The 55761-nt window shown below is 55.6% G+C and carries 58 protein-coding genes and 2 tRNA genes (1 of these 60 running past the window's edge); 40 read left to right on the forward strand and 20 right to left on the reverse strand.

Annotated elements, in window-relative coordinates; genetic code table 11:
• Both CLM71_RS01890 and CLM71_RS01895 read left to right on the forward strand, forming a co-directional pair.
• Window positions 1–718 carry the 3' end of a translocation/assembly module TamB domain-containing protein gene (locus CLM71_RS01890; RefSeq protein ID WP_105229504.1) on the forward strand. 3092 nt of this gene lie to the left of the window's left edge, so the window shows 718 of its 3810 coding nt (coding positions 3093–3810); its start codon lies off the left edge, out of view; it ends in the stop codon at window positions 716–718.
• Between the two features lie 2 nt (window positions 719–720).
• Window positions 721–1068, forward strand: coding sequence for a gamma-glutamylcyclotransferase (locus CLM71_RS01895; protein ID WP_105229505.1), 348 nt, complete (start codon window positions 721–723; stop codon window positions 1066–1068).
• 52 nt (window positions 1069–1120) lie between these two features.
• Here the strand turns inward: CLM71_RS01895 and ppa are convergent, their stop codons facing one another.
• Together ppa and CLM71_RS01905 are read right to left on the reverse strand one after the other, a co-directional pair.
• Entirely contained in the window at window positions 1121–1651 is a 531-nt protein-coding gene (ppa, locus tag CLM71_RS01900) for an inorganic diphosphatase (protein ID WP_105229506.1), read from the reverse strand.
• 160 nt (window positions 1652–1811) lie between these two features.
• Window positions 1812–2102, reverse strand: coding sequence for a hypothetical protein (locus CLM71_RS01905; RefSeq protein WP_105229507.1), 291 nt, complete (start codon window positions 2100–2102; stop codon window positions 1812–1814).
• A gap of 1005 nt (window positions 2103–3107) precedes the next feature.
• Here CLM71_RS01905 and CLM71_RS01910 point away from each other — a divergent pair.
• Window positions 3108–4661 carry a methyl-accepting chemotaxis protein gene (locus tag CLM71_RS01910; protein ID WP_105229508.1) on the forward strand — a complete coding sequence of 518 codons (1554 nt, stop codon included), beginning with the start codon at window positions 3108–3110 and terminating at the stop codon, window positions 4659–4661.
• 63 nt (window positions 4662–4724) lie between these two features.
• Here CLM71_RS01910 and fbp read toward each other — a convergent pair whose 3' ends face one another.
• The gene (gene fbp / locus CLM71_RS01915) at window positions 4725–5729 is read right to left on the reverse strand and encodes a class 1 fructose-bisphosphatase (RefSeq protein WP_105229509.1); all 1005 of its coding nucleotides are present in this window, start codon (window positions 5727–5729) and stop codon (window positions 4725–4727) included.
• Window positions 5730–5897: 168 nt separating this feature from the next.
• Here fbp and mpl point away from each other — a divergent pair, with 168 nt between their 5' ends.
• Complete coding sequence (gene mpl / locus CLM71_RS01920; RefSeq protein WP_105229510.1) at window positions 5898–7262, forward strand: UDP-N-acetylmuramate:L-alanyl-gamma-D-glutamyl-meso-diaminopimelate ligase; 1365 nt, start codon at window positions 5898–5900, stop codon at window positions 7260–7262.
• Between the two features lie 210 nt (window positions 7263–7472).
• Here the strand turns inward: mpl and yhcN (CLM71_RS01925) are convergent, their stop codons facing one another.
• The 3 genes from yhcN (CLM71_RS01925) to argR all read right to left on the reverse strand — a co-directional run bounded on the left by yhcN (CLM71_RS01925) (window position 7473) and on the right by argR (window position 9005).
• Window positions 7473–7736: a peroxide/acid stress response protein YhcN gene (gene yhcN / locus CLM71_RS01925; RefSeq protein ID WP_105229511.1), complete on the reverse strand. Its 264-nt coding sequence runs from the start codon at window positions 7734–7736 to the stop codon at window positions 7473–7475.
• Window positions 7737–7865: 129 nt separating this feature from the next.
• The gene (gene yhcN / locus CLM71_RS01930; protein ID WP_105229512.1) at window positions 7866–8129 is read right to left on the reverse strand and encodes a peroxide/acid stress response protein YhcN; all 264 of its coding nucleotides are present in this window, start codon (window positions 8127–8129) and stop codon (window positions 7866–7868) included.
• Between the two features lie 405 nt (window positions 8130–8534).
• Complete coding sequence (gene argR / locus CLM71_RS01935; protein WP_041411702.1) at window positions 8535–9005, reverse strand: transcriptional regulator ArgR; 471 nt, start codon at window positions 9003–9005, stop codon at window positions 8535–8537.
• A gap of 466 nt (window positions 9006–9471) precedes the next feature.
• Between argR and mdh the strand changes: the two genes are divergently transcribed.
• Window positions 9472–10410 (forward strand): malate dehydrogenase, encoded by a 939-nt coding sequence (gene mdh / locus CLM71_RS01940; RefSeq protein ID WP_105229513.1) that lies wholly within the window; start codon window positions 9472–9474, stop codon window positions 10408–10410.
• Window positions 10411–10473: 63 nt separating this feature from the next.
• Here the strand turns inward: mdh and CLM71_RS01945 are convergent, their stop codons facing one another.
• On the reverse strand, window positions 10474–10734 hold the full coding sequence (locus tag CLM71_RS01945; RefSeq protein WP_105229514.1) for a helix-turn-helix transcriptional regulator: 261 nt from the start codon (window positions 10732–10734) through the stop codon (window positions 10474–10476).
• A 178-nt stretch (window positions 10735–10912) separates the two neighbouring features.
• Here CLM71_RS01945 and CLM71_RS01950 point away from each other — a divergent pair, with 178 nt between their 5' ends.
• A complete protein-coding gene (locus tag CLM71_RS01950) occupies window positions 10913–11269 on the forward strand; it encodes a DNA-binding protein (protein WP_105233190.1) in 357 nt (118 codons plus the stop codon).
• Between the two features lie 268 nt (window positions 11270–11537).
• A complete protein-coding gene (locus tag CLM71_RS01955; RefSeq protein WP_105229515.1) occupies window positions 11538–11894 on the forward strand; it encodes a DNA-binding protein in 357 nt (118 codons plus the stop codon).
• Between the two features lie 39 nt (window positions 11895–11933).
• On the opposite strand, the gene ispB is transcribed toward CLM71_RS01955, so the two are convergent.
• A complete protein-coding gene (ispB, locus tag CLM71_RS01960; RefSeq protein ID WP_105229516.1) occupies window positions 11934–12905 on the reverse strand; it encodes an octaprenyl diphosphate synthase in 972 nt (323 codons plus the stop codon).
• A 268-nt stretch (window positions 12906–13173) separates the two neighbouring features.
• On the opposite strand from ispB, the gene rplU reads away from it, so the two are divergent.
• The 4 genes from rplU (at window position 13174) to cgtA (ending at window position 16042) form a co-directional block, all read left to right on the forward strand.
• Window positions 13174–13485 carry a 50S ribosomal protein L21 gene (rplU, locus tag CLM71_RS01965; RefSeq protein ID WP_004933561.1) on the forward strand — a complete coding sequence of 104 codons (312 nt, stop codon included), beginning with the start codon at window positions 13174–13176 and terminating at the stop codon, window positions 13483–13485.
• 17 nt (window positions 13486–13502) lie between these two features.
• Window positions 13503–13760 carry a 50S ribosomal protein L27 gene (gene rpmA, locus CLM71_RS01970; RefSeq protein WP_004933559.1) on the forward strand — a complete coding sequence of 86 codons (258 nt, stop codon included), beginning with the start codon at window positions 13503–13505 and terminating at the stop codon, window positions 13758–13760.
• Window positions 13761–13881: 121 nt separating this feature from the next.
• A complete protein-coding gene (locus CLM71_RS01975; protein ID WP_105229517.1) occupies window positions 13882–14853 on the forward strand; it encodes a DMT family transporter in 972 nt (323 codons plus the stop codon).
• Window positions 14854–14869: 16 nt separating this feature from the next.
• Complete coding sequence (gene cgtA / locus CLM71_RS01980) at window positions 14870–16042, forward strand: Obg family GTPase CgtA (protein WP_105229518.1); 1173 nt, start codon at window positions 14870–14872, stop codon at window positions 16040–16042.
• 40 nt (window positions 16043–16082) lie between these two features.
• Here the strand turns inward: cgtA and pmrB are convergent, their stop codons facing one another.
• The 3 genes from pmrB to dacB are packed head-to-tail and all read right to left on the reverse strand — an operon-like array spanning window position 16083 to window position 19265.
• Window positions 16083–17147, reverse strand: coding sequence for a two-component system sensor histidine kinase PmrB (pmrB, locus tag CLM71_RS01985; protein ID WP_105229519.1), 1065 nt, complete (start codon window positions 17145–17147; stop codon window positions 16083–16085).
• Window positions 17144–17806 carry a two-component system response regulator PmrA gene (gene pmrA / locus CLM71_RS01990; RefSeq protein ID WP_105229520.1) on the reverse strand — a complete coding sequence of 221 codons (663 nt, stop codon included), beginning with the start codon at window positions 17804–17806 and terminating at the stop codon, window positions 17144–17146. Before pmrA ends, pmrB begins: the two co-directional genes overlap by 4 nt.
• Before the next feature lie 25 nt (window positions 17807–17831).
• Window positions 17832–19265, reverse strand: coding sequence for a serine-type D-Ala-D-Ala carboxypeptidase (gene dacB / locus CLM71_RS01995; RefSeq protein WP_105229521.1), 1434 nt, complete (start codon window positions 19263–19265; stop codon window positions 17832–17834).
• Window positions 19266–19521: 256 nt separating this feature from the next.
• Here dacB and greA point away from each other — a divergent pair, with 256 nt between their 5' ends.
• On the forward strand, window positions 19522–19998 hold the full coding sequence (gene greA, locus CLM71_RS02000; RefSeq protein ID WP_061321556.1) for a transcription elongation factor GreA: 477 nt from the start codon (window positions 19522–19524) through the stop codon (window positions 19996–19998).
• Between the two features lie 114 nt (window positions 19999–20112).
• On the opposite strand, the gene yhbY is transcribed toward greA, so the two are convergent.
• A complete protein-coding gene (yhbY, locus tag CLM71_RS02005; RefSeq protein WP_105229522.1) occupies window positions 20113–20406 on the reverse strand; it encodes a ribosome assembly RNA-binding protein YhbY in 294 nt (97 codons plus the stop codon).
• A 141-nt stretch (window positions 20407–20547) separates the two neighbouring features.
• Here yhbY and rlmE point away from each other — a divergent pair, with 141 nt between their 5' ends.
• The 19 genes from rlmE to yedF all read left to right on the forward strand — a co-directional run bounded on the left by rlmE (window position 20548) and on the right by yedF (window position 40137).
• Window positions 20548–21177, forward strand: a complete 630-nt coding sequence (gene rlmE, locus CLM71_RS02010; protein ID WP_015670607.1) for a 23S rRNA (uridine(2552)-2'-O)-methyltransferase RlmE — start codon at window positions 20548–20550, stop codon at window positions 21175–21177.
• Window positions 21178–21233: 56 nt separating this feature from the next.
• Window positions 21234–23165, forward strand: a complete 1932-nt coding sequence (gene ftsH, locus CLM71_RS02015) for an ATP-dependent zinc metalloprotease FtsH (RefSeq protein ID WP_105229523.1) — start codon at window positions 21234–21236, stop codon at window positions 23163–23165.
• Between the two features lie 166 nt (window positions 23166–23331).
• Entirely contained in the window at window positions 23332–24168 is an 837-nt protein-coding gene (gene folP, locus CLM71_RS02020; RefSeq protein WP_105229524.1) for a dihydropteroate synthase, read from the forward strand.
• A gap of 4 nt (window positions 24169–24172) precedes the next feature.
• Window positions 24173–25510 (forward strand): phosphoglucosamine mutase, encoded by a 1338-nt coding sequence (gene glmM / locus CLM71_RS02025; RefSeq protein ID WP_105229525.1) that lies wholly within the window; start codon window positions 24173–24175, stop codon window positions 25508–25510.
• Between the two features lie 237 nt (window positions 25511–25747).
• Window positions 25748–26083, forward strand: coding sequence for a preprotein translocase subunit SecG (gene secG / locus CLM71_RS02030; RefSeq protein WP_015670611.1), 336 nt, complete (start codon window positions 25748–25750; stop codon window positions 26081–26083).
• Between the two features lie 68 nt (window positions 26084–26151).
• Window positions 26152–26238 (forward strand) — tRNA-Leu (locus tag CLM71_RS02035).
• Between the two features lie 60 nt (window positions 26239–26298).
• Window positions 26299–26375, forward strand: a tRNA-Met gene (locus CLM71_RS02040).
• A gap of 218 nt (window positions 26376–26593) precedes the next feature.
• Window positions 26594–27046: a ribosome maturation factor RimP gene (rimP, locus tag CLM71_RS02045; RefSeq protein WP_145961162.1), complete on the forward strand. Its 453-nt coding sequence runs from the start codon at window positions 26594–26596 to the stop codon at window positions 27044–27046.
• Between the two features lie 21 nt (window positions 27047–27067).
• The gene (gene nusA / locus CLM71_RS02050) at window positions 27068–28573 is read left to right on the forward strand and encodes a transcription termination factor NusA (protein WP_105229527.1); all 1506 of its coding nucleotides are present in this window, start codon (window positions 27068–27070) and stop codon (window positions 28571–28573) included.
• A gap of 23 nt (window positions 28574–28596) precedes the next feature.
• Window positions 28597–31284 carry a translation initiation factor IF-2 gene (infB, locus tag CLM71_RS02055; RefSeq protein WP_105229528.1) on the forward strand — a complete coding sequence of 896 codons (2688 nt, stop codon included), beginning with the start codon at window positions 28597–28599 and terminating at the stop codon, window positions 31282–31284.
• 68 nt (window positions 31285–31352) lie between these two features.
• Entirely contained in the window at window positions 31353–31763 is a 411-nt protein-coding gene (rbfA, locus tag CLM71_RS02060; protein WP_105229529.1) for a 30S ribosome-binding factor RbfA, read from the forward strand.
• Entirely contained in the window at window positions 31763–32707 is a 945-nt protein-coding gene (truB, locus tag CLM71_RS02065; protein ID WP_105229530.1) for a tRNA pseudouridine(55) synthase TruB, read from the forward strand. The genes rbfA and truB overlap by 1 nt, the downstream gene beginning before the upstream one ends.
• 157 nt (window positions 32708–32864) lie before the next feature.
• The gene (rpsO, locus tag CLM71_RS02070) at window positions 32865–33134 is read left to right on the forward strand and encodes a 30S ribosomal protein S15 (protein WP_010279698.1); all 270 of its coding nucleotides are present in this window, start codon (window positions 32865–32867) and stop codon (window positions 33132–33134) included.
• Between the two features lie 242 nt (window positions 33135–33376).
• Window positions 33377–35497 carry a polyribonucleotide nucleotidyltransferase gene (pnp, locus tag CLM71_RS02080; protein ID WP_105229531.1) on the forward strand — a complete coding sequence of 707 codons (2121 nt, stop codon included), beginning with the start codon at window positions 33377–33379 and terminating at the stop codon, window positions 35495–35497.
• A gap of 128 nt (window positions 35498–35625) precedes the next feature.
• A complete protein-coding gene (nlpI, locus tag CLM71_RS02085) occupies window positions 35626–36510 on the forward strand; it encodes a lipoprotein NlpI (RefSeq protein ID WP_105229532.1) in 885 nt (294 codons plus the stop codon).
• Between the two features lie 125 nt (window positions 36511–36635).
• The gene (yrbN, locus tag CLM71_RS24415) at window positions 36636–36710 is read left to right on the forward strand and encodes a protein YrbN (protein WP_370446995.1); all 75 of its coding nucleotides are present in this window, start codon (window positions 36636–36638) and stop codon (window positions 36708–36710) included.
• Window positions 36700–38556: a DEAD/DEAH family ATP-dependent RNA helicase gene (locus tag CLM71_RS02095; RefSeq protein WP_105229534.1), complete on the forward strand. Its 1857-nt coding sequence runs from the start codon at window positions 36700–36702 to the stop codon at window positions 38554–38556. Before yrbN ends, CLM71_RS02095 begins: the two co-directional genes overlap by 11 nt.
• Before the next feature lie 130 nt (window positions 38557–38686).
• Window positions 38687–39898 carry a selenium metabolism membrane protein YedE/FdhT gene (gene yedE, locus CLM71_RS02100; RefSeq protein WP_105229535.1) on the forward strand — a complete coding sequence of 404 codons (1212 nt, stop codon included), beginning with the start codon at window positions 38687–38689 and terminating at the stop codon, window positions 39896–39898.
• A complete protein-coding gene (yedF, locus tag CLM71_RS02105; RefSeq protein ID WP_105229536.1) occupies window positions 39898–40137 on the forward strand; it encodes a sulfurtransferase-like selenium metabolism protein YedF in 240 nt (79 codons plus the stop codon). Before yedE ends, yedF begins: the two co-directional genes overlap by 1 nt.
• Before the next feature lie 22 nt (window positions 40138–40159).
• On the opposite strand, the gene CLM71_RS02110 is transcribed toward yedF, so the two are convergent.
• The gene (locus CLM71_RS02110) at window positions 40160–41026 is read right to left on the reverse strand and encodes a helix-turn-helix transcriptional regulator (RefSeq protein WP_105229537.1); all 867 of its coding nucleotides are present in this window, start codon (window positions 41024–41026) and stop codon (window positions 40160–40162) included.
• Window positions 41027–41147: 121 nt separating this feature from the next.
• Between CLM71_RS02110 and CLM71_RS02115 the strand changes: the two genes are divergently transcribed.
• A complete protein-coding gene (locus CLM71_RS02115; protein ID WP_105229538.1) occupies window positions 41148–42587 on the forward strand; it encodes an MFS transporter in 1440 nt (479 codons plus the stop codon).
• 42 nt (window positions 42588–42629) lie between these two features.
• Here CLM71_RS02115 and CLM71_RS02120 read toward each other — a convergent pair whose 3' ends face one another.
• Entirely contained in the window at window positions 42630–43643 is a 1014-nt protein-coding gene (locus CLM71_RS02120) for a luciferase-like monooxygenase (RefSeq protein ID WP_105229539.1), read from the reverse strand.
• Between the two features lie 210 nt (window positions 43644–43853).
• On the opposite strand from CLM71_RS02120, the gene CLM71_RS02125 reads away from it, so the two are divergent.
• Genes CLM71_RS02125 through CLM71_RS02135 form a run of 3 tightly spaced genes read left to right on the forward strand, consistent with a single transcriptional unit; the run spans window position 43854 to window position 47097 of the window.
• Window positions 43854–44825 (forward strand): HlyD family secretion protein, encoded by a 972-nt coding sequence (locus CLM71_RS02125; protein ID WP_105229540.1) that lies wholly within the window; start codon window positions 43854–43856, stop codon window positions 44823–44825.
• Window positions 44807–45961: an ABC transporter permease gene (locus CLM71_RS02130; protein WP_105229541.1), complete on the forward strand. Its 1155-nt coding sequence runs from the start codon at window positions 44807–44809 to the stop codon at window positions 45959–45961. The genes CLM71_RS02125 and CLM71_RS02130 overlap by 19 nt, the downstream gene beginning before the upstream one ends.
• Window positions 45958–47097 (forward strand): ABC transporter permease, encoded by a 1140-nt coding sequence (locus CLM71_RS02135; RefSeq protein WP_105229542.1) that lies wholly within the window; start codon window positions 45958–45960, stop codon window positions 47095–47097. The genes CLM71_RS02130 and CLM71_RS02135 overlap by 4 nt, the downstream gene beginning before the upstream one ends.
• 314 nt (window positions 47098–47411) lie before the next feature.
• Here CLM71_RS02135 and CLM71_RS02140 read toward each other — a convergent pair whose 3' ends face one another.
• Window positions 47412–48290, reverse strand: coding sequence for a U32 family peptidase (locus CLM71_RS02140; protein WP_105229543.1), 879 nt, complete (start codon window positions 48288–48290; stop codon window positions 47412–47414).
• Window positions 48291–48301: 11 nt separating this feature from the next.
• A complete protein-coding gene (locus CLM71_RS02145; RefSeq protein WP_105229544.1) occupies window positions 48302–49297 on the reverse strand; it encodes a peptidase U32 family protein in 996 nt (331 codons plus the stop codon).
• Window positions 49298–49543: 246 nt separating this feature from the next.
• Between CLM71_RS02145 and CLM71_RS02150 the strand changes: the two genes are divergently transcribed.
• Both CLM71_RS02150 and CLM71_RS02155 read left to right on the forward strand, forming a co-directional pair.
• Window positions 49544–50071: an SCP2 domain-containing protein gene (locus CLM71_RS02150; protein ID WP_172606355.1), complete on the forward strand. Its 528-nt coding sequence runs from the start codon at window positions 49544–49546 to the stop codon at window positions 50069–50071.
• On the forward strand, window positions 50065–50568 hold the full coding sequence (locus CLM71_RS02155; RefSeq protein ID WP_105229545.1) for a GNAT family N-acetyltransferase: 504 nt from the start codon (window positions 50065–50067) through the stop codon (window positions 50566–50568). Before CLM71_RS02150 ends, CLM71_RS02155 begins: the two co-directional genes overlap by 7 nt.
• On the opposite strand, the gene CLM71_RS02160 is transcribed toward CLM71_RS02155, so the two are convergent.
• Complete coding sequence (locus CLM71_RS02160) at window positions 50555–50848, reverse strand: GIY-YIG nuclease family protein (RefSeq protein ID WP_145961161.1); 294 nt, start codon at window positions 50846–50848, stop codon at window positions 50555–50557. The two genes, CLM71_RS02155 and CLM71_RS02160, sit on opposite strands and share 14 nt — an antisense overlap.
• Before the next feature lie 490 nt (window positions 50849–51338).
• Here CLM71_RS02160 and CLM71_RS24080 point away from each other — a divergent pair, with 490 nt between their 5' ends.
• Together CLM71_RS24080 and CLM71_RS02170 are read left to right on the forward strand one after the other, a co-directional pair.
• The gene (locus CLM71_RS24080; protein WP_199776394.1) at window positions 51339–51623 is read left to right on the forward strand and encodes a T6SS effector amidase Tae4 family protein; all 285 of its coding nucleotides are present in this window, start codon (window positions 51339–51341) and stop codon (window positions 51621–51623) included.
• Window positions 51624–51678: 55 nt separating this feature from the next.
• Window positions 51679–51900 (forward strand): FtsX-like permease family protein, encoded by a 222-nt coding sequence (locus CLM71_RS02170; RefSeq protein WP_105229546.1) that lies wholly within the window; start codon window positions 51679–51681, stop codon window positions 51898–51900.
• Between the two features lie 118 nt (window positions 51901–52018).
• On the opposite strand, the gene CLM71_RS02175 is transcribed toward CLM71_RS02170, so the two are convergent.
• Window positions 52019–52507 (reverse strand): Lrp/AsnC family transcriptional regulator, encoded by a 489-nt coding sequence (locus tag CLM71_RS02175; protein WP_105229547.1) that lies wholly within the window; start codon window positions 52505–52507, stop codon window positions 52019–52021.
• 512 nt (window positions 52508–53019) lie between these two features.
• Between CLM71_RS02175 and CLM71_RS02180 the strand changes: the two genes are divergently transcribed.
• Window positions 53020–53646 (forward strand): LysE family translocator, encoded by a 627-nt coding sequence (locus tag CLM71_RS02180; protein WP_105229548.1) that lies wholly within the window; start codon window positions 53020–53022, stop codon window positions 53644–53646.
• 367 nt (window positions 53647–54013) lie between these two features.
• On the opposite strand, the gene CLM71_RS02185 is transcribed toward CLM71_RS02180, so the two are convergent.
• A complete protein-coding gene (locus CLM71_RS02185) occupies window positions 54014–54436 on the reverse strand; it encodes a hypothetical protein (protein ID WP_105229549.1) in 423 nt (140 codons plus the stop codon).
• Window positions 54429–55133 (reverse strand): hypothetical protein, encoded by a 705-nt coding sequence (locus tag CLM71_RS02190; RefSeq protein ID WP_105229550.1) that lies wholly within the window; start codon window positions 55131–55133, stop codon window positions 54429–54431. Before CLM71_RS02190 ends, CLM71_RS02185 begins: the two co-directional genes overlap by 8 nt.
• Window positions 55134–55761 lie beyond the last annotated feature (628 nt).

Raw genomic sequence — 55761 nt, forward strand, 5'->3', positions numbered from 1 at the left:
CACTGCGGTGGCGATTAACAGCAACCTGATGATTCACGTGGGCGACGATGTGCGGCTGGATGCGTTCGGTCTGAAGGCTCGGCTCAAGGGCGACCTGAAAGTGGTGCAGGATAAGCGTGGCCTGGGGCTGAACGGCCAGATTGATATCCCGGCCGGCCGTTTCCACGCCTATGGTCAGGATCTTATCGTACGTAAGGGACAATTATTGTTCTCAGGCCCGCCGGATCAGCCATACTTGAATATGGAGGCGATTCGTAACCCGGAGGCCACCGAGGATGATGTGACCGCCGGGGTGCGCGTCACCGGACTGGCGGACGCGCCGAAGCTGGAAGTGTTCTCCGATCCGGCCAAATCGCAGCAAGAGGCGCTGTCTTACCTGCTGCGCGGACAGGGCCTCAGCAACTCCGGCGCCGACGGCAACGCGATGACGTCGATGTTAATTGGCATGGGGGTTGCACAAAGTGGTCAACTTGTGGGTAAAATCGGCGAAGCATTTGGCGTTAGTAATCTGGCACTTGATACCGCCGGCGTTGGCGACAGCTCCCAGGTTGTCGTGAGTGGTTATGTTCTCCCCGGCTTACAAGTAAAATATGGGGTGGGTATTTTCGACTCGCTGGCTACGTTGACGTTGCGTTACCGCCTGATGCCTAAGTTGTATCTTGAAGCGGTGTCTGGTCTCGACCAGGCGCTAGATTTGCTCTATCAGTTTGAGTTTTAGCAATGCGAATAATTGTCTACGGCAGTTTACGACGCAAACAGGGAAACAGCCATTGGATGACCAACGCCCAATGGTTAGGCGAGCATGAGCTCGACGGCTATCAGATTTATAATCTGGGCCATTACCCGGCAGCGATCCCTGGAGAGGGCACGATACACTGTGAGGTGTACCGTATTAACTCATCGATTTTGGCCGAGCTTGACGAGCTTAAAAGCAACACCAAGGACTATAAGCGCGAACTGATCCAGACGCCTTATGGTAGTGCGTGGATCTACCTGTATCGACACAGCGTAGAGGGGTATCCGCTGATTGAAAGCGGTGACTGGCTGAAGCGTCACGACGAAGCATAATAAAAAACACCGCTCATTGAGCGGTGTTTTTTTTCATCGGCGGCGCAAAAAATTATTTTTTAGCGGCGCGCTCGAAGGAAGCCACGATCTCTGCTTTAGCGGCAGCGGCGTCATCCCAACCTTCAACTTTCACCCACTTGCCTTTTTCCAGATCTTTGTAGTGCTCGAAGAAGTGAGCGATCTGGGCTTTCAGCAGTTCTGGCAGGTCGTTCACGTCTTTGATGTGATCGTACTCTTTGCTCAGCTTGCTGTGCGGTACGGCCAGCAGTTTGGCGTCTTCACCGGCTTCGTCGGTCATTTTCAGTACGCCAACCGGACGGCAGCGAATCACTGAGCCTGGCTGCAGCGGGTACGGGGTTGGCACCAGCACGTCAACCGGGTCGCCATCCAGAGACAGGGTGTTGTTGATGTAGCCGTAGTTGCACGGATAGAACATCGCGGTGGACATGAAACGGTCAACGAACAGCGCTCCGGTTTCTTTGTCAACTTCATATTTGATCGGGTCAGCGTTGGCCGGGATTTCGATCACAACGTAGATGTCTTCTGGCAGGTCTTTACCCGCAGGTACCTGATTCAAGCTCATGTCGGTTTCCTTTTTTCAAACCAGAAATGGAGTGCCGGGTATTATAGCCAAAACGTGATCAAAGTAATGACCTTTTTGGCTTCAGGTATGGTATGTGCGAGCATTTAGGACAGACGGCAATCGCCGCGGGTCTTGTCCCGCAGCGATTGCCGGAAGGGGCTTAGAACATCGGTTTTTGCGCCTTGAGGCCGAGGCCGTTGCGGACGATGGAGACAATACCGGAGCCGATGCCGAGGATGGCGGTCAGTGGCGACAAGCCTACCGCTGCGCCGATGCCGGCGCCCAGCAGCGCGCCTGACCCTTTGAAGTTAGAGTCACGGCCGGAAAGACGGTTGCCGGCATCAACGATGGAGCCGATCGCGGCGCCGAGAATGCCGCCGATAGGCGCGGTGATAAGGCCAAACAGACCGCCGCTGACTTCCTGCTGTTCGCTTACAGACAGTTCTCTCATGATAAATCTCCTTGAGTGATAAAATTTCCTGTAATATTCAAACGTTAAATCATTTAAATCGATGGGTGTTTAAATAACGAGCCCGAAGATAAAACGCCAATATTATTCTTGGTGGTTGATTTTTTACAGAAACCATATTTGTTTTTTGATATATGGTTCTGCCTGATTGCAGAGAACGAGGGAATAATTCGTCTTTAAGATCTGCTGGGCTAATGGTAGTAAAGTATGCCTGTTATCGAAAGCCTTTATTCTTGTTGTGGATCAATGAATGTTGTCTTTGTTTAATTACTCATAAGGTATTAATTTATTATTATTCGATAGCATTTTTATTATATATAGATTTGCTTGATTTGACCGTTAAACGGGTATGATCTGCTCTCCTCGTTGGGGGGCAGCGGTTGATTGCCCATGTTTGGTACCTTGCGGAGAGGTATCAGACAGCATCTGAGAGGCGGGTGTCGACAAGTCAGATTCATCATGACGCTTGTATGTCTGTTTATTTTATTCGGTTTGGTTTTACGCCTGATAAAATAGCGGTAATATCTGAAGTGTAATCAATTTAGCCTGTGGTTTAATCTGGGGTTATATTTCTTCGATGACTTATACGGTAATTATCCATTTGCTTTTCCCTTTTCATTTTTCTGCTTTTAATTACTCATTGACTGATTGTGGTGAATGCTATAGTGCCTATTTGTTTTAAGTGTGATGATATTTCGATAGCGCGCCATGACCAATCGCAAGATAAGATTGCTTCACCGGAATCAGTATTGTCTGTTGGTTGGGACGCATATATTGCTCCCGCACTGACCATGATATATGCCGTGACGCTCACCATCGATGCCCTGTCTGCACGGGGAATTTTAGGGATTCATCCTTGTTCAGCATCAAGTTTCCTCCTCGGTTGTCGATAACCTAGCAAATAACAATGACGTGCTGCGGCGACGTCCTGCGTCTTACCACCCTACATCTCAGTAACCACTTATTGTCGATAGCCAGGAAGAATCCATGCTAAATAAAATTACGGTGAAGGCCGGGCTGCTTGCCCTGCTTAGCCTGCTGACGGTATTGCTGATTATGGTCAGCATTATCGGTGTCAATGCCATCAACCAGGGGTCGCGCTCGCTGCATACCCTGAACCAGATCCTGGGCGAGGAGCTGGGGTCGCTGGCGAACAGTTCCAACCTGACGCTGCGCGCGCGTACCGCCGCGTCTCTGGCGGTACGCCAGCGTGAAGTGGGCCAGATCGCAGTGTCTGACGCTACAGTCGGGCGTATTTACGGCTATCTGGCGCAGTCGCAGCGTGAAATGGCGAAGTTCGTCGGCGTGGGGACGGTCACCGAGCGTGGCAAAGAGTTATCCGAGCATTTGCAGGCCAGTTATCGCGCTTACCAGGAACAGGGCGTGCGTCCGATGGCCGATGCCATCAAAGCCGGCCAGATTGACGAGTACTACCATATTCAGGAAACGCGAATTTCTAAGCTGAGCATCGCATTTGAAAACGATCTGAGTGAATTCCGCCGTTTTGCCATGGAAACCGGGCAGCTGCAGGTGAATGACGCAGAGGGCAACGCCAGCACCAAGATTGCGTTAATCGCGGTGGCCGGGATAGTCAGCGTGCTGCTGGCGGTGCTGGCCTGGTTTGCCCTGCGGCTGATCATTCTACGCCCGCTGGATGCGTCGATCGCCGAGCTGGAGCATATCGCCAACGGCGATCTGACCCGCGAGATTCGCGGCGAAGGAGAGACGGAAATGGGCCGTCTGATCCGGGCGATGCAGCGCATGCAGCAGTCGCTGGTGATGTCGGTCAGCAAAGTGCGCGACGCCAGCAGCCAGATTGACGTTGGCTCTCGCGAGCTGGCGGCCGGCAACGTTCACCTGGCGCAGCGTACCGAGGAGTCGGCAGCTTCGCTGGAAGAGACCGCCGCCAGCATGGAACAGCTGACCTCAACGGTTAAAATGAATGCGGAAAATGCCGAGCAGGCCAATCAACTGGCGCTCAGCGTGTCTGATGTCGCCGATCGCGGCAGCGACGTGGTCAGTCAGGTCAAAGACAAAATGCTGGCGATCACCGACAGTTCCCGCCGCATTGCCGATATTATCAGCGTGATGGACGGCATCGCGTTTCAGACCAATATTCTGGCGTTGAATGCGGCCGTTGAGGCTGCGCGAGCCGGTGAGCAGGGGCGCGGCTTTGCCGTCGTCGCCGGCGAAGTACGCAGTCTGGCGCAGCGCAGCGCGCAGTCGGCCAAGGAGATTAAAGGGCTGATTGAAGCGTCGCAGGCGCGGGTGCAAGAGGGTGAACAGATGGCGGAGTCAGCGGCGCAAACCATGAACGGCATTGCCGATGAAGTCGGGCGCGTCACGGCGCTGATGCGTGAAATCTCGGCGGCGACCCGCGAGCAGAGCAGCGGAATCGAACAGGTGAATCTGGCGGTGGCGCAGATGGATCAGGTGGCACAGCAGAATGCGGCACTGGTGGAAGAATCCGCCGCCGCAACGCGCTCGCTGGAGGAACAGGCCCAGTCGCTGGCGCAGAGCATGGCGGCGTTCAAGCTATAATATAACGCGATGACGGCGCAGCGTGCTGCGCCGTGGGGCCTGACGGCCCCGGCATCGAAGGCGTTACTCGTCCGGATAGTCGGCGATAAAGCGTTCGGCGTCTTCTACCATCGATTTGGTGCCGACGAAGAATGGCGCACGCTGGTGCAGTTTCTGCGGCGTGATGTCCAGGATACGGGTTTTACCGTCGCTGGCTTTACCGCCGGCCTGTTCGGCCAGAAACGCCATCGGGTTGCATTCATACAGCAAACGCAGCTTGCCTTGCGGATGGCTGGCGGTGCTTGGGTAAATATAAATGCCGCCCTTCAGCAGGTTGCGGTGGAAATCGGCAACCAGAGATCCGATATAGCGTGAGGTGTAAGGGCGCTGCGTTGCTTCGTCCTGTTCCTGACAGTATTTGATGTATTTCTTCACGCCGAGAGGGAACTTGATGTAGTTGCCTTCGTTGATGGAATACATATTGCCGGATTCTGGGAAGCGCACTTTCTCATGGGAGAGACAGAACACGCCCAGTGAAGGGTCGTAGGTAAAGGCATGGACGCCATAACCGGTGGTGTACACCAGCATGGTGGAAGAGCCGTAAACCACGTAACCGGCCGCGACCTGGGCGCTGCCCGGCTGCAGGAAGTCTTCTTCGGTCACCGGAGTGCCGATAGGGGTGATACGGCGATAGATGGAGAAGATCGTCCCGACGGAGACGTTAACATCGATGTTGGACGAGCCGTCCAACGGATCCATCAGCACTACATACTTGCCGTTTTCAGCACGGTCGCCGTCAAAGATGACGATCTCGTCTTCTTCTTCAGAAGCGATGCCCGCCACTTCGCCGCGCGCTTTCAGCGCTGCTTTCAGCTTTTCGTTCGCGTACAGGTCCAGTTTCATCTGAACTTCGCCCTGTACGTTGGAAACGCCGCTGGTGCCCAGAATATCCACCAGACCCGCTTTGTTGATGTCGCGGTGGATGATTTTTGCGCCCAGTTTGATGGCCGACAGCAGTGCGGTCAATTCGCCGGTGGCGTGAGAGAAGTCGTGTTGTTTCTCGACGATAAATTCGCCTAACGTTTTCATGACACAATCCCTGAATCTACGGATGGATAGCAGTTTTTAACAAACCGCCAACGTTTGTGCCAGCAGTGTAGCCCAAAGCGTCGCGCTATTCATAGGCAAATCCATTTCTTCTGGACGATTCTGAGCGTTAGAATAAGCGTACATTCGACGTACTCAAATGAGAAACCTATGCGCATTCACATTCTTGGCATCTGTGGCACCTTTATGGGCGGACTGGCGGTACTGGCCCGCTCGCTTGGACATGAGGTCACGGGTTCTGACGCTAACGTCTATCCACCGATGAGCACGTTGCTGGAAAACCAGGGGATCGCGCTGATCCAGGGGTACGATCCGGCACAGCTGGATCCGGCGCCGGATCTGGTGATCATCGGCAACGCCATGACGCGCGGTAATCCGTGCGTTGAAGCGGTGCTGGAGCAGGGTATCCCCTATGTATCCGGCCCGCAGTGGCTGCACGACTATGTGCTGCGTGACCGTTGGGTGCTGGCGGTGGCCGGCACCCACGGTAAAACCACCACCGCCGGTATGGCGGCCTGGATCCTGGAAGCCTGTGGTTATCAGCCCGGTTTTGTGATCGGCGGCGTACCCGGCAACTTTGACGTTTCCGCGCGGCTGGGCGGCAGCCCGTTCTTTGTGATTGAGGCCGATGAGTACGACAGCGCCTTCTTTGACAAGCGCTCCAAGTTTGTGCATTACAGCCCGCGTACGCTGATCATGAATAATCTGGAGTTTGACCACGCGGATATTTTCGACGACCTGAAGGCCATCCAGAAACAGTTTCACCATCTGGTGCGTATTGTGCCGGGCCAGGGCAAAATCATTCTGCCGGACAATGACGCCAACCTGAAACAAGTGATGGCAATGGGCTGCTGGAGCGAGCAGGAACTGGTGGGCGAAGAGGGAACCTGGCGCGCTGAGAAGCTGACCACCGACGCCAGCCATTACGCCGTCTGGCTGAACGGCGAGAAAGTGGGCGAGGTCAACTGGTCGCTGGTGGGGGAACACAATATGCACAATGGCCTGATGGCGATTGCGGCAGCCCGCCATGTCGGCGTTGCGCCGGCCGATGCCTGCCGTGCGCTGGGCGATTTTATCAACGCCCGCCGCCGTCTGGAACTGCGCGGTGAAGCCAGCGGTGTGACGGTCTATGATGATTTTGCCCATCATCCGACGGCGATTTTGGCCACCCTGGCAGCGCTGCGCGGCAAAGTGGGCGGCACCGCGCGTATTTTGGCGGTGCTGGAGCCGCGCTCCAACACTATGAAGATGGGCATCAGCAAAAACGATTTGGCACCTGCCCTTGGCCGTGCCGATGAAGTGTTCCTGTATCAGCCGGACCATAACCCGTGGCAGGTGGCGGAAGTGGCGGAAGCCTGCGTGCAGCCGGCCCACTGGAGCGCCGACGTGGATACGCTGGCGGAGATGGTGGTGAAAACCGCTCAGCCGGGCGATCATATTCTGGTGATGAGCAACGGCGGTTTCGGCGGTATTCACGATAAGCTGCTGGCGGCGTTGGCGCAGCGGGCAAAGTAAACCGACGGGCCGATGCTGGCGTTACATGCTGATGATAAAAAGCCGCTTTGCGGCTTTTTTCTTGCCCATAAAAAAAGCCCCCGCAAGCGGGGGCAATGGGGTTTCGTCGGATAGGACGACGAGGGGTTCTTCAGGGAATGCGTGTCAACGTCAGAACTCGGCAGTGGCAGTGACGAGGATAATCAGCTCAGTAGACACGTCCCTGAATGGTTATTTATAGATTTCGGCCGTGGCGTGCCAGTTGCCGTTCTCACGGGCTTCAATAATACGGTAGGCTGTGGCGCCCTGTTGGTCGGCCTTATCAGACAGCGCCTGACGAATGTCCGACGGTGAACCGGCGACGCCGGCGGCGGTCACGGTGCCGACAGACTGCAGGGTGCTGGCCTGTTCATTGCTCACCAGCGTGGCGGCGGAAGCGCCAAAAGAGACGGCTGACAGCAGCGCCATCGCTGCAATCGAAAATTTCATGTTCATGATGGTAAGTCCTTGATGCTAATCGGTAACGGCCTGGAAGGACGGGTTGTTTTTTTATTCTTGAAGACCGTTATGGGTATAGCGTTGCCAGAGATTTATTCGTCCGTTACCGGAGCGTTCTTTGAGTACTTATTTGTAGATTTCTGCCGTGGCGTGGAAGTTGCCTTCATTACGCGCTTCAATCACGCGAAAAGCGGTGGCGCCTTTGGCATCGGCTTTATCAGACAGTGCCTGACGGATATCGGAAGGCGCTGCGGCAACGCCGCTGACGGTAATGGTGCCTGCCGGCTGCAATTTTGCTGCCTGCTCCGTGCTAACGGATTGTGCTGCAAAAGTGCCGAATGAAAGCATGGACAGTACGCCAAGAGTCACAACAGTAGTTTTAACTTTCATGATTTGACCTCGTAGAATTCTTTTATCAGTTCCTGTGAACTGTGATTCATGTCACGGAAAGGAGTATACAGCTAGTAACCCGAAAAATTAATAGTTTGCTAACAATTCCCTATGAAACTTTATCATTGTGCTTACCATTTTTTATAACCGCCAGGAATAAAAAGTGATTATAAAATGGTCTTTTGATGTTAAATTTCTGTAATATCAAGCAAGTGAGCGACTTTGTCGAAAAGTGCGGAATCAGGTATCAGCGGAAAAGCGCAGTGATGAAATGCTACAAATAATGATATCCACGGGGCGATCGTCGTTATTGGCGTGACAGCGAAAAACTATGCAATGGCGTGGGGAAGGTGAAGAGCGTGCTGGATACGCGGTCGTAGACCGCGTAGTGATAGGGATAGATGATTACAGTTCCTGTTCGAACAGCGCCAAAATGGCCTCATACAGCTGGCGGGCGGTGAAGGCGCTGGCCGGCGTAACGAAGATGGTGTCATCACCGGCAATGGTGCCGAGGATACCTTCTGACTTGCCCAGCGAGTCGAGCAGGCGGGCGATCAATTGTGCTGCGCCAGGGCTGGTATGAATCACCACCACGGCGTCATTGTGGTCAACGTCGAGCACCAGATTCTTCAGCGGACTGGTGGTGGTAGGCACCCCCAGCTCGGCGGGAAGGCAATATACCATCTCCATTTTTGCATTACGCGTACGTACCGCGCCGAACTTGGTCAGCATGCGTGATACTTTGGATTGGTTAATGTTTTCGAAGCCTTCTTCTTGCAGCGCCAAAACGATCTCGCCTTGCGAACTGAATTTCTCTTCCTTCAATAACGCCTTGAACGCTTTGATCAGATCTTCCTGCTTTGCGGGATTACGCATTTTGCACCGTGGAATGTTGCCAATAGATGTCATTATTATGCATATAGATGAATTTTTATGCAATAAAAGCGGAGGTCGACCAGCAAAAAAATGGCCGGAACGACAGGGAAAGGGCGTTATTTTAACAAAATACGATTGTCATGAATATGCCCTTTCTCACAGGATTCATCGCGGGGAAAGGGTAAATAAAATGTTATTAAAATGATGTTGTTCTGATGTTGCGTAAGGGTGTAATGTAACGGCCGGTTAACTTGCGCGTGAATAACCTCGCACAATTTTCGATTACTGTGCGCTATGCCCTTCATGCACACGTTATTTAATCTAAAATGTCCGCGATCACGGCTATTTTATTGCGTCAGCTCTCAGTCCAACTGTTAAGAGATTGTTTTTAAAGGCGTGATAACATAAGTTCCGTAACCCAGAATTCACGGCGCTTTTATATTTAAGATAATACAAGGAGTATAGGATGAAAGTTGCAGTTCTCGGTGCAGCTGGCGGTATTGGCCAGGCCCTTGCCCTTCTTCTCAAGACCCAGCTACCTGCAGGTTCTGAACTCTCCCTCTACGACATTGCCCCCGTTACGCCAGGCGTTGCCGTTGACTTAAGCCACATTCCAACCGCCGTTAGCATTAAAGGCTTCAGCGGTGAAGACGCCACGCCAGCGCTGCAGGGCGCCGATGTGGTGCTGATTTCCGCCGGCGTAGCGCGCAAGCCGGGTATGGATCGTTCCGACCTGTTCAACGTTAACGCCGGCATCGTGCGTAACCTGATTGAACAAGTGGCGAAAACCTGCCCGAAAGCGTGCATCGGTATTATCACCAACCCGGTGAACACCACCGTTGCCATTGCGGCGGAAGTGCTGAAGAAAGCAGGCGTGTACGACAAAAACAAACTGTTCGGCGTGACTTCGCTGGATATTATCCGTTCCAACACCTTCGTGGCTGAGCTGAAAGGCAAAAAGCCGGAAGAGCTGAACGTGCCGGTCATCGGCGGCCACTCTGGCGTAACCATTCTGCCTCTGCTGTCCCAGATTCCGGGCGTGAGCTTTACCGATCAGGAAGTGGCCGACCTGACCAAGCGTATTCAGAACGCAGGTACTGAAGTGGTTGAAGCCAAAGCCGGCGGCGGATCGGCTACGCTGTCCATGGGCCAGGCGGCGGCGCGCTTTGGTTTGTCTCTGGTGCGTGCGCTGCAGGGTGAGCAAGGCGTTGTCGAATGCGCCTATGTGGAAGGCGACGGCAAATATGCGCGCTTCTTCGCACAGCCGCTGCTGCTGGGTAAAAACGGCGTTGAAGAACGTAAAGATATCGGCACGCTGAGCGCCTTTGAGCAGAAAGCGCTGAATGATATGTTGGATGTTCTGCATAAAGATATCGAACTGGGTGAGACGTTTATCAATAACTGATTGACCCGTAGCGTCAGATAAAGGCCGCCGGAGTGATTCCGGCGGTTTTTTTATGCCCTGACGTCAGGATTTGATCCGACTCTTGCGGTCCAGCAAGCGCCGGGTCTTGGGATCGAAATAGCGGCTTGGCCAGATCTCTGAAGGGTGAACATTCAGCGCCTCGGCGATCAGCCACTCGCCTTTCGGCCAGGGGCGGGACAGGGCGTTAGCCAGCGTCGACGAACTGAGCCCGGCGCTGCGCGATACCGCTGCCAGAGTGGTGCCTTTCTTGCGTAATGCTGCGATGACATCGGCAGGATGCCAATCTTCACTCCTTGAATTCATGTTGATCTTCCTTTTTTGATTAGCCAAAGTGACGTTAGTGGTATAACTAACGCGTTCGTATTAATCGTTCGTACAACGTGAATCGGTTATACGGAAACAAGAACACCATTATTTTTCCAAAAACAACCCTTTGCTTTCCAAAAATAATGGTGACGCATAATCTTCAGAGACGATGGCTATGAAAAGTGAGTGGTTTTCTGCCAAGGAATTGACTGGCATCGCGGGGTTGCCTTCCTCGCCACAGGGAATTAATCAGATGGCGCGTCGGGAAAAATGGGTGAGTCAGCGTCGGAAAGGCGTACAGGGCAAAGCGGTGGAATATCATATCGACAGCCTGCCGCCAGGCGTGCGTAATACTTTGATGCTGAAAGAGGATTCTGCTGGTTACACTGCTGAAAGACAGGATCCGCTGACGGTGTGGATCGCCTATTTTCACCATATGTCGGATGATGAAAGGGAGCGGATACAGGCGTTTTTGTTGCGTGAGGGCATTGGCGGACTGCTGGCGCTTATCGCCGAGGGGCGTCAGCGATAAGCACCGCTAAAGCGCCTGGGGAGCATTAGGCGCTCATTTCTTAAAACTCGCGCAGCCCCGCCAGATGTGCCACTCCTCCCAACGCGGCGCATTCATGTTGATCTTCTTTTTGTGATTAGCCAAAGTGGCGTTAGTGGTATAACTAACGCGTTCGTATTAATCGTTCATAAAACGTGAGCCGGTGATACGAAAAAACAACGCCATTATTTCTAAAAAATAACTTTTTTCCAGAAATAATGGTGGCGCATAATCTTCAGAGACGATGGCTATGAAAAGTGAGTGGTTTTCTGCCAGGGAATTGACGGGCATCGCGGGGTTGCCTTCCTCGCCACAGGGAATTAATCAGATGGCGCGTCGGGAAAAATGGGTGAGTCAGCGTCGGAAAGGCGTACAGGGTAAAGCGGTGGAATATCATATCGACAGCCTGCCGCCGGGCGTGCGTAATGCTTTGATGCTGAAAGAGGATTCTGCAGATTACACTGCTGAAAGACAGGATCCGCTGACGGTGTGGATCGCCTATTTTCACCATATGTCGGATGATGAAAGGGAGCAGATGCTGTCATTTCTGGTACGTGAGGGCATTGGCGGGCTGTTGGCGCTTATCGCTGAACGTCGCCAGCGATAAGCGCCTTGATATGCGCGGAAGCTATTGAGAAATATTTTCTTAAAATTCGCGCTGTACTGCCAGATGCGCCAGTCCTTCCAGCGCGGTGCGGTATTCTGACGGCGGCAGCGCTTCCAGCGCGCTGATGGCTTTGTCGGCTTCCTCTTCCGCACGTTGGCGGGTGTAGACCAGCGAGCCGCACTGTTCCATCGCTGCCAGCACCGGTTCCAGCAGATGACGGCCGTTGCCCTGTTCGATGGCGCCGCGAATCATTGCCGCCTGCTCCGGACTGCCGTTATGCATGGCGTGCAGCAGCGGCAGCGTAGGTTTGCCTTCATTCAGATCGTCACCGGTGTTTTTGCCCAGTGTGCTGCCGTCGGCGCTGTAATCCAGCAGATCGTCAATCAGCTGGAAGGCGGTGCCAAGATAGCGGCCGTAATCCTGCAGCGCCTGCTCCTGCTCCGGCGTGGCGCCGGATAAAATGGCGGAGGATTGCGCGGCGGCTTCAAACAGACGCGCCGTCTTGCTGTAGATCACCCGCATATAGCTCTCTTCGCTGATATCCGGGTCGTTGACGTTCATCAACTGCAGCACCTCGCCTTCGGCAATCACGTTGACCGCTTCCGACATCAGCGCCAACACGCGTAATGATTCCAGGCTGGTCATCATTTGGAAAGCGCGGGTATAAATAAAGTCGCCGACCAGCACGCTGGCCGCGTTGCCGAATGCGGCGTTGGCGGTTGCTTTGCCGCGGCGCATGTCGGATTCGTCAACCACATCGTCATGCAGCAGGGTCGCGGTGTGGATAAACTCAATCAGCGCCGCGATGGTCACGTGCTTGTCACCTTCCGACTGCAGCGCCCGGGCTGCCAGGACGGCGATCATCGGCCGGATGCGTTTACCGCCACCGCTGATAATGTAATAGCCAAGCTGATTGATGAGCGTGACTTCGGAATTCAACTGTTCGAGAATTGTTGCATTCACTGCCGCCATATCTTGCGCGGTTAACTCAATAATTTGATCTAGGTTCATTGTATTGTTTTCAGCTGTGTTTCTCTTCACCGCGATGAGAACGCTGCTCACATCGGTACATGGCGGTAACTGTGCCTATGATTGTACTTGAAAAACGGCTTAGATAAACGCCACGAAAGAAACTGTGCTTTTTTTCTTCTTTTTTCTACTTCAGTCGAGATTCTGCTCTTGTCATGTGCTGTATTTTTGCGTAGAATTCGCGCCCTATTGTGAATATTTATAGCGCGCTCTGTACTAATCATCGAGCACGCGGAAAGCGGAGTTTTATATGTACGCGGTTTTCCAAAGTGGTGGTAAACAACACCGAGTAAGCGAAGGTCAGACCGTTCGCTTGGAAAAGCTGGACATCGCAACTGGTGAAGCGGTTGAGTTTGACCAGATTCTGATGATCGCTAATGGCGAAGATATCAAAATCGGCGTTCCTTTCGTCGATGGCGGCAAGATCAAAGCTGAAGTCGTTGCACACGGTCGTGGCGAGAAAATTAAAATCGTTAAGTTTCGTCGTCGTAAACACCACCGTAAGCAGCAGGGCCACCGTCAGTGGTTCACTGACGTTAAAATCACCGGCATCAGCGCTTAAGTTAGGAGAGCGGATTAATGGCACACAAAAAGGCTGGCGGCTCGACTCGTAACGGTCGCGATTCAGAAGCTAAACGTCTGGGCGTAAAACGCTTTGGCGGCGAAGCAGTACTGGCAGGCAGCATCATCGTTCGTCAGCGTGGCACCAAGTTCCACGCAGGCACCAACGTAGGTTGCGGCAAAGACCACACTCTGTTTGCTTTGAAAGACGGTAAAGTCAAATTCGAAGTTAAAGGCCCGAGCAATCGTAAATTCATCAGCATCGAAGCTGAATAATTTTTCGAGCCTTAATAAATAGATGTAAGCCCCGCAATTCGTTGCGGGGCTTTTTACATTTATAGCCAACCCATTTCAAACCTTGGCTATTCGGGATAGACAGCGCGCAGGCAGATGACGCATGGAAACAAAACAGCAGGTCGGGGTCGGTATTTCTCTGGCGTTAACCACGGCGGTGTGCTGGGGTGCGTTGCCGATAGCCATGAAAGAAGTTCTCCAGGTGATGACGCCGTTTACCATCGTCTGGTATCGCTTTAGCATTGCGGCGATTGGGTTGGGCATTATTCTGACGCTGCGCGGCCGCTTGCCGCCGGTGAAAATTTTTCGCCAGCCGCGTTGGCTGCTGCTGCTGGCGATCGCCACCGCCGGGCTGCTGGGGAACTTCGTATTTTTCAGCTCCTCGCTGCAGTACCTTAGCCCGACGGCCTCGCAGGTGATCGGTCAGCTGTCGCCGGTGGGCATGATGTTTGCCAGCGTGCTGATCCTGAAAGAGCGGATGCGTATTACCCAGGTGATTGGCGCGCTGATGCTGATTTGCGGGCTGATGCTGTTTTTCAACGTCAGTCTGGTTGAGATTTTTACCCGCCTGACGGATTACACCCTGGGGGTGCTGTTGGGTGTCTGTGCCGCGACGGTGTGGGTTACCTATGGCCTGGCGCAAAAGGTCTTGCTGCGCCGGCTGGCGTCGCCGCAGATCCTGGTAATGTTGTACACTTTATGTGCAGTTGCATTATTCCCGCTGGCACAGCCGGCGATGATTTTTCAGCTGAGCGGCTGGCAGCTGGCCTGCCTGCTGTTTTGCGGCGCGAATACGCTGATTGGCTATGGCGCGCTAGCGGAGGCGATGGCGCGTTGGCAGGCGGCGCAGGTGAGCGCGTTAGTAACGTTGACGCCGCTGTTTACCCTGTTGTTTTCAGATTTATTGGCGTTGGCATGGCCGCAGATGTTTGCCGCCCCGACGTTGAATGTCGTCGGTTACGTGGGCGCTTTTGTGGTGGTTGCGGGCGCAATGTTTTCCGCAATTGGTCACCGGTGGTGGCCGCGACGGGCAGAAAACCTCCTGGTTGCTCCTATCAAGCAGCCCGGTGAATGATTTACGGAGACGGAAAATGAAGTTTGTAGATGAAGCAGCGATATTGGTCGTTGCAGGTGACGGTGGTAATGGTTGCGTCAGCTTCCGTCGCGAAAAATATATCCCGAACGGCGGCCCGGATGGCGGCGACGGCGGCGACGGCGGCGATGTCTACCTGCTGGCGGACGAAAACCTGAACACGCTGATCGACTATCGCTTTGAGAAGTCCTTCCGTGCAGAACGCGGTCAGAACGGCCAGAGCCGTGACTGTACCGGCAAGCGCGGTAAAGATATCGTGATCAAAGTGCCGGTCGGCACCCGGGTGAAGGATCAGGGCACCGGCGAGATTCTCGGCGATATGACGCGCCATCAGCAGCGCCTGATGGTAGCGAAGGGCGGTTGGCATGGCCTGGGCAACACCCGTTTCAAATCCTCGGTCAACCGTGCCCCGCGCCAGAAAACCAACGGTACGCCGGGTGAAGCGCGCGATGTCCTGCTGGAGCTGATGCTGCTGGCGGATGTCGGCATGCTCGGCCTGCCGAACGCGGGCAAATCCACCTTTATCCGCGCGGTATCTGCCGCCAAGCCGAAAGTGGCGGACTACCCGTTCACCACGCTGGTGCCAAGCCTGGGCGTGGTGCGTATGGACAGCGAACAGAGCTTCGTGGTGGCGGATATTCCAGGGCTGATTGAAGGTGCGTCTGAAGGTGCCGGTCTGGGCATTCGTTTCCTGAAGCACCTGGAACGTTGCCGCGTGCTGCTGCACCTGGTGGATATCGATCCGATTGACCAGACCGATCCGGTAGAAAACGCCCGCGTGATCATCAACGAGCTGAATCAGTACAGTGACAATCTGGCGCAGAAACCGCGCTGGCTGGTGTTCAACAAAGTTGACCTGCTGGACGAAGAGGAAGCCGCAGAGCGCGCCAAGGCGATTGTCGACGCGCTGGGCTGGGAAGATAAGTACTACATGATCTCTGCGGCCAGCCATTTTGGCGTCAAAGAGCTGTGCTGGGACGTGATGAACTTTATCAACAGCCAGCCGAAAGCGATGGCGATCGAAGAGAGCGCACCGGAAAAGGTCGAGTTTATGTGGGACGATTACCACCGTAAACAGCTGGCGGAAGTAGAAGCCGAAGCCGACGACGACTGGGATGATGACTGGGATGAAGATGACGACGAAGGCGTCGAAATCATTTACCAGAAATAATCATCACGACAGCTATCAGGCCCCGCACTGCGGGGCTTTTTTATGGCTTCAGCGGGTTGGCGGGCAGCCAGCAGCGCGCGTTAAGGCCGCTGGCGTTATGGCGGTTTTTCAGCGCCAGTCGCCCTTGGTGCAGCTGGATGATGCGGATGACGATATTTAGCCCCAATCCGCTGCCGCCATAGCGCTGGTCCATTCTTCTGAAGGCCTGGGTTAGCTCTCCGGCCATCTCTTGCTTAATGCCCGGCCCTTCATCGATCACCTGCAGCTGATGGCCGCCGTTTTGCGCGTCGAGGCGGATTTGGATGGCGCTGTCCGGCGGGCTATAGCGATGGGCATTTTCCACCAGATTTCGCAGCAACAGGCGAAGTAATACCGGATCGCCATGAGTGACGGCCTCCACCGGCAGTTGCCACGTCAGCTGCTGATTGCGTTGTTGCGCCAGTTCTGTCAGTTCTTCGCGCAGTGGCGTCATCACGTCCGCGACCCAGTCGAAACGTTGATAGTGGCCGCCGGCAAACTTCTGCCCGGCGCGCGACAGCATCAGCAATTGTTCTACGGTATGCATCAGTTGGTCGATGCGCGCGATCAGCGGCGTACTTTCCCGCACCCCCTGCTGCTCCATCAGTTCCAGATGCAGCCGGATGCCGGCCAGCGGCGTACGCAGTTCGTGGGCCGCGTCGGCGGTAAACAACCGCTCCTGCTGAATGGTGTTATCGAGCCGCGAGAAGAGTTGATTGAGCGCGGTGGTGACCGCCATCACTTCCCGGCTGTCGTTATTGACCGGCAGCGGTGACAGGTTGTCGGCGGAACGCTTTTCCAGCCGGTTTTGCAACTGATTAAGCGGGCGGATAATCCAGCTGATGGCCCAGAACGAGGCGATCAACGTGACAATCATCATAATCAGCGACGGCGCCAATAATGAGGCGATCGCTTCGGCGATTTCACCGTCGACCTTTTCGGTGCGCACCTGGGCCGACAGGGTTTCATCGACCAGAAAACCGATCTGTTCCCGGCTTTCGTGCCATAGCCACAGCGCGCTGATCAATTGGGTGACCAGCAGAATAAGCGCCAGCATCAGCAACAGGCGACGCCGCATGCTGATCATGGCAACGGCTCCAGACGGTAGCCGATGCCGCGTACCGTGCGGATACGATCCTTGCCCAGCTTGCGGCGCAGGTTATGGACGTGCACTTCGAGCGTATTGGAGCCGAGATCGTCGTTCCAGGCGTATAAATCCTGTTGCAGCAGTTCACGGTTGACCGTCTGGCCAGCGCGCATAATCAGCCGCGACAGAAGGGCAAACTCTTTTGGCGTGATGTCGATAGGCTGCTGTTGCAGGTAAACCTGCTGGCTGGAGAGATTGAGCGTGAGATCGTCCTGCTGTAGCAGGTTGTCGCTGTGGCCCTGATAGCGGCGGATGAGCGCCCTGACGCGAGCCTGCAGCTCAATCAGCGCAAAGGGTTTGATCAGATAGTCATCGGCGCCGGCGTCCAGCCCGTCGACGCGGTCTTCCAGCGCATCGCGGGCGGTGAGAATCAACACCGGCAAGTCCAGTTGCCGGCGGCGCCATTGCCGCAGCAAGGCGCCGCCGTCCACGTCGGGCAGGCCGAGATCGAGGATGACCATGCTGTACTGACTGGTGTCGATCAGCGTATTGGCCTGCGCCGCCGTCAGGGCGCAATCGCAGGCGTAACCTTCGGCAGCCAGCGCCATGGCCAGCCCCTGTTGCAATAGCTCATCGTCTTCGACAATCAATAGCTTCACGTCGGGGCTCCCAGGGCGTGGTTACTCAGTTATTCTGATAAATATCCCGATATAGCCGGCTTTCGAAACGTACCAGCGGTATCCGGCGCTGGCGCTGATCTTCCGGTGGTACGGCGTAGCCTGACAGATACTGCACAAACGCCATACGCTGGCCGCTGGCGGTGGTGATAAAGCCGGCCAGATTGTAAACGCCCTGCAGCGCCCCGGTTTTCGCCGAGACTTTGCCGTCCACGCCGGCCTCATGCAGCCCGCCGCGGTAGCGCAGCGTGCCGTCGTAGCCGGCGAGCGGCAGCATCGAGATGAAATTCAGCTCGCTGTCATGCTGGGCGATATATTGCAGCGCCTGCATCATGGTCGCCGGCGCCAGCAGATTGTGGCGCGACAGGCCGGAACCATCCACCACGATGCTGTTGCCCAGATCGACTCCGGCTTTCTGACGTAGCACCTGACGCACCGCGTCGGCGCCGGCGCGCCAGGTGCCCGGCACGCCGAAGCGCTCGTGGCCGATGGTGCGGAAGACGGTATCGGCGATCATATTGTCGGATTTTTTCAGCATCACTTTCAGCAGATCATGCAGCGGCGCTGATTGGGTACGGGCGATCACCGTGCCGCTCATGCCCGGCTGTGTCTGGCGCTTCAGGTGGCCGTCAATCTGGATGCCGGCCTGGGTCAGTTCATCTTTCAGAATAGCGCCGGCGTAGCTGGCCCCGTCCTGAATGGCGAACGCCAGCGGCAGCGGCTCGCTGCGCTGCGTCAGGCAGCCGGTGAGGGTAAAGCGGTTCAACTCGCCCGGCACCACGTCCAGCTCGCAGTATTGGGCATCCGGCGAACCTTTGGCCAGCGTACGCACCTGGCTGAACATGTTAACCGGATAATAGGAGGCGACGCGGATAAAGGCGATATCGCCCGGCTTGGCCGCGCTGTACAGCGACACCGAGAAGCAGTTGCGATCGACAATCGCCGCCGCCGGTGGGGCGCTGAAGCACTGCGTCATATCGTTCCACGGCCAGCCGGGCGCCTTGTCGTGGCTGGCGAATACCGAAGTATCGACCAGCACGTCGCCGCTAATCTGTTTTACGCCCTGTTTCTTCAGTTCGGCGACCATATTGCGCAGGTTCTGGCGTTTAAAGGTCGGGTCGCCGCCGAAGCGTGCGATCAGATTGCCCTGCAGTACGCCATCGTTAATCTTACCCTGGCTTTCCAGCGTGGTGGTAAAGCGGTAGTCTGGGCCGAGCTGTAACAGGGCCGCCAGCGCGGTCAGCACCTTCTGGGTGCTGGCGGGCAACGCCATCTGCTGCGCGTGGTAATCAATCGTCGGCGTGCTGGCGCCGATTTTTTGCACCATCAGGGCAAGGTTGGCTCCATCAGGCAAATATTGTGTGTAATCTTCGACCGGGGCGGCATTTACATTCAAAACAAATGCGCACGCCAATGCACTGACAATTCGTGAAAAACGCATAATCTCTGGCTAACTGCTGGGTAACGTGCCGTCATACTACGGCGCATTCAGGGAAAAAGTAAACGATGACCCTCAAGGAACTCTACGCTAAAATGCGTATCAAAATGCAAAATCGATCCTGACTTGGAAGAATTTTCCGGGTTAGGGTTCTTTTGTTTGTCGCCTGGAGGCGGCTGGCGATAGCCATCCGTGTTTTCATACGAATACGTCAGGATGACGGCTATTTGAACAGGAAAGATTTAGAGGTATTGAAATTATGCAACAGATTCCGATGACCCTGTTTGGCGCTGAAAAATTGCGCGAAGAACTGGAATATTTGAAAAGCGTTCGCCGTCCGAAAATCATTGCGGACATCGCGGAAGCGCGTGAACACGGCGACTTGAAAGAAAACGCGGAGTACCATGCGGCGCGTGAGCAGCAGGGTTTCTGTGAAGGACGTATTCAGGAAATTGAAGCTAAGCTGTCGAACGCGCAGGTGATCGACGTAACCAAAATGCCGAACAACGGCCGGGTGATTTTCGGCGCGACGGTATCGGTGCTGAACCTGGATACCGAGGATGAGGTGACCTACCGCATCGTGGGTGACGACGAGGCCGATTTCAAGAAAAATCTGATTTCGGTGAATTCCCCGATGGCGCGTGGTTTAATCGGTAAAGAACAAGACGACGTGGTGGTGATTAAGACACCGGGCGGCGATGTGGAATATGAAATCCTGAAGGTGGAATACCTCTGATCGACAGCGTTTGCTCAGAAGTTAATCAGGTTTTTGTAAAGAAAGGAAAAAGGCCGCGTGGCGGCCTTTTATCAGGTGCAGGTGCATGGCACCTTTTCGTTAAAATGACGACACTTAACGCGGTAGACTGATCTTGCGCTCTTCTGAAGGGCGGTAAAGAATAAGGGTATTACCGATAATTTGTACGTTGCAGGCATTTGTTTCACGCACGATAGCGTCAGCGATCAAGGCTTTGGTTTCGCGATCTTCCGTTGCGATTTTCACTTTGATCAGCTCATGATGCGTCAGCGCCTGATCAATTTCAGCCAGCACCCCTTCGGTGAGACCGTTATTGCCCAGCATGACGACCGGTTTTAACGGATGCGCCAAGCCTTTCAGGTGCTGTTTTTGTTTATTATTCAGATTCATTGTCTTTTTTGCTTAAGTTGGGATTGAAAACGGTACATTCTACCGCCATCTCATGGGTATCACCAAATCGGTCTTGCACCGTGATGGCAATATGAGCAGCGAACTTGGCATAAGTCTCTTTTTAGGATAGTTGGAAACTCGATGACAGGTAAAAAGCGTTCGGCCAGTTCTAGCCGCTGGCTTCAGGAACACTTTAGCGACAAATATGTGCAGCAGGCGCAGAAAAAAGGGCTGCGCTCGCGCGCCTGGTTTAAACTGGATGAAATACAGCAGAGCGACAAGCTGTTTAAACCGGGTATGACGGTTGTTGATTTGGGGGCGGCGCCAGGCGGCTGGTCGCAGTATGTTGTTACCCAGATCGGCGGTTCTGGGCGAATTATCGCCTGTGATATTTTACCGATGGATCCTATCGTCGGCGTTGATTTCCTCCAGGGAGATTTTCGTGATGAACTGGTGCTGAAGGCGCTGCTGGATCGCGTAGGTGAAAAGAAGGTTCAGGTGGTCATGTCCGATATGGCCCCGAATATGAGTGGCAACCCGGCGGTCGATATTCCAAGATCGATGTATCTGGTGGAATTAGCACTGGAAATGTGTCGTGATGTCCTCGCACCAGGCGGAAGTTTCCTGGTGAAGGTGTTCCAGGGAGATGGCTTTGACGAGTACCTACGGGAAATTCGCTCCCTGTTTACGAAGGTTAAGATTCGTAAGCCAGACGCTTCGCGCGCTCGTTCGCGTGAAGTGTACATTGTAGCGACAGGGCGCAAACTGTAGTACCCTAACGCTGTTTGTTAACACAGTTGTAATATGAGGTTAATCCCTTGAGTGACATGGCGAAAAACCTAATTCTCTGGCTGGTCATCGCAGTTGTGCTGATGTCCGTATTCCAGAGCTTTGGGCCCAGCGAGTCGAATGGCCGTAGGGTGGATTACTCTACCTTCATGTCCGAACTGACCCAGGATCAGGTTCGCGAAGCGCGAATTAACGGACGTGAGATCAACGTTACCAAGAAAGATAGTAACCGATACACGACTTATATCCCCGTCAACGATCCTAAGCTGTTGGATACGTTATTGACGAAGAATGTGAAAGTTGTCGGTGAACCGCCGGAAGAGCCGAGTTTGCTGGCTTCTATCTTTATTTCATGGTTCCCGATGCTGTTGCTGATCGGGGTCTGGATCTTCTTTATGCGGCAAATGCAGGGCGGCGGCGGCAAGGGCGCGATGTCCTTTGGCAAGAGCAAAGCCCGTATGCTGACTGAAGATCAGATCAAAACCACCTTTGCCGACGTCGCCGGCTGCGACGAAGCAAAAGAAGAAGTGAGCGAACTGGTTGAATACCTGCGCGAACCGAGCCGTTTCCAGAAGCTGGGCGGCAAGATTCCGAAAGGCGTGCTGATGGTCGGCCCGCCGGGTACCGGTAAGACGCTGCTGGCGAAAGCCATTGCCGGCGAGGCGAAAGTGCCGTTCTTTACCATTTCCGGTTCCGACTTCGTGGAAATGTTTGTCGGCGTGGGTGCGTCCCGCGTACGTGATATGTTCGAACAGGCGAAAAAAGCCGCTCCGTGCATCATCTTTATCGATGAAATCGACGCCGTCGGCCGCCAGCGTGGCGCCGGTCTGGGTGGCGGTCACGATGAACGTGAGCAGACGCTGAACCAGATGCTGGTTGAGATGGACGGCTTTGAAGGCAACGAAGGCATCATCGTCATCGCTGCGACCAACCGTCCGGACGTGCTTGACCCGGCGCTGCTGCGTCCAGGCCGTTTCGACCGTCAGGTAGTGGTTGGCCTGCCGGATGTGCGTGGTCGTGAGCAGATTCTGAAGGTGCATATGCGCCGCGTGCCGCTGGCAGCCGATATCGACGCCTCCGTCATTGCACGTGGTACACCGGGCTTCTCCGGTGCGGATTTGGCTAACCTGGTCAACGAAGCTGCGCTGTTTGCCGCCCGTAGCAACAAACGTGTGGTGTCGATGGTTGAGTTCGAAAAGGCCAAAGACAAAATCATGATGGGTGCGGAACGTCGCTCCATGGTAATGACCGAAGCGCAGAAAGAGTCGACCGCATATCACGAAGCCGGCCACGCCATTATCGGCCGTCTGGTGCCGGAACACGATCCGGTTCACAAGGTGACGATTATTCCGCGCGGCCGTGCGCTTGGCGTAACTTTCTTCCTGCCTGAGGGCGATGCCATCAGCGCCAGCCGTCAGAAACTGGAGAGCCAAATCTCCACGCTGTACGGCGGCCGTCTGGCGGAAGAGATTATTTACGGTGCCGAGCATGTTTCTACCGGCGCATCGAACGACATTAAAGTGGCGACCTCTATCGCACGCAACATGGTGACCCAATGGGGCTTCTCCGAGAAGCTGGGGCCGCTGCTGTATGCGGAAGAAGAGGGCGAAGTGTTCCTGGGCCGCTCTGTGGCCAAGGCGAAACATATGTCTGACGAAACGGCGCGTATTATCGACCAGGAAGTGAAATCCCTGATTGAACGTAACTACACGCGCGCCCGTACGCTGTTGATGGAAAACATGGATATCCTTCATTCAATGAAGGATGCCCTGATGAAGTATGAAACCATCGACGCGCCGCAGATCGACGATCTGATGAACCGTAAGGACGTCCGTCCGCCGGCAGGCTGGGACGATCCGAACAAAGGCAGCAACTCCGACAACGGCGGCACTCCAAAGGCCCCGACGCCGGTTGATGAGCCGCGGACGCCAAATCCAGGCAATCCTCTGTCTGAACAGCTCGACAAGTAACATCGACTGTGTAATAACATCAAACCCCGGCATGCCGGGGTTTTTTTATGCCCGTCATCTGCGGTGCGGCCGTATACCGGCCACCGCCAGGCCGCCGTATCAGACGGTCAGGCCTTTTTGCCCGCCCGGCAGTGAAATCAGCAACAGACAGTAAGGTGGAATCTTCATGCAATTAACCGTGCGCGACATGGCTTTCGATCTCTCCCATCCTCGGGTGATGGGCATTCTCAATGTGACTCCGGACTCGTTTTCCGACGGAGGACGGCATAATTCGCTGAATGACGCCCTGCTGCATGCCCACGCGCTGATTTCCGCCGGCGCCACCATGATCGACGTTGGCGGTGAGTCGACCCGTCCCGGCGCGGCGGAGGTGAGCGAAGAGGAGGAGATCGAGCGGGTGGTGCCGGTGGTGGAAGCGATTGCCCGGCGTTTTGAGGTGTTTATTTCGGTCGATACCTCCAAGCCCGGAGTCATTCGCGAGTCGGCTAACGCCGGCGCGCATCTGATCAATGATGTACGCTCGCTGCAGGAGCCTGGCGCGCTGGAGGCGGCGGCGGCCAGCGGGTTGCCGGTATGCCTGATGCATATGCAGGGCGAGCCGCGTACCATGCAACAGGCGCCGCACTATGAGGATTTAATGGGCGAGGTCAACGCCTTTTTCCAGCAGCATATTGCACGCTGTACTGCGGCGGGCATAGCAAAACAGAAATTGTTGCTCGACCCGGGCTTCGGTTTCGGTAAGAATTTAGCGCATAATTATCAGCTTCTGGCCCGATTGTCGGAATTTCATCATTTCGGCCTGCCGCTGCTGGTTGGCATGTCGCGTAAATCGATGATTGGACAACTGCTGAACGTACCGCCGGAACAGCGGACGATCGGCAGCGTTGCCTGTGCGGTAATTGCCGCGATGCAGGGCGCACAGATCGTCAGAGTGCATGATGTTAAAGAAACCGTCGAGGCGATGCGCGTCGTCGAGGCAACACTTTCAGCTAAGGGACAGTAGAGACATGAGCGAGCGTAAATATTTTGGTACCGACGGCATTCGTGGGAAGGTCGGCGACAGCCCGATTACTCCGGATTTCGTCCTTAAGCTCGGCTGGGCTGCGGGTAAAGTGCTGGCGCGCCATGGATCACGCAAAATTATTATCGGCAAAGACACCCGCATTTCCGGCTATATGCTGGAGTCGGCGCTGGAGGCCGGTTTGGCAGCCGCAGGGCTTTCCGCTTCTTTTACCGGCCCGATGCCGACGCCGGCAGTCGCCTATCTGACGCGCACCTTCCGCGCCGAGGCCGGCATTGTGATCTCCGCATCGCATAACCCGTATTACGACAATGGCATCAAATTCTTCTCCATCGACGGCGCCAAACTGCCGGACAACGTGGAAGAAGCGATCGAAGCGGAGATGGAAAAGCCGCTGACCTGCGTAGAGTCCGCCGAACTGGGTAAAGCCAGCCGTATTATTGATGCCGCCGGGCGCTATATCGAATTTTGTAAGGGCACCTTCCCAAGCGAATTAAGCCTGAAGGGCCTGAAGATCGTCGTTGACTGCGCCAACGGGGCGACTTATCACATCGCGCCGAGCGTGTTGCGCGAGCTGGGTGCCAAGGTGATTGCCATCGGCTGCGAGCCGGACGGTATGAACATCAACGAGAAATGCGGGGCGACCGACGTTCGCCAGCTGCAAGAGCGTGTACTGGCGGAGAAAGCCCATGTGGGGCTGGCGTTTGACGGCGACGGTGACCGGGTGATGATGGTGGATCACTTGGGCAACAAGGTGGACGGCGATCAGATCCTGTACATCATCGCGCGTGAAGGGCTGCGCCAGGGGCAACTGCGCGGCGGGGCGGTCGGCACGCTGATGAGCAACATGGGGCTGGAGCTGGCGCTGAAGCAGTTGGGTATTCCATTTGCCCGCGCCAAAGTCGGCGACCGCTACGTGCTGGAAAAACTGCAGGAGCTGGGCTGGCGCATCGGCGCTGAAAACTCCGGCCATGTGATCCTGCTGGATAAAACCACCACTGGCGACGGCATTGTGGCCGGCTTACAGGTGCTGACCGCCATGGTGCGAAACAGCATGAGCCTGCACGATCTGTGCAGCGGCATGCAGCTGCTGCCGCAGGTGCTGGTCAATGTGCGCTTTGCCGGCGAACATAATCCGCTGGAATCGGAAGCCGTCGTCAGCGTTACCAAAAGCGTGGAGGCGGAACTGAACGGCCGCGGCCGCGTATTGCTGCGCAAATCCGGTACGGAACCGCTGATCCGCGTGATGGTGGAAGGCGAGGACGAAAAACAGGTGACCGAGCTGGCGAACCGCATCGCCGACGCGGTGAAATCTGCAGGTTAAAACAGGTGGTTAACGCCCAAACGTGCAGTTTGGGTGTGTAAATTGCGTCGGGTTGCTGTTTTTTTCCGCAATCGCGCCGGTGGCGGTAAATTGCCCTTGCGCGCTGTGGCGCCTTTGGTTAGTATTCACACCCGCTTCAGTAGGCGGTTTTACATAACGTCTGCGACTTCTGACTAGAAGCCTATGGGGCGAGAAGCATTTGGCACGCGGTGATGCCGCAAGGATACGGGTACGACTATGTACGAAGCTCTTCTGGTAATTTTCCTGCTGGTTTCGATCGGGCTTGTTGCTATGATCATGCTGCAGCAAGGTAAAGGCGCTGATATGGGAGCCTCATTCGGAGCAGGTGCGTCTGGCACATTGTTCGGTTCGAGTGGTTCCGGTAACTTCATGACCCGCATGACGGCTGTGCTGGCGACGCTGTTTTTCGTCATCAGTCTGATTCTGGGCAACCTGAGCAGCAACCAGAGCAAAAAAGGCAGCGAGTGGGAAAACCTCGGTCAGCCGGTGAAAACCGAGCAGACAACCGCGCCGGCGGCACCAGCCAAGCCGAGCAGCGATATCCCGCAGTAAGCAGCAGCAAAGTTTTAAACGGTGGTTGATGTCAGACATCAACGGCCGTAGCAGTAAAAAGAATCAGTACCGAGGTGGTGGAATTGGTAGACACGCTACCTTGAGGTGGTAGTGCCCTAACGGGCTTGTGGGTTCGAGTCCCATCCTCGGTACCAAATCCCAGAGATAACTTGCAATTTTGCGATTATCAGCGTAGTATTTGCCACGATTTCGGACGCGGGGTGGAGCAGCCTGGTAGCTCGTCGGGCTCATAACCCGAAGGTCGTCGGTTCAAATCCGGCCCCCGCAACCACTTTCCTTTGAAGTGTTTATTTTCAAATACACTATTTCGATTGAATCCGCTTTTCTCGAACAACATTTGAAAATGACACTTGTCAGAAAGTTGTACCGAAGCCGCAGTGCGGCAAACAGGGTCCAGTTGCATAAAGCCCCGATTTTTCGGGGTTTTTTGTTATTTGGCAACAGAATCACTGGGCTATTTAGCCCTTTTTTTATGTCTTGGGGGTGGGCTTGTCCACATTAGAGCAAAAATTAACAGAGATGCTTTCGGCACCGGTAGAGGCGTTGGGCTTTGAGCTTGTAGGCATTGAATTTATTCGTGCGCGCCAATCTACGCTCCGCATCTATATTGATAGTGAAGACGGCATCAATGTTGATGATTGTGCTGATGTCAGCCACCAGGTCAGCGCGGTGCTGGACGTTGAAGATCCGATCACCGTCGCTTACAACTTGGAAGTCTCCTCTCCTGGCCTTGATCGCCCGATGTTCACCGCAGAGCACTACACGCGTTTCCTCGGTGAAGAAGTCAGCATGGTGCTGCGCATGGCGGTACAGAACCGCCGCAAATGGCAGGGCATCATCAAGTCCGTCGATGGCGAGATGATCACGGTTACTGTGGATGGGAAAGATGAAGTGTTCGCGCTGAGCAATATTCAGAAAGCGAATCTGGTACCCCACTTTTAAAGTTTGGATGAGGCAACTAGGATGAATAAAGAGATTCTGGCTGTTGTTGAAGCAGTTTCCAATGAGAAATCCCTTCCGCGTGAGAAGATTTTTGAAGCGTTGGAAACCGCATTAGCCACCGCAACCAAGAAAAAATACGAGCAGGAAATCGACGTTCGCGTTAGCATCGATCGCAGAACTGGCGACTTCGACACCTTCCGCCGTTGGGTTGCCGTAGAAGAAGTGACCCAGCCTACGCGTGAAATCACGCTGGAAGCTGCGCAGTTTGAAGATCCGAGCATCGAGCTGGGCGGTTTTATCGAAGATCAGATCGAATCTGTCACCTTTGACCGCATCACCACCCAAACCGCGAAGCAGGTTATCGTCCAGAAGGTGCGTGAAGCTGAACGTGCGATGGTGGTCGACGCATTCCGCGGGCACGAAGGTGAAATCATCACCGGCGTGGTGAAAAAAGTAAACCGCGACAACATTTCTCTGGATATCAAAGCCTCTGATGGCAGCGGTACCAGTGCGGAAGCCGTGATCCTGCGTGAAGATATGCTGCCGCGTGAGAACTTCCGTCCGGGCGACCGCATCCGCGGCGTACTGTATGCGGTGCGTCCAGAAGCGCGCGGCGCGCAGCTGTTCGTCAGCCGTTCTCGTCCAGAGATGCTGATTGAACTGTTCCGCATCGAAGTGCCGGAAATCGGTGAAGAAGTGATTGAAATTAAAGCGGCAGCCCGCGATCCGGGTTCCCGTGCGAAAATTGCCGTGAAAACCAATGACAAGCGTATCGACCCGGTCGGCGCCTGCGTGGGGATGCGCGGCGCTCGCGTTCAGGCCGTATCGAGCGAACTGGGCGGCGAGCGTATTGATATTGTGCTGTGGGACGATAATCCTGCGCAGTTCGTGATCAACGCCATGGCGCCGGCAGACGTTGCCTCTATCGTGGTGGACGAAGACAAGCACACTATGGATATTGCCGTTGAAGCCAGCAATCTGGCACAGGCGATCGGCCGTAACGGCCAAAACGTGCGTTTGGCTTCTCAGCTCAGCGGCTGGGAACTGAACGTGATGACGGCGGACGATCTGCAGGCCAAGCACCAGGCCGAGGCTCATGCCGCCATTGATACCTTCACCAAGTATCTTGATATCGACGAAGAGTTCGCCACCGTACTGGTCGAAGAAGGCTTCTCAACGCTTGAAGAATTGGCGTATGTGCCAATCAATGAGCTGCTGGAAATCGACGGTCTGGATGAAGATACGGTTGAAGCGTTGCGCGATCGCGCCAAAGCTGCATTGACCACGCTGGCACTGGCTCAGGAAGAAAGCCTGGGTGACCAGAAGCCTGCTGAAGACCTGCTCAACCTGCCAGGGCTTGAGCGCAGCATGGCCTTTAAACTGGCCGCGCGTGGGGTTTGTACGCTGGAAGATCTTGCCGAGCAGGGTGTTGACGATCTGGCTGATATTGAAGGGCTTGACGATGAGCAAGCCGGCGAGCTGATCATGGCCGCCCGTAATATCTGTTGGTTTGGCGACAACGCGTAATAACTGTAGCAGGAAGGAACAGCATGACGACAGATGTAACCGTAAAATCGCTGGCAGCAGAGATTCAGACTCCGGTTGATCGCCTGGTACAGCAGTTTGCTGATGCAGGGATCAACAAGTCGGAAACCGACTCTGTTACCCAGCAAGAGAAAGAAACCTTATTGGCGCACCTGAACCGTGAGCACGGCAGCGCGCCGGGTAAACTGACGCTGCAGCGTAAAACGCGCAGCACCTTGAATATTCCGAGCACCGGCGGTAAGAGTAAATCGGTGCAAATTGAGGTCCGCAAGAAACGCACTTATGTAAATCGCGATACGCAAGAAGCCCAACAGGCGGAAGCGGCAGAGCAGGCACAGCGTGAAGCGGAAGAGCAGGCACGGCGCGAAGCAGAAGAGCTCGCTAAACGCGAAGCAGAAGCGAAGCGCGCAGCCGAAGAGCAAGCCAAACGTGAGGCCGCTGAAAAAGCTAAGCGTGATGCAGCGGAAAAAGAAAAAGTGACCAATCAACAAACCGACGAAATGACCAAGCCAGCTCAGGCTGAAAAAGCGCGCCGCGAAGCCGAAGCCGCAGAACTGAAGCGTAAAGCCGAAGAAGAAGTGCGCCGCAAGGTGGAAGAAGAAGCCAAGCGCGTCGCTGAAGAAGCGCGCCGCATGGCGGAAGAAAATGGCGAGAAGTGGGCAGCGGCTGAAAAATCCACTGAGTCTGAAACTGCAGACTACCACGTGACCACCTCTCAGCATGCGCGTGCCGCAGAAGATGAGAACGACGCCAAAGTTGAAGGCGATCGCCGCACCCGCACCCGCGGCGGCAAATCCGCCAAACAGAAGAAAGGCAGCAAGCTGTCCGAATCCAAAGCGGATCGCGAAGAAGCACGCGCCGTTACCCGTGGTGGCAAAGGCCGTCGTAAGCCAAGCACCCTGCAGCAGGGCTTCAACAAGCCGGCTCAGGTGGTTAACCGTGACGTCGTTATCGGCGAAACCATCACCGTGGCCGAACTGGCCAACAAGATGGCGGTGAAAGGCTCTCAGGTTATCAAAACCATGATGAAGCTGGGCGCGATGGCGACCATCAACCAGGTTATCGATCAGGAAACCGCACAGCTGGTTGCCGAAGAGATGGGCCACAAGGTTATCCTGCGTCGTGAGAACGAGCTGGAAGAAGCGCTGATGAGCGATCGCGATACCGGTGCAGCAGCAGCTGAACCGCGTGCGCCGGTTGTGACCATCATGGGTCACGTTGACCACGGTAAAACCTCCCTGCTGGACTACATCCGTTCCACTAAAGTGGCATCGGGCGAAGCGGGCGGCATTACCCAGCACATCGGTGCTTACCACGTTGAAACCGATAACGGCATGATCACCTTCCTGGATACCCCGGGCCACGCCGCATTTACCTCAATGCGTGCTCGCGGTGCTCAGGCGACCGATATCGTGGTTCTGGTGGTTGCAGCGGACGACGGCGTGATGCCACAGACCATCGAAGCTATCCAGCACGCGAAAGCGGCCAAGGTACCGTTGGTTGTTGCGGTCAACAAAATTGACAAGCCGGAAGCCGATCCGGATCGCGTGAAGAACGAACTGTCCCAGTACGGCGTGATGCCAGAAGAGTGGGGCGGTGAAGCACAGTTCGTCCACGTCTCTGCGAAAGCAGGCACCGGCATCGACGAGCTGCTGGACGCTATCCTGCTGCAGTCTGAAGTTCTCGAACTGAAAGCGGTGCGCACCGGTATGGCGAGCGGCGTGGTTATCGAGTCCTTCCTGGATAAAGGCCGTGGCCCGGTAGCGACCGTCCTGGTTCAGGAAGGTACGCTGAACAAAGGCGATATCGTACTGTGCGGCTTCGAATACGGCCGTGTGCGTGCGATGCGCGACGAACTGGGTCGTGAAGTGACCTCGGCCGGCCCATCCATTCCGGTGGAAATCCTGGGTCTGTCCAGCGTTCCGGCGGCAGGTGATGAAGCGACCGTAGTGCGTGACGAGAAGAAAGCGCGTGAAGTGGCGCTGTATCGTCAGGGCAAATTCCGCGAAGTCAAACTGGCGCGTCAGCAGAAATCCAAACTGGAAAACATGTTCTCCAACATGACCGACGGTGAGGTTTCCGAGCTGAACATCGTACTGAAGTCCGACGTACAGGGCTCTTGCGAAGCGATCAGCGATGCGTTGCTGAAGCTGTCCACCGACGAAGTGAAGGTGAAGATTGTCGGCTCCGGCGTAGGTGGTATCACCGAAACCGACGCCACGCTGGCCGCGGCATCCAACGCCATCATCCTGGGCTTCAACGTCCGTGCCGACGCTTCTGCGCGCCGCGTGATTGAAGCAGAAAGCCTGGATCTGCGTTACTACTCCGTCATCTATAGCCTGATTGACGAAGTTAAGCAGGCGATGAGCGGCATGCTGGCTCCTGAATACAAACAGCAGATTATCGGCTTGGCCGAAGTGCGTGACGTGTTCAAATCACCGAAATTCGGCGCTATCGCTGGCTGTATGGTTACCGAAGGCAACATCAAGCGTCACAACCCAATCCGCGTACTGCGCGACAACGTGGTTATCTATGAAGGCGAGCTGGAATCCCTGCGCCGCTTCAAGGATGACGTTAACGAAGTCCGTAACGGTATGGAATGTGGTATCGGCGTGAAGAACTACAACGACGTGCGCGTTGGCGACATGATCGAAGTCTTCGAAATCATCGAGATCCAGCGCACCATCGATTAACGGTTGCACATCTGCTTAATCTGTTCTGGGGGGCCTTTGTGCCCCCCGATTTGTCTGGAGAAAATAACATGGCAAAAGAATTCAGCCGCGGCCAGCGCGTCGCGCAAGAGATGCAGAAAGAGATTGCGATCATTCTGCAGCGTGAAATCAAAGACCCGCGCGTTGGCATGGCGACCGTTTCCGGCGTTGAAATTTCCCGCGACCTGGCGTATGCCAAAGTTTACGTCACCTTCCTCAACGTGCTGACGGAAAACCACGATCCTGAACTGGTGAACAAGGGCGTCAAGGCGTTGCAAGACGCGTCCGGCTATATTCGTACGCTGCTGGGCAAGGCGATGCGCCTGCGCGTGGTGCCGGAACTGACCTTCGCGTACGACAACTCGTTGGTTGAAGGTATGCGCATGTCCAACCTGGTGACCAACGTGGTGAAAAACGATGCCGAGCGCCGCTCCGCATCAGGCGATGACGAGGAGGCTTAATGAGTCGCCCTCGTCGCCGCGGCCGCGATATTCACGGCGTGCTGTTGCTGGATAAGCCGCAGGGCCTGTCCTCCAATGACGCGCTGCAAAAAGTAAAGCGTTGTTATAACGCCAACCGCGCGGGCCATACCGGCGCGCTCGATCCGCTGGCGACCGGCATGCTGCCGATCTGCCTGGGGGAAGCCACCAAGTTTTCCCAGTTCCTGTTGGATTCCGACAAGCGCTATCGGGTGATTGCCCGCCTGGGGCAGCGTACCGATACTTCGGACGCAGACGGCCAGATCGTGCAGGAACGCCCGGTGAATATTACCCAGCAGCAGCTTGATGCGGCGCTGGAGACTTTCCGCGGCGACATCCAGCAGGTGCCGTCGATGTACTCCGCGTTGAAGTATCAGGGCAAAAAACTGTATGAATACGCGCGTCAGGGCATTGAAGTGCCGCGTGAAGCGCGCAGCATTACGGTTTACGAGCTGAAGTTTATCCGCTGGGAAGGCGATGAGCTGGAGCTGGAAGTTCACTGTTCCAAAGGCACCTATATCCGTACCATTACCGACGATCTGGGCGAACTGCTGGGCTGTGGCGCGCACGTGATTTATCTGCGTCGTCTGCAGGTGGCGAAATATCCGATCGAACGTATGGTGACGCTGGAACAACTGAACGCGCTGCTGGAACAGGCGCAGGCCGAAGGCGTGGCGCCGGGCGAACTGCTCGATCCGCTGCTGATGCCGATGGACAGCCCATGCGCCGATTTCCCTGAAGTGAACTTGCTGCCGGCGGTGGCGGGTTATGTCAAGCAGGGCCAGCCGGTGCAGGCTGCCGGCGCGCCGGCTTCCGGCATGGTGCGTATCACTGAAGGCGATGCGCATAAATTTATCGGCGTCGGCGAGATTGCCGACGACGGTCGTGTGGCGCCTAAGCGTTTGGTTGTCGAACATTTCGACTAATCGGCGAAAAACGCCTCATCTTGCGATCGTTCTGCGCTAAGAGTAGAATGACGCAGCTTGGGCCATGACTCTCGCTTGAGGGGTATGGCCCAATTATCGGGCTGCTGAATTAGAGATCGGCGCCTGCATTTTTTTATCTATAATTTGGAGTATTACAATGTCTCTAAGTGTTGAAGCTAAAGCTAAAATCGTAGCTGATTTCGGTCGTGGTACTAACGACAGCGGTTCTACCGAAGTTCAGGTTGCCCTGCTGACCGCGCAGATTAACCATCTGCAAGGCCACTTCTCCGAGCACAAAAAAGATCACCACAGCCGTCGTGGTCTGCTGCGTATGGTTTCTCAGCGTCGTAAGCTGCTGGACTACCTGAAGCGTAAAGATGTAGCACGTTACACCAGCCTGATCGAGCGTCTGGGTCTGCGTCGCTAATCGAACCAGTTTCAGTAGAAAGGGGCCTATTTTGGCCCCTTTCTTCTAGGAAGCATAAGTAAATCAGGTTAATGTACTAACGAGGATCTTCCGTTACAGAGGTTCGCGCGGCTAATGAGAGACTTTATTCCGCCAGGTGAATAAGGGTTGTCATTAGTCGCGAGGATGTAGTGAGAAGGTCAGTGATTCACTGGCGCGCCGAGCCGTCGAGGTGATTGCGCGCCACATCTAAGGATAAAATTTTGCTGACACCGACTATTCGCAAATTCCAGTATGGCCAGCATACCGTCACCATTGAGACCGGTATGATGGCGCGTCAGGCGACTGCCGCCGTTATGGTAAGCATGGACGACACTGCCGTATTCGTTACGGTTGTAGGCCAGAAAAAAGCCAAGCCTGGCCAGAGCTTCTTCCCGCTGACCGTGAACTATCAGGAGCGTACCTACGCCGCCGGCCGTATCCCGGGCAGCTTCTTCCGCCGTGAAGGCCGTCCAAGCGAAGGCGAAACCCTGACTTCCCGTCTGATTGACCGTCCAATCCGCCCACTGTTCCCGGATCACTTCCTGAACGAAGTGCAGGTGATTGCGACCGTGGTTTCCGTTAACCCGCAGGTTAACCCGGATATCGTGGCGATGATCGGCGCATCTGCGGCACTGAGCCTGTCAGGCATTCCGTTCAGTGGCCCAATCGGCGCAGCGCGCGTGGGTTACATCAACGACCAGTATGTACTGAACCCGACCGTTGACGAGCTGAAAGAGAGCCGTCTGGATCTGGTGGTTGCCGGTACCGCTGGCGCAGTGCTGATGGTTGAGTCCGAAGCCGAAGTTCTGAGTGAAGATCAGATGCTGGGCGCCGTGGTGTTTGGCCACGAGCAGCAGCAGGTGGTTATCGACAACATCAACTCACTGGTTGCTGAAGTCGGCAAACCTAAGTGGGACTGGCAGCCGACCCCGGTTAACGAAGCGCTGCAGGCGCGCGTAGCCGAACTGGCGCAAAGCCGTCTGGGTGATGCTTACCAGATCACTGAAAAGCAGGAGCGCTACGCACAGGTTGACGCCATCAAAGAAGACGTCACCGCCGCGCTGCTGGAGCAAGACGAAACGCTGGACGCTGCAGACATTCAGGATGCCCTGGGCGATCTGGAGAAGAACGTGGTGCGTAGCCGCGTACTGCGCGGCGAGCCGCGTATCGACGGCCGTGAAAAAGACATGATCCGTGGTCTGGACGTGCGTACCGGCGTGCTGCCGCGTACCCACGGTTCCGCGCTGTTCACCCGTGGTGAAACGCAGGCTCTGGTTACCGCCACTCTGGGTACCGCGCGCGACGCGCAGAACCTGGATGAGCTGATGGGCGAAAAGACCGACAGCTTCCTGTTCCACTACAACTTCCCTCCGTACTCCGTGGGCGAAACCGGCATGGTCGGTTCACCTAAGCGTCGTGAAATTGGTCACGGTCGCCTGGCGAAACGCGGCGTATTGGCTATGATGCCTAAACCGGAAGATTTCCCGTACACCGTTCGCGTGGTGTCCGAGATCACTGAATCCAACGGTTCTTCTTCCATGGCTTCCGTCTGTGGCGCATCTCTGGCGCTGATGGATGCAGGTGTGCCAATCAAGGCCGCGGTTGCAGGTATCGCCATGGGTCTGGTAAAAGAAGACGAAAACTTTGTGGTACTGTCGGACATTCTGGGCGATGAAGATCACCTGGGCGACATGGACTTCAAAGTGGCCGGTAGCCGTGACGGCATCACCGCGCTGCAGATGGATATTAAAATTGAAGGCATCACCCGCGAAATCATGCAGGTGGCGCTGAACCAGGCCAAGGGTGCGCGTCTGCACATTCTGGGCGTGATGGAACAGGCGATCAGCACGCCGCGCGGCGATATCTCTCAGTTCGCACCGCGTATCCACACCATGAAGATCAATCCGGACAAAATTAAGGATGTGATCGGTAAAGGCGGCTCTGTGATTCGTGCGCTGACCGAAGAGACTGGCACTACCATTGAAATCGAAGATGATGGTACAGTTAAAATCGCAGCGACCGACGGTGAGAAAGCGAAATACGCGATTCGTCGTATTGAAGAGATCACCGCCGAGATCGAAGTTGGCCGCATTTACCAGGGTAAAGTGACCCGTATCGTTGACTTTGGCGCCTTTGTGGCCATCGGCGGCGGTAAAGAAGGCCTGGTGCATATTTCTCAGATCGCCGACAAGCGCGTTGAGAAAGTGACCGACTATCTGCAGATGGGCCAGGAAGTGCCGGTTAAGGTGCTGGAAGTTGATCGCCAGGGCCGTGTGCGCCTGAGCATCAAGGAAGCCACTGCCTCTGAAGCGGCGGCGCCTGCTGCGCCTGAAGCAGAATAAACTGTAACACAGTTTTGACAGTTCCCCGCCGCAGGGCGGGGGCTGTCCGTATACGCGCGGGTAGGATATCCGCGTTTTAGCAAGCGGAGGACAGGACGTTATCCAATGTTTGTCTTCGGGAGTGGGAAATGAAGCTTTTCTTACGCTGGTGTTACGTTGCGACAGCGCTCATGCTGGCAGGATGCAGCAACAATGATTGGCGTAAAGACGAAGTTTTGGCGATCCCGTTGCAGCCGACGCTGCAGCAGGAAGTGATCCTGGCGCGCATGGAACAAATACTTGCCAGCCGGGCACTGACGGACGATGAACGCGCACAGCTTTTATATGAGCGCGGTGTGCTGTATGATAGCCTCGGGCTACGTGCACTGGCGCGCAATGATTTTTCACAAGCGCTGGCGATACGTCCTGATATGCCGGAAGTTTTCAACTACCTGGGCATTTACTTAACGCAGGCAGGCAATTTTGATGCTGCCTATGAAGCGTTTGATTCTGTACTAGAGCTTGATCCAACTTACAATTACGCGCGTTTAAACCGGGGCATCGCACTGTATTATGGCGGCCGCTTCCCGTTGGCGCAGGATGATCTGCAGGCGTTTTATCAAGACGACCCAAACGATCCCTTCCGTTCGTTATGGCTGTATCTGGTGGAAAGAGAAATCGATCCCAAGATGGCCGTCACCGCGCTCCAGCAGCGTTATGACAAAGCGGACAGAGGGCAATGGGGATGGAATATTGTCGAATTCTACCTGGGCGATATCAGCGAAAACACGCTGATGGAACGCCTCAAGGCAGATGCAACGGATAACACTTCGCTCGCTGAGCATCTCAGTGAAACTGACTTCTATTTGGGTAAACACTACCTGAGTCTGGGGGACAAGAACTCCGCTTCGGCGTTGTTCAAACTGACGGTCGCTAACAACGTTCATAACTTTGTTGAGCACCGCTATGCATTGTTGGAATTGGCGCTTTTGGGCCAAGAACAAGACGACCTATCGGAATCGGACCAGCAATAGCTGACGAACACTAATTTTCTGCCGGATAGACCATGGCGTTTTGCCATCGCTATCGCCTTAACGGGTGAGGGCTTTTTTGTTCGTTTTATAATCTAATTTGAGCCGGTTCACACTTTTCAATGAAAATGACTGAAAATTTTCGCGATGAGTTATGTAGACTGGCAGCCATTATTAATGAGGCACGTGTACATGACTACTGAGCTTGAAACCTCTTTTGCTGACCTGGGGCTGTCTGCTCCGATCATTTCTGCTCTGAACGACCTGGGCTATGTTAAGCCATCACCTATTCAGGCTGAGTGTATTCCTCACCTGTTGAACGGCCGCGATGTGCTGGGTATGGCACAAACCGGCAGCGGCAAGACTGCGGCGTTCTCGCTGCCGCTGTTGCACAATATCGACGCTTCTCTGAAGGCACCGCAAATCCTGGTGCTGGCGCCAACCCGCGAACTGGCGGTACAGGTTGCTGAAGCGATGACCGATTTCTCCAAACACATGAACGGCGTAAACGTCGTGGCCCTGTACGGCGGCCAACGTTACGACGTACAGCTGCGCGCCCTGCGTCAGGGCCCACAAATCGTGGTGGGTACCCCAGGCCGTCTGCTGGACCACCTGAAGCGCGGTACCCTGAACCTCTCTAACCTGAGCGGTCTGGTGCTGGATGAAGCCGACGAAATGCTGCGCATGGGCTTTATCGAAGACGTTGAAACCATCATGGCGGAAATCCCGGCTGAACATCAGACCGCGCTGTTCTCCGCCACCATGCCGGAAGCGATTCGCCGCATCACCCGCCGCTTTATGAAAGAGCCGCAGGAAGTGCGCATCCAGTCCAGCATCACCACCCGTCCGGACATCAGCCAGAGCTACTGGACGGCGTACGGCATGCGTAAAAACGAAGCGCTGGTGCGTTTCCTGGAAGCGGAAGACTTTGATGCGGCGATTATCTTCGTGCGCACCAAAAACGCGACGCTGGAAGTGGCAGAAGCGCTGGAGCGTAACGGCTACAGCAGCGCCGCGCTGAACGGCGACATGAACCAGGCGCTGCGTGAGCAGACCCTGGAGCGCCTGAAGGACGGCCGCCTGGATATCCTGATCGCCACCGACGTTGCGGCGCGTGGTCTGGACGTTGAGCGTATCAGCCTGGTGGTAAACTACGACATCCCGATGGACGCAGAATCTTACGTTCACCGTATCGGTCGTACCGGCCGTGCCGGTCGTGCCGGTCGCGCGCTGCTGTTCGTGGAAAACCGCGAACGTCGCCTGCTGCGCAACATCGAGCGCACCATGAAGCTGACCATCCCGGAAGTTGAACTGCCGAATGCAGAACTGCTGGGCAAACGCCGTCTGGAGAAATTCGCGGCTAAAGTACAGCAGCAGTTGGAAAGCAGCGATCTGGATATGTACCGCGCTCTGCTGGCGAAACTGCAGCCGGAAGAAGAGCTGGAAATGGAAACGCTGGCCGCCGCGCTGCTGAAAATGGCGCAGGGTGAACGTCCGCTGATCCTGCCGCCGGATCCGGTGTTCAAGCCGCGTAAACCACGTGAGTTCAACGATCGTGATGATCGTCGTGGCGATCGTCGTGACGGTGACCGTCCGCGTCGCGAGCGTCGTGACGTTGGCGAAATGCAGCTGTACCGCATTGAAGTGGGTCGTGATGACGGTGTAGAAGTGCGTCACATCGTAGGCGCTATCGCCAACGAAGGCGACATCAGCAGCCGTTACATCGGTAACATCAAGCTGTTTGGTTCCCACTCCACCATCGAGCTGCCAAAAGGCATGCCGGGCGAGATCCTGAATCACTTCACTCGCACCCGCATTCTGAACAAGCCGATGAACATGCAGCTGCTGGGTGATGCACAGCCGCACGATCGTCGCGAGCGTCGCGACGGCGGCAACCGTCGTCCGTTTAACGGCGAACGTCGTGAAGGCGGCCCACGTCGTTCTTTCGGCGAGCGTCGTGAAGGCGGTAACGCAGCCGGCAACGGCGAGCGTCGTGGCGGTAACGCTAACCGTGAGCGCGCACCACGTCGTCGTTTCGGCGACGCATAATAGGGATTCGTCAATCCGTTGAAAAACCAGCCTGCGGGCTGGTTTTTTTATGCCTGAAATCTGCCTTTCCGTGCTAAATGGCGTATCATTTACAAGGTTTTTCTTAATGAATTAACGGACAGGGGATGCCGTGAACTGGCAACAATTTAAAACTGACTATCTGGTGCGCTTCTGGGCGCCGCTGCCGGCGGTGATCGCCGCCGGTCTGCTGGCTACCTACTACTTTGGCCTCACCGGCACCTTCTGGGCGGTCACCGGGGAGTTTACCCGCTGGGGCGGCCACGTCCTGCAATGGCTGGGGCTGCATCCCGAGCAGTGGGCCTACTTCAAGGTGATTGGGCTGGAGGGCACGCCGCTGACGCGTATCGACGGCCGGATGATTATCGGCATGTTTGCCGGCTGTATCGCCGCCGCGCTGTGGGCCAACAATATCAAGCTGCGCCGGCCGCAGCACCGCATCCGCATCGTTCAGGCGCTGCTGGGCGGCATTATCGCCGGCTTTGGCGCGCGTCTGGCAATGGGCTGCAACCTGGCGGCATTTTTTACCGGCATCCCGCAGTTTTCGCTGCACGCCTGGCTGTTTGCGCTGGCGACCGCCGCCGGCTCTTACTTTGGCGCCAAATTCACCCTGTTGCCGCTGTTCCGCGTGCCGATAAAACTGCAGAAGGTGCAGGCCGCCGCGCCGCTGACCCAGCTGCCGCAACAGGCACGCCGCCGTTTTCGTCTGGGGATGCTGGTCTTCCTGCTGATGAGCGCCTGGTCGCTGTGGACGCTGTTTGATGCGCCGAAGCTGGGCATCGCCATGCTGTTCGGCATTGCCTTCGGTCTGTTGATAGAGCGGGCGCAGATTTGCTTCACCTCGGCGTTTCGCGACCTGTGGATTACCGGCCGCACCCATATGGCGCGGGCGATTATTTTAGGCATGGCGGTCAGCGCGATCGGCATCTTCAGCTATGTGCAGCTGGGCGTCGCGCCCAAAATCATGTGGGCCGGGCCGAACGCGCTGATTGGCGGTCTGCTGTTCGGTTTTGGCATTGTGCTGGCCGGCGGCTGTGAAACCGGCTGGATGTACCGCGCGGTGGAAGGGCAGGTGCACTACTGGTGGGTCGGGCTCGGCAATATCATTGGCGCGACGCTGCTGGCCTACTACTGGGATGCGCTGGCGCCGTCGCTGGCCACCGACTATGACAAGATCAACCTGCTGGAGGTCTTCGGCCCGACGGGCGGGTTGCTGGTGACTTATCTGCTGCTGGCGCTGGCGTTGGTCGCCATGCTGTGGTGGGAAAAACGCTTTTTCCGCGCCAAAGCGCGGGCGGAGCGGGTTGATGCGAGGAGTATGTGATGACGCAACAAACGATAGTGCCGGATTACCGCCTGGACATGCTGGGTGAACCCTGCCCTTATCCGGCGGTAGCGACGCTGGAGGCGATGCCGCAGCTGAAGGCCGGCGAAATCCTGGAGGTGATCAGCGATTGCCCGCAGTCGATCAATAACATCCCGCTCGACGCGCGTAATCACGGCTACAAAGTGCTGGATATCCAGCAGGACGGGCCGACCATCCGCTACCTGATCCAACGTTAACCGTGCGGGCCACCGCCCGCCGTTACCCCGCGCCGCCGGTCAGCTGTTGCAGGCGGCGTTCACTCTGTTCATCCGCCGGCATATACACCAGCATCCGGTCGCCGTTGCGCGGCGCCGACCACCAGTTATTCTGCCGCAGGCTCATTTCCCCGACCTGCGGGTGGAGGAAGCGCTTGACGTTATTATCGATGCTGCGCACCTCGTGGCGTTCCCACAGCGCGCGAAAATCCTCCGAGACCGACAGATAGCGCGCCAACTGCCGTTCCCAGACCGGGTCGCCCAGGTGTTCCGCCATTTGCGCGCGGAACAGCGCCACCATTTTCGGCATGATATCGTCCCAGTCCAGCTGGCTGGCGCGCCACTGCTCGTGGGTGAACGCCAGATAGATGCAGTTGCGGTCCTCGGGCGGCAGCGTCGCCAGATCGACCCCCATCAGCAGGCAGTAGGCGCGGTTAAAACCCAGAATATCAAAGCGTGCGTTAGAAATGATCGCCGGCAGCGGATCAAGCTGATCCAGCAGGCGTTGTCCGTAAGGCGACAGTTTTTCACAGCCGCCGTGCTGGGCGCTGGCCGGCAGGCTTTGACCGGCCAGCCTGAACAGATGATGGGTTTCCGCCTCATTGCACTGCAGCGCGTGGGCGATGGCGCTCAGGGTTTTCGTCGAGGCCTGAATCGCCCGACCCTGCTCCAGCCAGGTGTACCAGGTAATGCCGACGTCGGCCAACTGCGCCACTTCTTCCCGGCGCAGGCCGGGCGTACGGCGCTGGCGCATGCGCGGCAGGCCAAGCCGGTTCGGGTCGAGACTTTCACGGCGCGCGCGCAGAAATGCGCCCAGCTGCTTGCGGTTATCCGCCTGTCCAGCGTCGGTTGGGGATGTAATTTCAGACATAAATAGTTTCCCTCCGCAATAAGGCCGGTAGTTTTTATACCATGATAATCAAGAACTGATACCCGTTTAATTTAATGGTGATGCTAGTCACATTCCTGGTTTGATACAAGGGTAGGACACGATGAGCACACCATCATCCGCGGCCGTTCTGGGCCGTGCGGGGTTGATAATTTTACTGGCGGGGCAACTGTTGCCGATGATCGACTTTTCCATCGTTAACGTCGGGCTGGATGCGATGGCGCAGTCGCTGCACGCCACGCCGACGCAGCTGGAGTTGATTGTCGCGGTTTACGGTGTGGCGTTTGCCGTTTGTCTGGCGATGGGCGGCCGGATGGGGGATAACCTGGGGCGTCGCCGCCTGTTTTTATGGGGCGTGCGGCTGTTCGCCCTGGCCTCGCTGATGTGCGGGCTGGCGAACTCGGTCTGGCTGCTGCTGGTGGCGCGTACGCTGCAGGGGGTCGGCGCGGCGATGATCGTGCCGCAGATCATGGCGACCATTCACGTTTGCCTGCGCGGGCGCGAACACGCCCGGGCGATGGCACTGTACGGCGGCATCGGCGGGCTGGCGTTTATTATCGGCCAGGTGCTGGGCGGGCTGCTGGTTTCGCTGGATATCGCCGGTTACGGCTGGCGCAGCGTCTTTTTGATCAATATTCCGCTGTGCGTGCTGGTGCTGGTCTGCGCCCATCGCTGGGTGCCGGACACGCGCGCGCAACGGCGGGTCAATATCGACTGGCCGGGCACCTTGCTGCTGGCGCTGACCATCGTTTGCCTGCTGTTTCCGCTGGCGTTGGGGCCGGTGTGGCACTGGCAGTGGCCGTGTCTGGCGTTGCTGGCCCTCAGCGGGCCGCTGTTGCTGCAGCTGTGGCGTGTGGAACGGCGCCAGGAACGGCGTAATAACTTCCCGCTGCTGCCGCCAGCGCTGCTGCGGCTGGCGAGCGTCAGATTCGGGCTGACCATCGCCATTCTGTTCTTCTCCTGCTGGAGCGGCTTTATGTTTGTGATGGCGCTGACGCTGCAGGCGGGGGCGAAGCTGAATGCATTCCAGTCGGGCAATGCGTTTATTGCGCTCGGGGTGGCATATTTTATTTCCTCGCTGCTGAGCAGCACGGTGATTGAGCATTTCGGCAAGGTGCGCACGCTGCTGTTTGGCTGCCTGATCCAGATCGGCGGGCTGTTGGCGCTGATGCTGACTATGCTGCTGGTATGGCCGCAGCCGGACATCGTCAATTTAATCCCGGCAACGCTGCTGATCGGTGCCGGTCAGGCGCTGATCGTCAGCGGTTTCTTCCGTATTGGCCTGGCTGATGTGCCGGTCGAGCATGCCGGCTCCGGCAGCGCCCTGTTGGCGACGGTGCAACAAACGTCTCTGGGGCTGGGGCCTATTTTGCTAGGGACGGTATTGGTGCAGGTGCTGCATGCGTCGCCGGGTGACTATCTGCATGCGCTGCTGGCGGCATTGGTGCTGGAGCTGCTGTTGATGCTGGCGCTGCTGCTGCGCACCCTGCTGGTACTGCGCGCCGATCGGCGGTTGGCGGCCGGACAGCCGTCCCGCACCTGAAACGAGGGCGGGGGAAGGCTCCCCCGCCGCAGTGCGCGGCGTTTAGCCGCGCGTTAACGCATCCTTTACCTGCGCGACGATCTCAAACGAACGCAGCCGTGCCCGATGGTCGAAGATCTGGCCGTTAACCATAATCTCGTCGGCCTCGGTTTCGCGCAGCAGCGCCTGCAGGCCTTCACGCACGTTATTTTCATCGCCGACGATCGACATTCTCAGCGCCTGCTCGACGCCATACTGCTCGCCGGCGCTCCACAGCGCGTGAATATTGTCTACCGGCGGCGGCAGCGGCCCCGGCTCGCCGCGGCGCAGGTTGATAAACTGCTGCTGCATGGAGCTGAACAGGAAGCGCGCGTCGCGCTCGCTGTCGGCGGCAATGACGTTGACGCATACCATCGCATGCGGCTGCGGCCAGCGTTCGGAAGGCTGATAGTTTTCCCGGTACAAGCGCAGCGCCTGGAACAGCATATCCGGCGCGAAGTGGGAGGCGAAGGCGAACGGCAGGCCAAGCTTGGCGGACAGCTGGGCGCTGTACAGGCTGGAACCCAGCAGCCAGATCGGCACGTGCAGCCCCTGGCCCGGCACCGCCTGCACCGGTTGCCCGGGCTGTACCTCGGCAAAGTAGTGCTGCAGCTCCTGCACGTCGCGTGGGAAGTTATCCACCTCGCCGGACAGGTGGCGGCGCAGCGCCATCATGGTGCGTTGGTCGGTGCCCGGCGCGCGGCCCAGCCCCAAATCGATACGGCCAGGGTACAGCGACTCCAGCGTGCCGAACTGTTCGGCGATCACCAGCGGCGCATGGTTGGGCAGCATCACGCCGCCGGAGCCCAGCCGAATGGTGTCGGTGCCGGCGGCCAGATAGCCGAGCAGCACCGAGGTCGCCGCGCTGCCGATACCGGTCATATTGTGATGTTCCGCCAACCAATAGCGCTGGAACCCCCACTTTTCAGCATGTTGTGCTAAATCTAAAGAGCAGTGAAACGCGTCGCGCGCTTTTGCTCCCTGAGGAATCGGGGAAAGATCCAGTACCGAAAGCGGAACTGATGCGTTTTGTGTCATATCATTCGTCCATTGTTGCAAGTTTCATCGCTTAAAGGGCGAGTGCAGGGATCTGCAATTTCACGTTAAAAGCATAATGCAAATTGCGGTTATAAAAGAGGATATATGTGCTTGTGATATCCTTACCGCAGATATGGCCTTTGGGGAGAGACCTACGTTGTATGGATAGTCACATTTTCGCTTGCCGCTTACGTTCAGGGAGCTTGATGCATGAATAAAAAGACCTTATTTACCCTGCTGCTGGTGGTGATCGCGATTGCGATGGCGGTATTATTCCGCTCGCATAATCAGGACTTATTACTGCAGGGAGAGGTGGACGCGCCGGAAGTGATCGTGGCGTCGAAAGCCAAGGGACGGGTGGTGGAACGCCTGATTGAACGCGGCGACGACGTGAAGGCCGGCCAGGTGATGATTACACTGGACAGCCCGGAGCTGTTGGCGCAGCTGCGTTCGGCACAGGCAACGCGCGATGAGGCCAAGGCGCAGCTCGACCAGTCGCTGCACGGCACGCGTGAAGAGAATATCCGCAGCCTGCGCGCCAGTCTGGCACAGGCGCAGGCCGAACTGCGCAACGCGCAGCATGATTACGATCGTAACCGCAGCGTGGCGGCCAAAGGCTATATCTCCAAGTCTGAGCTGGACAGTTCGCGCCGTTCGCGCGACACCGCCTACCAACAGGTACAGGATGCGAAGGCCAAGCTGGATGAAGGCATCAACGGCGACCGTATCGAGCTGCGTCAGCAATATGCCGCGGCGCTGCGTGCAGCGGAAGAAAACCTGCTGGAAGTGCAGGCGCAGGCTGATGACCTGCAGGTGAAGGCGCCGGTCGACGGCGAAGTGGGGCCGATTCCCGCCGAAGTCGGTGAGCTGCTGAACGCTTCCAGCCCGTTGGTGACGCTGATCCGCCTGCCGGATGCCTACTTTGTGTTTAACCTGCGTGAAGACATTCTGGCCAATATACGCAAAGGCGATAAAGTGAAGCTGCGCGTACCGGCGCTGAAAGATAAAGTCATCGATGCCGAAGTGCGTTATATCGCCCCGCTGGGGGACTACGCCACCAAGCGTGCTACGCGCGCCACCGGCGATTTCGACCTGAAAACCTTTGAAGTCCGCCTGTACCCGGCCCAGCCGATTGAAGGCCTGCGCCCAGGGATGAGCAGCTTATGGCAATGGAAAGAGTAAGGGCCGGATGGCGCTGCTTCAGCCACGCGTTTAGCCGGGAATGCCGGGTTGCTTTCCGCAGCCCGGTGATCCACTGGCTGGGCTGGCTGTTCCCGCTGATCCTGTTTGGCCTTATCAGCAGCAACTTCTCGGAGGGAACGTTGCTGAACCTGCCGGTTTCGGTGGTGGATAACGACCACAGCCCGCTGTCAAAATCGCTGGTCCGTAAACTGGACGCCGGCTCTCATGCTCACGTGGAGGCTCATGACGGCGGGTTGAGTGAGTCGCTGCGCCGGCTGCGCAGCGCGCAGGACTATGCGCTGCTGTATGTGCCGCCCGATCTTGAGGCGAATGCCCTGGCGGGCAAGCAGCCGAGCATCGTGCTGTATTACAACGCCCTGTTCTACGGCGCCGGGCTTTACTCCACCCAGGATTTCAGCGGCCTGATAACGGAAACCAACGGCAGCTACCGTTCGATTATCGCCGCCAGCATGGGGAAAACGCTGCCGCCGCTGGCGGATGTGACGCTTAACTACGGCAGTCTGTTTAACGCCAGCGGCAGTTATATTTATTACCAGCAGTTCGCCGCGACCATTCACCTGCTGCAGTTGTTTGTCGTTACCTGCATGATCTACGTGATGGCGCGCAGCAAGTCGCTGCTGAGCGCACGACCGTTCAGCCTGGCGCTGTTGGGCAAACTGGCGCCGTACACCATCAGCTTTACCACGCTGCTGATGATTGAGATTGCCGCACTGGTGGGTATTTTTGACGCACGCGTCAGCGGCAACCCGCTGTTTATGCTGCTGATCGGCTTTTTCTACGTGGCGGCGGCGCAGAGTATCGGCCTGCTGCTGTTTACCTTTACCGGCAGCGCGATTACCGCCTACAGCCTGATCGGTATTCTGGTCAGTATCGCGATGACCTATTCCGGCATGGCGGTGCCGGAGCTGTCGATGCCGCTGCCGGTGCGGATTATTTCCAATATCGAACCGTTGACGCACGCGTTGTACGCGATGTTTGACGTTTTTCTGCGTCAGGTGCCGGCGCGGGCGATTTTCGGCGTCTGCGCGCTGCTGTTGGTCTATCCGCTGGTGACCGCATTTTTGGTGCGCAACCGGCTGCCGAAGCGGCTGGCTAAGGACGAGGGAGCGCTATGAAGAGTTACTGGCAAACCTTTAGCCGGGTGCTGATCGGCATGCTGGAACGGCCGATGTGGCTGATGTTGATCCTGTCGCTGTGCGTAATGAGCCTGGTGTATGCCAACCGTTCGGTGTGGGATCTGCCGGTGGGGGTGATCGATCAGGATCACAGCAGCGCCAGCCGCGAGCTGATCCGTCAGCTGGACGCCACCTCGAAAATCGCTATCAAAACCTACGACAGTCTGGATCAGGCGCAGCGCGATCTGGGCTGGCGCGAGCTGTTTGCGGTGATCATTATGCCGGTGGATCTGGAGAAGAAGATCCTGCACGGTGAGAACATTGTGGTACCGGTGTACGGCGACGCCACCAACCGGCTGGCTAACGGGCAGATCCAGCAGGACGTGGTGACCGCTTATCAGCAGCTGCTTAATCAGTACAACACGTCGCTGCTGCTGCGCAGCGGCTTTAGCGAGCGGCAGGCGCAGATTATCCTGACGCCGATTCAGGGGCAGACGCTGGACGTGTTTAACCCCGGCATCAGCTTTGCGGCAATCGTCTTCCCCGGCCTGCTGGTCATGCTGCTGCAGCACTCGTTGCTGATCGCCAGCGTGCGCGTCAGCATTGCGCTGAAAAGCGCGCCGAGCGGCAAACCGTCGATCCCGGTGTATCTCGGCGGTCTGTCGGCGTTGCTGCCGATCTGGCTGTTTTTGTCGATCGTATTGTTTGTGCTGTGGCCATGGGTGCTGGGCTACCGGCAGACGGCGAACATTGCGGAAGTGCTGCTGCTGACCTTCCCGTTCCTGCTGGCGGTGTTGGGGTTAGGGAAGCTGGTGACCGAGTGCCTACGCAGCGTGGAGATGATTTACCTGACGCTGGCGTTTATCACCACGCCGATTTTCTACCTTTCCGGCACCATCTGGCCGCTGCAGGCGATGCCGGGCTGGGTGCGCGCCATTTCCTACTGCATTCCTTCCACCTGGGCCACCAAGGCGATCGCCGGGGTGAACCAGATGGGGATGTCGCTGAATGAAGTGGGGAACGACGTGCTGATGCTGCTGTTGCTTGGCGCGGTGTATACCGTGATTGGTATCGGGGTGGGTCTGGTGCACAACAGCGTGGCGCTGCGCAGCCTGTTCCGTAAGCGGCGGGCGTAGTTTTAAAGGACAAAGCCTGCTCGGTACGTGCTGCAGAAGGTGAATGATTATATGTTCGGTGCTGCGCCTATTTTGATAGCGAAGTGAAAATAAACTGATTATTTTTCAATTGGTTATACTTTCCCAGTAATGGCAAAAAGTTGGTGGCTTTTTTAAGCGCTAAAAAATCAATATAATTCAATTGGATATCTTTGGAGTGTTCCCCGCGCGAGCGGGGATAAACCGGCGACGGAGTCACCAATCATGACGAAATCATCGTGTTCCCCGCGTGAGCGGGGATCAATCTAAACCGTAGAAGAACAGGAGGGGGGCTGTTACTGCACCAGCTCCAACCCGGCGACGCGTCGCCAGTAGCCGTTACAGTCGCTGCTGCCGGCCAGCGCCAGCGGTTGCTGAGCGTTTTCATTGGCGCGGAACTGCTCGAGCATCGTCAACGTCTCCACGCCCTGCGGCGACAGCCGCACGATATCGACCAGCTCCTGCATGCCGCTCAGCTCATTGCCCAGGTTGTAGCAGTAACCACTCATCGTCTGAATGCCGTTGAGTACGAACACCTGCTGGTCTTCCTGTGAGCGCATGGCGCGCCCCTGCGGGTATTTGATGCAGCAGGTTTCGCACTCGTCCTTGCCGCGGTTTTCCGAACGGGCGGTAAAGCAGCGGGCGGAGTAGGCCAGCGGCAGGTGACCGTAGCCCAGAACTTCCACCTCAAAACCGCGGCGGAAACCCAGCTCGCCGCACTGCTCCAGCACCTTACCCAGCCAGTCGCGGGACAGCTCCACCGGCATGCACCAGCGCGTCATACCCTGCTTGTGCAGCAGCCGCAGGGTATAGGCGTTATAGCAGTTCAGCGCATGGCCGGCGACAAACGGCAGGCCGCGTTCCGCCGCCATATTCACCGTGCCGAGATCGTTGGCCTCAATCAGAAATTCGCCGTTCTCCACATAGCGCTTCAGCTCGTTTAACTCGGAGGGTGCCTGCAGCAGCGCCAGCGTGGAGAGCACCACCTGCTTGCCAGACTGCGCCACCGTTTTGGCCAGCGCCAGCCAGTCGCCGACCTTCATCTCGCGCCGCTTGGTGCAGACGCTCTCGCCGAGATAAATTATATCGGCGCTGCTGTGCATCGCCTGCTGGTAAAAGCTTTCGGTCTCGGTTTTCGGCCAGTAGTAGAGCACCGGCCCCAATGCGTATTTCATGCAGCCTCCTGCTATTGCCACTTACGGTGATAGGCGCCGAGCGTGGTCTGGGTGCCTTCAGACATTGCGCCGAGCGCCGCCATCCAGCCGGCGTCGGGCTGGTAGCCGGCGGGGTCGGCGATGCAGCGGTCGATTGCCTGGCGCCAGACGCGCGCCACCTGGCTGACATAGGCCGGGCTGCGCTGGCGGCCCTCAATTTTTACCGAAGCGATATTGGCGGCCAACAGTTCCGGCAGCAGCGCCAGCGTGTTCAGGCTGGTGGGTTCTTCCAGCGCGTGGTAGCGCACATCGTCAACCAGATAGCGGCCTTTGCATAGCGTCGGGTAGCCGGCGTTTTCGCCTTCCTGATAGCGGTCAATCAGCACGTCGTTCAGGCGTGATTCCATGCCCTGCGGCGTCTGCTGCCAGCGGACGAAACGCGCCGGCGAGCAGGCGCCGACGGTATTGGGGGATTCGCCGGTCAGGTAAGAAGAGAGATAGCAGCGGCCTTCCGCCATGATGCACAGGCTGCCGAAGGCGAACACCTCCAGCGGCACCGGGCTGGTGCGCGCCAGCTGTTTCACCTGATGCATCGACAGCACGCGCGGCAGCACCACGCGGTGCACGGCAAAGTGACGCTGATAGAAGCGAATCGCCTCTTCATTGGTGGCGGAGGCCTGCACGGAGACGTGGCGCTCGATATGCGGGTAACGTTCGGCGGCGTACTCCAGCATCGCCAGATCCGCCAGAATCAGCGCATCGGCGCCCAGCTGTGCCGCCATATCCACCGCGCGCTGCCAGCGGGCGTAGCCGTCGGGGTGGGCGAAGGTGTTGATGGCGATATGCAGCTTACGGCCGTGGCGATGCACATACTCCACCGCTTCCTGCAGTTTCTTTTCGCTGAAGTTCAGCCCGGCGAAGTGGCGCGCGTTGGTGTCGTCCTTCAGACCGATATAAACGGCGTCGGCGCCGTTATCGACCGCGGCCTTCAGCGCCGGTAAATTTCCGGCGGGACAAAGCAGCTCCATACAGTGATCCTGGTCCAGCGGCGGGGCGCTGTGACGGTTGTCGCCGTGCGTAATACGGCAGCGGCGCTGTTTAACGGGGGGACAATTTTAGTGAAGTCATACGCAGCAGGTTTTGATTTGGGGCAGTTTCTGGCGTATTGATAAACGGCGGGGGAGTCACCCTCAATCGCATGATTTGTTGATATAGACCGCGGAAGCCTGGCCGCAATATGGCAAAATAGCGGGAATTGAGTAATGAAGGAGTGGATGACCGTGTTGGAAAAACTACGATCGCGCATTGTGCGCCAAGGGCCGTCGCTGCTGCGCGTGCCGCTCAAACTCACCCCTTTCGCCCTGCAGCGTCAACTGCTGGAGCAGGTGCTGGGTTGGCAGTTCCGTCAGGCGCTCGCGGATGGCGATCTGGAATTTCTTGAATCACGGTGGCTGAAGATCGAAGTACGCGATCTGGCGCTACAATGGTTTATGACGGTAGAAAACGATCGGCTGGTGGTTCGCCAGCATGCACAGGCCGACGTCAGCTTCAGCGGCGACGCCAACGATCTGATCCTGATCGCGGCGCGCAAGCAGGATCCTGACACGCTGTTTTTCCAGCGTCGGCTACAGATTGAAGGGGATACCGAATTGGGCCTGTATGTAAAAAATCTGATGGATGCGATTGAACTGGAAGCCATGCCGGCGCCGCTGCGCATTGGCTTGCTGCAGCTGGCGGAGTTTGTTGAAGCAGGTTTACAAGAGGGCGCAGAACCGTCTTCCCGAGTGGTGGCGCCATGCTGATTCGCGTAGAGATTCCGGTAGACGCCGCGGGCATCGATGCCCTGCTGCGCAGTGCCTTCGGGCGTGACGATGAAGCCGATCTGGTGCGCCAGCTGCGCGAAGACGGCCTGCTGACGCTGGGCGTGGTCGCCACCGATGACGAAGGCGGCGTGGTGGGCTATGCCGCCTTCAGCCCGGTCGACGTCGAAGGCGAGGATCGCCAGTGGGTCGGCTTGGCGCCGCTGGCGGTGGAAGAGCGCCTGCGCCGTCAGGGATTGGGGGAGAAGCTGGTTTACGAAGGGCTGGATGCGCTGAACGAGTTCAGCTATGCCGCCGTGGTGGTGCTGGGCGAGCCGGCGTATTACTCACGCTTTGGCTTTAAGCCGGCGGCGGAGTTCGGGCTGAGCTGCCGCTGGCCGGGCTGCGAGCAGGCGTTTCAGGTTTACCCGCTGGCGCAAGACGCGCTGGACGGCGTAAACGGCGCAGTGGAGTACGCCGCGCCGTTTAACCGTTTTTAACCAGCAGATAGTCCAAAGACAGAGGCGGGTGTGACACCAGCCTCTCTTTTTGCACCTTGCTCAGCTGCTTGATGCGGTATTCCAGCCGCAGCGCCAGCGAACGGTCGCCGACCGCGCAGTGAAAGGCGAGCTGCAGCTCGCCTTTGCCTCGCAGCGCCTTGGCACCTTTGCCCGCCTGATGCTGCGCCAGCCGCCGTGCCACGTCGGTGGTGATGCCGGTATACAGCATGCCGCTTGGCAGACGCAGCATATACAGGTGCCAGGTGGTGGTTTCCGCCATTATTCCTACCTTTGAACGAATCGTCTCGTGCGGGTCTGTTCCGCATGGTTTACGGCGCTCAGTATCCCCGTTTCTCCTTTTTCTGTCTAACCGGAAGATTGTTCTGTAAAAAGCATATGTAGCCTTCAGTTATTACCGCCTGGGAGGCTTTAGAAAAAATAGGAGGCGAGCTAATAGCAAAGTAATCAATGGGTATTTATTATTTTCGATGTGGTTAAATATTTTTTTGATGGTTGTTTGTGAGTTCTACCTGTAATTCAATATTGATTTGAATTTAATTTATTAGTATGTCGCAAATGGACTTCATCTATCTAAAAGGGAACTATACGAATATTACATTTAAAAAGCTATTGGGATAGCCATCCTGAAATTTATGGGGATGAAAATCCATGTCGTAATCATGATGGGCATAAGGCGTTTGATGATCAATGCGCAATTCGAATTGGCGTTGCGCTATCTTGCTGCGGCTATGATGTGACAAGGCTCACAGGTGCTGTCTTCTGCAAAGAGCGAAGGGCATATATTGCGTGCGGAAGAACTGGCTAACGCATTAGCTAATACGCCTATTCCAGGCGTTGGTAAAGTAGTCAAGGTTACGCCGAGGAATTTTTCTAACATATTACGAGGGCAAACAGGCATTATTTTCTTCAAAGATTATTGGCAGCTCGGAGGTGAAAGCTTTCGTAACCGTTCTGGCGATCGTATTGACTTGTGGAACGGTGTCCGTTTGACGACGAAGTCGAGTTATTTCCGTATCCAGTGGGGATATCGGTAGCGGGACGTTTTAGTGATTTTTTTAAATCGAAAGAGATATGGTTTTGGAGAGTGGCATGAAAAGGGTTATCGCTATTATTGTTGGGACGGCAATAGGCATTGTGCTTATATGGTTGGCGTATCCTTATATTTCGGATTGGCTGGTGGGGCCGGTTCACGGTGAAGATCAGATGTCCGCTAACTTTGTTCTGTTGCTTGTCGGGCTGGGGGTAGGATGCGTCGTTGGTAGCCTGGTCGGCGGCCTGGCATATTCCCGTTTGAAGAAGCGTATGCGGTAATTACCGCCATATTATCGTCCCCATGTTTGAGTTTCTATGTTTTTATTTATTGATTTATATAAATAAATTTTCTTTTGCCGTGTTTGAAATCCTGGGAGGCAGCAAAAGAATCCCTTCTTCACTGCCCGCTTTTGGTCTGCGCAGTTTTCTTTATCGGGTAAGACACCAGCGGTTTGATCTCTTTTAATACGAACATGCTCTGCATCTCTTTAATGCCGGGCAATCTGCGGACTACCGACATGGCAAAATCAGCATACGAATCGAGATCGGGGGCCACGACCTGCAGCAAGAAGTCGGCATCGCCGCCAATGCTGTAACAGGCCACCACATCTTCCAACGCCGTTACCTCTTCTTCAAATTTCTTGGCTTCCGTTTCGCTATGGCTGTCGATGGCGACGCGAATAAACACCATTACACCCAGGCCGATCTTTTTGCGATCCAACACCGCGCGATAGCCTTGGATTACTTCTTCTTCCTCAAGTTTGCGGACTTTGCGCCAGCACGGCGAGGCCGACATGCCTATTTTCTCCGCTAACGCCTGGTTTGTGACTCTGGCATCGTCTTGCAACAGCCTGAGGATTTTCATCTCTGTCATATCAAGCGGCATAACGGAACATTCCTTTCATTTTTTACTTTGTAATCGGTAATTCTTGCCAATAATTCTCGTTTAAGCAAGCAATATAGGTCACAAATTCCTCGATGCTCAATGCATAATAGGTTCGTGGAATTAATGTGTTTTTGTGCCTGTTTTATCTCGAAATGGCGAGGGTTTGTTAGCGATTCAGAGAGGACTTCTGTTCTTAACGACGACTCATTGTGCGCGTTAAATATATTCTCTGCTGCTTGTTAACAAGATTTCAGTATGGGGATAAGGGATGGCGATCCTGCGCCGACATCGTCTTATAATTATATGAATATTAATGTTTTGCGGAGGTTTTTAGATAAATAAAGGGTAAGAGTAGGTGAGGTATTGACATAAAACCCACTCAATTATGCTGATAACTCAAGAGCATTATTTAAATTCACAGATGTGATAATTCACGGTTTTGTCTTGGCTTATGTCTGGTATCAAACAACCAGTCTTCTAATTATCAATAATCAATTACAACAGGAATACTTATGTTAGGAACCGCTCAAATCATCTCTTACGCTGCTGCGTTAGGCTTGGCGGCTGCCGTGCCGGGGCCGGGCATGACCGCGCTGGTCGCCCGCAGCGTCAGCGGCGGCGCAGTGACGGGGTTTACCATGCTGACCGGGTTGATACTCGGGGACTTAATCTATCTTTCCACTGCGGTATTTGGTTTGGCGGTTATTGCGCATACCTATACCTCACTCTTTACCCTGATAAACTGGGCCGCCGCCTGCTACCTGTTCTTTCTCGCCTGGCAATTCTGGCGTTATCAGCCCCAGGCGGTAAATATCGACCAGAAGGCTACCCGTCGTGAGCTAACCTCCGCATGGCTGTCCGGGTTGACGATAACGCTTGGGAACCCCAAAACCATCGCCTTTTACCTGGCCATTCTGCCGCTGGTGATCTCTTTGGATCGTGTATCCCTACAGGTTTGGGGAACGATGCTAGTGCCGTTGACCATGTCTGTCCTATTGGCCGTCGGCGCTATCTTTATTCTGGCGGCAATAAAAATACGCCGTTTCCTCACTAGCGCTTCGTCACAGCGCATACTCTTTCGTACCACGGGAGTTATTATGGTGCTGGCAGCGTTTGGTATGGTGATGAAATCTTTGTAGGGGCGGCAGAACATAGGCTGGCAAACGTTGTTTGCGCCTCGCGAGCTTTATAGTTTGAACACCAGGCCCCAGGCTTTGACCCTTTTTTTTACCGAATTTTAATCTATTGATTTATAAAGCTATAATTAGTGCGTCTGAAAAAAGGGTTATGGGCAAAATGATAGTGCTTATGCTGTTTAAACAATCGATTAGCGCTATACTGCAACAGTTCACTGCCGTACAGGCAGCTTAGAAATCCAAGAATCAATTTGACACCAAAAGTTTAATCGTTCACTGCCGTACAGACAGCTTAGAAATACAGGCGCACCCGCGCAGGGCGCCAGCGGGGTTTTGCTTTTTCTATGTAAGTCACGGCCGGTAGCGAATCTCAGAAATTATAAACAACTGATACCAATATCGATTTTGAACTCTCCAACATGCTTACTGTCACTGTTTCTTGAGGATCGTCTCCAGTCCAACATGTGGCCTCGATAAAGCATTCTTTCTGCTTTTTGTACCCTGCGGTTTCTAGGTAAGCATCGACTTTACTCGAATCATCGGTATCGTAATATCTGATCGCGTATACATGTGATGAAGGGCCGGTAATGTTTGCAAAATCAAAGTCATAACGAGGGGATATACGCGGCATAGCCTTCAGGAGGTCAGGAGTATAAAACTCATACTCTCTCTTATCCTGTTCGGTATAGTGTGCGCTGCCGGCAAAATTCATCGCTATATAAGGCCATGCCCACACGAATGCAGCGGTAATCACCACTCCCGTTACTATGATCGCTTTAACTGATTTACGCATAGGGTAATACCCCGTTCCTCGCACTATCCATATATGAACCATTAGCAGTGGCAATCTTAACAATACCTGAACGGAAGTCACTCCACGGCCTGACTGTTTTCATGAAACTAGGTAACTCCCCTCTTCGTGGTGTGGCATGTGGGAATCTTTTGGGATCCGGGAATAGTATCGGCTTGAACGTCTCATTTTTCCAAGAACCTATTTTCCCATAGTGATCCCAACGTTTTAATGCTTCGGCTTTACTTACGGGGCGCAGCATACTAAATGGATTTTGGATTGATACGGCACGGTAAAAGCCCAACAAATTTGATATCAGATCCTCCCCGCTGAACCCACTGTCTGTCACAAGACTCATGGGAAATGAGGCCTGAAGCCCTTCAAACTTCAGCGACAAAGACATCATCATTGCCAACGCAATACTTTGCCGCTCGTAATATGAATGCCCGTGTTTAATTCGCCAGGTTATAAATTTACCCATTTTAATCGTCTTTGTTGGGTCCCTCATAGACTGCGAATATGATACCCGATAGTATTCCTCGCCAGAGGATTCCCCGGAATCAATAGTGCGCATTAGATTTCGAATATCAGTGCCCTGTGCATGTCCCAGGTCGATCCAACCAATAACTTCCGTATATACCAGCCCATACGGCGCACTGGAAGCCTCCGCTCCATCAATTATATCGCTTCGTTTACTCATCCTTGAGATTCCTTCCTGTTAACAATAGATAATAAGCTACCAGCCATCCTTATCTAACGGCATAAAAACAACATATCTTGTAAGAGTTTTACATTCAATAAGCACTGGAGAAAAAACGAGTGAAATGTGCGCTTGAGCATGTAAGTTAATTTAATGTTTTATTTATCTAGGGATATTAAATATAACTTAAAGGTATTATATAAGGAATGAATGCACTGAAATTTTTAACTATGTGATTTTTATTGAGGTTGAAGTTTTTGCATTGATAAAGTAAATGGCAAGACGTTTTATTGATTTATGTAAGTGGGAGAAGGAAACGTTTCTGAATAGAAGCGCTATATTTTTCATTATCATTCAATAATGGCTATCAGCTATCAGCTATCAGCTATCAGCCATTTGCTAGCTATGCCGACAGCCAGTGAGTTTAGTGCTTATGGCCTGCGTGCCACTGCTAGCATCCTTTAGGTTCTAACCCTTTTTTTGTGAAAAACTCTAACCTATTGATTTTTAATGGTACTATTGAAATGTCAGAAAAAAGTGTTTTTGGTTAAATAATAGGGAATTTTCTGTTTAAACAGACGATTAACGCTATACTGCAACAGTTCACTGCCGTACAGGCAGCTTAGAG

The sequence above is a fragment of the Serratia sp. MYb239 genome, assembly GCF_002966855.1.
Lineage (GTDB): Bacteria > Pseudomonadota > Gammaproteobacteria > Enterobacterales > Enterobacteriaceae > Serratia_B > Serratia_B rhizosphaerae.

Bases quoted from the DNA above. Each gene is read 5' to 3' on its own strand.
- CLM71_RS01895 (WP_105229505.1), top strand. From the start codon at position 721: ATGCGAATAATTGTCTACGGCAGTTTACGACGCAAACAGGGAAACAGC.
- ppa (WP_105229506.1), bottom strand. From the start codon at position 1,651: ATGAGCTTGAATCAGGTACCTGCGGGTAAAGACCTGCCAGAAGACATC.
- CLM71_RS01905 (WP_105229507.1), bottom strand. From the start codon at position 2,102: ATGAGAGAACTGTCTGTAAGCGAACAGCAGGAAGTCAGCGGCGGTCTG.
- CLM71_RS01910 (WP_105229508.1), top strand. From the start codon at position 3,108: ATGCTAAATAAAATTACGGTGAAGGCCGGGCTGCTTGCCCTGCTTAGC.
- fbp (WP_105229509.1), bottom strand. From the start codon at position 5,729: ATGAAAACGTTAGGCGAATTTATCGTCGAGAAACAACACGACTTCTCT.
- mpl (WP_105229510.1), top strand. From the start codon at position 5,898: ATGCGCATTCACATTCTTGGCATCTGTGGCACCTTTATGGGCGGACTG.
- yhcN (WP_105229511.1), bottom strand. From the start codon at position 7,736: ATGAACATGAAATTTTCGATTGCAGCGATGGCGCTGCTGTCAGCCGTC.
- yhcN (WP_105229512.1), bottom strand. From the start codon at position 8,129: ATGAAAGTTAAAACTACTGTTGTGACTCTTGGCGTACTGTCCATGCTT.
- argR (WP_041411702.1), bottom strand. From the start codon at position 9,005: ATGCGTAATCCCGCAAAGCAGGAAGATCTGATCAAAGCGTTCAAGGCG.
- mdh (WP_105229513.1), top strand. From the start codon at position 9,472: ATGAAAGTTGCAGTTCTCGGTGCAGCTGGCGGTATTGGCCAGGCCCTT.
- CLM71_RS01945 (WP_105229514.1), bottom strand. From the start codon at position 10,734: ATGAATTCAAGGAGTGAAGATTGGCATCCTGCCGATGTCATCGCAGCA.
- CLM71_RS01950 (WP_105233190.1), top strand. From the start codon at position 10,913: ATGAAAAGTGAGTGGTTTTCTGCCAAGGAATTGACTGGCATCGCGGGG.
- CLM71_RS01955 (WP_105229515.1), top strand. From the start codon at position 11,538: ATGAAAAGTGAGTGGTTTTCTGCCAGGGAATTGACGGGCATCGCGGGG.
- ispB (WP_105229516.1), bottom strand. From the start codon at position 12,905: ATGAACCTAGATCAAATTATTGAGTTAACCGCGCAAGATATGGCGGCA.
- rplU (WP_004933561.1), top strand. From the start codon at position 13,174: ATGTACGCGGTTTTCCAAAGTGGTGGTAAACAACACCGAGTAAGCGAA.
- rpmA (WP_004933559.1), top strand. From the start codon at position 13,503: ATGGCACACAAAAAGGCTGGCGGCTCGACTCGTAACGGTCGCGATTCA.
- CLM71_RS01975 (WP_105229517.1), top strand. From the start codon at position 13,882: ATGGAAACAAAACAGCAGGTCGGGGTCGGTATTTCTCTGGCGTTAACC.
- cgtA (WP_105229518.1), top strand. From the start codon at position 14,870: ATGAAGTTTGTAGATGAAGCAGCGATATTGGTCGTTGCAGGTGACGGT.
- pmrB (WP_105229519.1), bottom strand. From the start codon at position 17,147: ATGATCAGCATGCGGCGTCGCCTGTTGCTGATGCTGGCGCTTATTCTG.
- dacB (WP_105229521.1), bottom strand. From the start codon at position 19,265: ATGCGTTTTTCACGAATTGTCAGTGCATTGGCGTGCGCATTTGTTTTG.
- greA (WP_061321556.1), top strand. From the start codon at position 19,522: ATGCAACAGATTCCGATGACCCTGTTTGGCGCTGAAAAATTGCGCGAA.
- yhbY (WP_105229522.1), bottom strand. From the start codon at position 20,406: ATGAATCTGAATAATAAACAAAAACAGCACCTGAAAGGCTTGGCGCAT.
- rlmE (WP_015670607.1), top strand. From the start codon at position 20,548: ATGACAGGTAAAAAGCGTTCGGCCAGTTCTAGCCGCTGGCTTCAGGAA.
- ftsH (WP_105229523.1), top strand. From the start codon at position 21,234: ATGGCGAAAAACCTAATTCTCTGGCTGGTCATCGCAGTTGTGCTGATG.
- folP (WP_105229524.1), top strand. From the start codon at position 23,332: ATGCAATTAACCGTGCGCGACATGGCTTTCGATCTCTCCCATCCTCGG.
- glmM (WP_105229525.1), top strand. From the start codon at position 24,173: ATGAGCGAGCGTAAATATTTTGGTACCGACGGCATTCGTGGGAAGGTC.
- secG (WP_015670611.1), top strand. From the start codon at position 25,748: ATGTACGAAGCTCTTCTGGTAATTTTCCTGCTGGTTTCGATCGGGCTT.
- nusA (WP_105229527.1), top strand. From the start codon at position 27,068: ATGAATAAAGAGATTCTGGCTGTTGTTGAAGCAGTTTCCAATGAGAAA.
- infB (WP_105229528.1), top strand. From the start codon at position 28,597: ATGACGACAGATGTAACCGTAAAATCGCTGGCAGCAGAGATTCAGACT.
- rbfA (WP_105229529.1), top strand. From the start codon at position 31,353: ATGGCAAAAGAATTCAGCCGCGGCCAGCGCGTCGCGCAAGAGATGCAG.
- truB (WP_105229530.1), top strand. From the start codon at position 31,763: ATGAGTCGCCCTCGTCGCCGCGGCCGCGATATTCACGGCGTGCTGTTG.
- rpsO (WP_010279698.1), top strand. From the start codon at position 32,865: ATGTCTCTAAGTGTTGAAGCTAAAGCTAAAATCGTAGCTGATTTCGGT.
- nlpI (WP_105229532.1), top strand. From the start codon at position 35,626: ATGAAGCTTTTCTTACGCTGGTGTTACGTTGCGACAGCGCTCATGCTG.
- CLM71_RS02095 (WP_105229534.1), top strand. From the start codon at position 36,700: ATGACTACTGAGCTTGAAACCTCTTTTGCTGACCTGGGGCTGTCTGCT.
- yedF (WP_105229536.1), top strand. From the start codon at position 39,898: ATGACGCAACAAACGATAGTGCCGGATTACCGCCTGGACATGCTGGGT.
- CLM71_RS02110 (WP_105229537.1), bottom strand. From the start codon at position 41,026: ATGTCTGAAATTACATCCCCAACCGACGCTGGACAGGCGGATAACCGC.
- CLM71_RS02115 (WP_105229538.1), top strand. From the start codon at position 41,148: ATGAGCACACCATCATCCGCGGCCGTTCTGGGCCGTGCGGGGTTGATA.
- CLM71_RS02120 (WP_105229539.1), bottom strand. From the start codon at position 43,643: ATGACACAAAACGCATCAGTTCCGCTTTCGGTACTGGATCTTTCCCCG.
- CLM71_RS02125 (WP_105229540.1), top strand. From the start codon at position 43,854: ATGAATAAAAAGACCTTATTTACCCTGCTGCTGGTGGTGATCGCGATT.
- CLM71_RS02130 (WP_105229541.1), top strand. From the start codon at position 44,807: ATGGCAATGGAAAGAGTAAGGGCCGGATGGCGCTGCTTCAGCCACGCG.
- CLM71_RS02135 (WP_105229542.1), top strand. From the start codon at position 45,958: ATGAAGAGTTACTGGCAAACCTTTAGCCGGGTGCTGATCGGCATGCTG.
- CLM71_RS02140 (WP_105229543.1), bottom strand. From the start codon at position 48,290: ATGAAATACGCATTGGGGCCGGTGCTCTACTACTGGCCGAAAACCGAG.
- CLM71_RS02145 (WP_105229544.1), bottom strand. From the start codon at position 49,297: ATGGAGCTGCTTTGTCCCGCCGGAAATTTACCGGCGCTGAAGGCCGCG.
- CLM71_RS02150 (WP_172606355.1), top strand. From the start codon at position 49,544: ATGACCGTGTTGGAAAAACTACGATCGCGCATTGTGCGCCAAGGGCCG.
- CLM71_RS02155 (WP_105229545.1), top strand. From the start codon at position 50,065: ATGCTGATTCGCGTAGAGATTCCGGTAGACGCCGCGGGCATCGATGCC.
- CLM71_RS02160 (WP_145961161.1), bottom strand. From the start codon at position 50,848: ATGGCGGAAACCACCACCTGGCACCTGTATATGCTGCGTCTGCCAAGC.
- CLM71_RS02170 (WP_105229546.1), top strand. From the start codon at position 51,679: ATGAAAAGGGTTATCGCTATTATTGTTGGGACGGCAATAGGCATTGTG.
- CLM71_RS02175 (WP_105229547.1), bottom strand. From the start codon at position 52,507: ATGCCGCTTGATATGACAGAGATGAAAATCCTCAGGCTGTTGCAAGAC.
- CLM71_RS02180 (WP_105229548.1), top strand. From the start codon at position 53,020: ATGTTAGGAACCGCTCAAATCATCTCTTACGCTGCTGCGTTAGGCTTG.
- CLM71_RS02185 (WP_105229549.1), bottom strand. From the start codon at position 54,436: ATGCGTAAATCAGTTAAAGCGATCATAGTAACGGGAGTGGTGATTACC.
- CLM71_RS02190 (WP_105229550.1), bottom strand. From the start codon at position 55,133: ATGAGTAAACGAAGCGATATAATTGATGGAGCGGAGGCTTCCAGTGCG.